Origin of the sequence: Rathayibacter sp. VKM Ac-2759 (assembly GCF_009834225.1) — a bacterium.
Classification (GTDB): domain Bacteria; phylum Actinomycetota; class Actinomycetes; order Actinomycetales; family Microbacteriaceae; genus Rathayibacter.
In genome coordinates, this window is record NZ_CP047176.1 from 2896622 (window position 1) to 2950034 (window position 53413).

Genomic DNA, 53413 nt, shown 5'->3' on the forward strand with positions numbered 1-53413 from the left:
CATCACCGGGCAGAAGGCCGACAAGCTGGTCTCGAAGGGCGTCGGCTTCGTGCCGCAGAACAACAACGTCTTCCCGTCGCTCACCATCGAGGAGAACCTCGAGATGGGCGTCTACCAGAAGCCGAAGACGTACCGCGAGCGCCTCGAGTTCGTCACCGAGCTGTTCCCGGAGCTGTCCAAGCGCCTCAAGCAGCGCTCGGGCTCGCTCTCGGGCGGCGAGCGCCAGATGGTGGCGATGTCCCGGGCCCTGATGATGGACCCGTCGATGCTGCTGCTGGACGAGCCGAGCGCCGGCCTCTCGCCGATGCGCCAGGACGAGACGTTCGTCAACGTCCAGCGGATCAACCGGGCCGGGGTGTCGATCATGATCGTCGAGCAGAACGCGCGCCGCGCGCTGCAGATCTGCGACCGCGGCTACGTGCTCGACCAGGGTCGCGACGCCTACGAGGGCAAGGGGCGCGAGCTCATGAACGACCCCAAGGTGATCGAGCTCTACCTCGGCACGCTCGCGACGACCAACGAGGTCACCACGAGCACGCCCACCGTCGGCGGCTGAGTCCGCCGCACCGCCAGGGGCCCGTCGTCCGCCGAGAGGCGACGGCGGGCCCTCTGCGTCCCCCGGGAGGAGCCGGATGCGCCGCCTCGCGTCAGCGCTCGTGATCGCCGCCCTGGCGGCGCTCCTCGCCGGCTGCGCTCCCGGGCCCGCGACGCGGCTCCCCGAGGGCGTGAGCGTCAGCATCCGGCAGAACCGCGACGACTACGGTCCGAGGCGCCTCGAGGTGCTCGTCGAGAACGGCACCGGCGCTCCGCTCGACGTCTGGGAGGCGCGGTTCGACTCCACCGCCTTCACCGAGGCGGTCGTCACCGAGGAGCCGACGACGGTCCGCGCCGGGACGACCACCGCGATGCGCCTCCTGCTCGCCTCCCCCGACTGCTCCACCGAGTCGCCGGAGTCGTCCGTGCGGCTCGCCTACACGCAGGGCGCCGTGTCGGGCACGGCGACGCTCTCCCCCGACGATCCGTTCGGCAGCATCGACCGCATCCACGACGAGGACTGCCTCGCCGAGCGCGTGGCCGGCATCGTCGCGATCCTCCCGGGCGAGGAGGTCGTCGTCGCCCAGGAGGACGGCCGGGCGGTCGCCCATCTCGCCCTCACCCTCACCCCGGCAGGAGGGCCCGGCACCGTGTCGATCGGAGGCGTCGCGCGCACGATCCTGCTGCGCCCCGCCTCCGGTGCCGACTCCTGGCCGGCCGGCGCGCGCCTCGACGCCGGCTCCGCACCGGTCGTGCTCGACCTCGCGATCGTCCCGAGCAACTGCAGCACGCACACGGTCTCGGAGGACAAGCGCGGCACCTTCCTGCCGGTCTCGGTCGCGATCGACGGCGGCGCCTCCGGGGTCGTCCCGATCGGCGTGAGCGACGCCGTGCGGGGCGCGCTGTACGACTACATCGCCACCGACTACTGCCGCTGGTGACGCACGTCGGACGAGAGGAACTCTCCGATCCAGCACCCCCCGTCCAAGGGACGGTTCGAGGGGGGCTGTGAAGTAATTTTGGTGACAGAGACGTCGCTCCCGACAGGACGCGCGGTCCCTCTCCTCCTGATCGGAGGCGGGTTCCGCCCCCGGCGGGGAGGCGGATCCGTCAGACGGCCGGCGCTGGAGCGCCCCGTGCCGACCGCCTTCGAAGGAGCCGCCATGAAGAGCTACACCCCTGCACCCGTCGACCTCGGCGCCACCTTCGGAACCGGTGCGATCGGCGACTACGACCGCTGGACGGTCGTCGGGGTGTACGCGCAGGTCGTCATCGCTGAGACCACCGGCGGCAAGCGCCGCAACTACAGCCGCTCGTTCGTCACCTACCGCCTCGCCCAGGAGGCGGAGCTGCTGCGCGCCTCCTAGGCGGCATCGATCGCGCGGCGCCGCGTCAGGCCGACCCGCGCTCGATCAGCTCGGTGGGCAGGATGATCGCCGCCGGCTTCTCCCCCGCGATGCTCTGCAGCAGGAGCCTCACCATCTCGGAGCTGATCCGCCCGAACGGCTGCCGCATCGTCGTGAGCGCGGGCTCCGTCGAGAGCGCGACGCTCGAGTCGTCGAAGCCGCCGACCGACACGTCCTCCGGCACCCGCCGACCCGCCCGCTGCAGGGCGTCGATCGCGCCGGCCGCCATCCGGTCGTTGGCCGCGAACACCGCGTCGAGATCGGGGCGCGCCTCGATCAGCTCGGTCATCGCCCGGTCGCCGCTCAGCCGGCTGTAGTCGCCGTAGCGGACGAGGGTCTCGTCGTAGTCCTCGCCCAGCTCGCGCCGGTAGCCGGCGAGGCGGGTGAGGCCTCCGGGGGTGTCCCGGGGACCCGCGATCGTCGCGACCCGACGGCGGCCCTTCGAGCGGAGGAACGCGACCATCTCGCGCGCACCCTCCTCGTCGTCGGCGGCCACGTAGCCCATCCGCTTCTCGTAGCCGAGCGGGATGCCGCAGGCGATGGCGGGCACGGCGAGGTCCTGGATCTCGCGCAGGAGTCCCTGCCCGCCGTGCGCCGAGACCAGGAGCACGCCGTCGACGTGCCCGGCGCCGAGGTAGGCGAGCGCGCGCTTCTGCTCGGCGGTGCTGCCCGCCATGATCAGCACGAGCGACACCGCGCGCTCGGCGAGGGCCGCGGCGGCTCCCGTCAGCAGCGTCGAGAAGTTCGGGTCCTCGAACAGCAGCTGGTGCTCCTCGGTGAGCAGGAACGCCACCGAGTCGGTCCGGTTGGTCGCGAGGCTGCGCGCGTGCGGATTGACGCGGTAGCCGGTCTTCTTGATCGCCGCCTCGACCGCGAGCTTCGCGTCGGGGCTGACCCACTTGCCTCCGTTGAGGACGCGGGACACCGTGCCGCGCGAGACGCCCGCCTCGAGGGCGACGTGCTCGATCGTCGGACGCTGGCGGCCGGAGGCGGTGGTCACCCGGTCAGCTTAGGGTGCGGCGACGCTGCAGCCGACGTCACGCCTTCACCGCGCCCGCGGCGAGGTCGACCTTCCAGAACCGCTGCAGGACCAGGAAGATCGCGATCAGCGGGATGACCGACAGCAGCGCCCCGGTGATCACCAGCGTGTAGAGCGACGGCGCGGAGGCGCCCTGGTTGAGCAGGCCGTTCAGCCCGACGGTGAGCGGGAACAGCTCGTCGTTGCCGAGCATGATGTACGGCAGCATGAAGTTGTTCCAGATCGCGACGAACTGGAAGAGGAAGATCGTGACCAGACCCGGCAGCAGCATCGGCGTCGCGATCCTGGAGAAGATGTACATCTCGCCGGCGCCCTCGGTGCGGGCCGCCTCGATCACGTCAGTGGGGACGGCCGCGGCGGCGTAGATCCGCGCCAGGTAGATGCCGTAGGGGCTGATGATCTGCGGCAGCAGCACACCCCAGAAGGTGTTCGTGAGCCCGACGTTCGCGAGCAGGAAGTACTGCGGGATGGCCAGGATGACGCCCGGCACGAGCACGCCCATCAGCAGGACGTTGAACACGGCCTTCTTGCCCGGGAACTCGAACTTCGCGAGCACGTAGCCCGACAGCGCCGAGATCCAGGTGGAGGCGATCGCGCCGATCCCCGCGTAGAGCGCGGTGTTCAGCATCCAGCGCCAGAAGAGGCCGTCGCGGTACGAGGTGAGCGCGACGATGTTGTCGATCAGGTGCGAGCTCGGCGCGAGGGTGAACGTCGAGAAGAGCTCGCCGCCGTCCTTCGTCGAGGCCATCAGCACCCAGAACACGGGGAACAGGCAGTAGATCGCGCCGACGAGGAGGATCCCGGTCGAGATCGCGCTCGGCCGCTCGCGGCGGGCGAGGGGTGAGCGGGGGGTGGTGGCTGCGGCGCCGGGGCGCGTGGCGAGAGCGGTCATGGGTCAGTCCTCCTGTCCGAAGGCTCGCTTCTGCACGACCCGGAGGAAGAGGAAGGAGATGATGAAGGTGGCCAGGGCGATCACGACGGAGGTCGCCGCGGCGGAGTAGATGTCGTCACGGGTGAAGGCGTCGCGGTAGACGAGCATGAGCGGCGACCAGCTGGTCGAGAGGCTGTTGGTGAGGGGCCGCAGCGTCGTCGGCTCGGCGAAGACCTGCAGGGTCGCGACCATCGAGAACAGCGCCGTCATCACGAGCGCGGGCGCGAGGATCGGGATCTTGATGCGCAGTGCGATCTGGACCTCGCTCGCCCCGTCGATCCGGGCCGCCTCGTAGATGTCGCTCGAGACCGCCTTCAGCGACGTGTAGATGACGATCATGTTGAAGCCGACGCCACCCCACAGCGCGATGTTGGCGATGCCGAAGATCACGGCTCCGGAGGAGAGCAGGCTCGGCGCATCCCAGCCGAGGCGCTCGAAGACGTAGTAGAAGGGGCTGACGGCCGGGAGGTAGAGGAAGCCCCAGAGCAGCGAGCTGATGACGGCGGGCACCGCGTAGGGCAGGAAGATCGAGATCCGCGAGAAGCCGACGGCGCGGGTGCGCTTCGAGTCGAGCAGCAGCGCGAACAGCAGGGCGAGGCCCAGCATGCACGGGATGAGGATGAGGCCGTACAGCAGCACGCGGCCCACGCTCGCCGCGAACTCGGGGTCGGACAGCGCCGAGACGTAGTTCTCGACACCGGCGAACACCTGCTTCTGCGCACCCGAGCCGAGCCCGAGTCCGGTGACCTGCTTCTTCTGGAAGCTGAGGAACAGCGTGTAGAAGATGGGCGCCGCCATGAAGGCGACGAAGAGCAGGATGCCGGGCGCGAGCATCGCGTACGGCACCCCGACGCGCGAGCGCCAGCCCGCGCGGCCCCGGGAGGCGGGTCGGCCCCGGCGCCTCGGCGGCGCGGCGCCGTCGGCGGGTCGGCTGATCGTGGGAGCGGTCATCGCTGGTCCTCGTCCTGCTTGCTGTGTGGTTCGGTGCCGGCGGGCGTCGCCGCGCGGGGTGGGGCGGGGCGGAGGCGGGAGTGGCGACTCCCGCCTCCGTCACCGCTACTTCACGGAGAAGCCGCTGGAGACCAGGTCGTCCTCGGTGATCGACTGCATCGACGCGACGGCGTCGACGAAGGCCTGCTTCGTCTTCGCGTCGGCGGCCTTGGCGAACTCGTCGTTGTACGCGCTGAAGGCGACGTTGACGTTGGGTCCGTAGGTGAACGACGACACGGAGTCGGCGGCCTCGGCCGCGACGTCGTAGAAGTCGGCCTGGGTGCTGAAGAACTCGGGCGACGTCGTCAGCGCGTCCGCGGCCGCGGTGGTCGCGGCGGGGTAGACGCCCGAGATGTCGGCGAGGGCGGCGACCGCCTCCGGGTCGCTGTTCAGCCAGGCGGCGAACTCGACCGCGGCGTCGACCTTGTCGGACTGCGTCGTGACGGCCGTGCTCGAGCCGCCCCAGTTGCCGTTCGAGGGCGCGGAGGCGTCCCACTGCGGCAGAGGAGCGGCGGTCCAGAGACCGGCGGTGTCGGGGGCGTTGCCGCCGAGGACACCGGGCGCCCAGACCGAGCTGATCCAGCCGACCTGCGAGCCGTCGTTCAGACCGGCGTTCCACTCGGGGGTGTACATCGGCTTGTTGTCGATGGCGCCCTCCTCGACGAGTCCGCCCCAGTAGTCGGCGACCTTCTCGGTGGGGCCGGCGTCGATGTCGACGCCCCAGCTCTGGTCGTCGATCGACCACCAGGAGGCACCGGCCTGCTGCGCGAGCCCGGCGAACCAGCCCGCGTCGTTGGCCGAGAACGTGCCGAGGTACTTCGACGGGTCGGCCTGGTGGACGGCGCGGGCGACCTCGGCGTACTCGTCCCAGGTCGTGGGGACCGAGAGGCCGAGGCTCTGCAGGATGTCGGTGCGGTAGTAGGCCATCATCGGGCCGGAGTCCTGCGGGATCGCGTAGACCGCGTCTCCACCCAGGGTGACCGACGACCAGACGCCGTCGGAGTACTCGCCGGCGAGGTCGTCCGAGATCTCGCCCGAGATGTCGGCGAGAGCGTCCGAGGCGACGAGGGTCGGGATCTTCTGGTACTCGGCCTGGATCAGGTCGGGGGCACCGCTGCCCGCCTTGATGGCGGTGAGCAGCTTCGTGATGGCGGGGTCGCCGCCGTCCTGCTTGTTGACCGTGACCTGGATCTCCGGGTGCTCCGAGTTCCAGATGTCGACGACCTGCTCGAGGTTCGGGGCCCAGGCCCAGTAGTTCAGTTCTACGGTTCCGGATCCGCTGTCATCGCCCGAGGCGGTGCAGCCGGTGAGTGCCAGGGCGGCGACGGCCGCGGTCGCGATGGCGGCCCTGCGGAGTGATGTGCGCATTCGTCCTCCTTGTCGAAAGTGCTGTGGATGTGGTGCACCGGGCGCTCCGACGGGAAGAGGACGACGGTGTGCCTGTGAGCGGTTACAGTTACACACGCTCGGACGGGAGCTGTCAACTCGGACATTTCGCGGGGTCGGCAGCGCCGCCGCCGCTCTAGCGGGTTCTGATCCGTGCTAGAACTGGGAGCGCACACAGTCAAAGGAGATCGACGCATGACCAGCGACCTCAGCACCCCCGTCGCGTCGGCGACGCAGGAGCACCCCCGCACCGCCGCCCTCGGCCGACCCGGACGGGCGCTGCTCGGCGGTCGCGCCGAGATCCGGTACGGGGGCGACTACAACCCCGAGCAGTGGCCGCGCGAGGTGTGGCGCGAGGACATCGCGCTCATGCGCAGCGCCGGGGTCAACCTCGTCAGCATCGGGATCTTCTCGTGGGCCCTCCTCGAGCCGCGCGAGGGCGAGTACGACTTCTCGTTCCTCGACGAGCTGATCGAGCTGCTGCACGACGCCGGCATCGACGTCGACCTCGCGACTCCGAGCGCCGCTCCCCCGGCCTGGTTCTGGACGAAGTACCCCGAGGCCCGCCCGGTCACCCGCGAGGGCGTCACCCTGGGCTGGGGCTCGCGCGGCATGGTGAGCCCGAGCTCGCCCGAGTACCGCGCCGCCTGCGTCGCCCTCACCGAGCGGCTCGCCGAGCGCTACGCCGCGCACCCCGCGGTCGTGCTCTGGCACGTGCACAACGAGTACGGCGCGCCGATCAGCGAGGACTACTCCGACGTCAGCGTCCGGGCCTTCCGCACCTGGCTCGCGCGCCGCTACGGCTCCCTCGAGGCGCTCAACGCGGCCTGGGGCACGCTGTTCTGGGGCCAGGTCTACGGCGAGTGGGACGAGATCGACGCCCCCCGCGTCTCGGCCAGCGTCGTCAACCAGACCCAGCGGCTCGACTTCGCGCGCTTCACCTCCGACGCGCTGCTCGAGTGCTTCCGCGCCGAGCGAGACGCCATCAAGCGCTTCGCCCCGGACACGCCCGTGACCACGAACTTCATGGCGACCAACTGCCCCTCCGTCGACCTGTGGAAGTGGCGTGACGAGGTCGACCTCGTCGCCAACGACCACTACCTCGTCGCCGAGCGCCGCGACAACCACGTCCTGCTGGCCATGGACGCCGACCTCACCCGCTCGCTCGCCGGCGGCGCCCCGTGGATCCTGATGGAGCACTCGACCTCGGCCGTGAACTGGCAGCCGCGCAACATCGCCAAGCGCCCCGGCGAGCTCGCGCGCAACAGCATGAGCCACCTCGCCCGCGGCGCGGACGCGATCCTGTACTTCCAGTTCCGCGCCTCGCGCTACGGAGCCGAGAAGTTCCACTCGGCGATGCTGCCGCACGCGGGTGTCGGCAGCCGGATCTGGAAGGAGGTCGTCGCCCTCGGCGACGAGCTCGCCGGGCTCTCGGAGGTGCTGGGCTCACGGGTCCGCGCCCGTGCCGCGATCCTCTGGGACTGGGAGTCGTTCTGGGCCCAGGACCTCGAGTGGCGGCCCTCGGTCGAGCTCGAGCACCGCGAGAGGGTCATCGCGTACTACACCGAGCTCTGGCGCCGCGGTGTGACCGTCGACTTCGCGCACCCGGGAGCCGACCTGTCGGGCTACGACATCGTGCTGGCCCCGGCGCTCTACCTGATCGACGACGCCTCGCGCGCGAACATCGAGGGCTACGTCCGCTCGGGCGGCACGTTCGTCGCCTCCTACTTCTCGGGCGTCGTCGACGAGAACGACGCCGTGCACGCGGGCGGCGCCCCGGGTGCGCTGCGCGAGGTGCTCGGAGTCGCGGTGCCGGAGTTCCTGCCGCTCTACGCCGATCAGGTGGTCACGCTGGGCTCCGGTGCGACGGCCACGGGCTGGGCCGAGGAGGTCGTGCTCGAGGGTGCCGACTCCGTCACCGACTACACCGACGGACCGGCCGCCGGCTCGCCCGCGGTCACGCGCCACCTCTACGGCACCGGCCGCTCGTGGTACGGGTCGACGCGGCTCTCCGGCGACGACCTCGGCGCCCTGGTCGAGGACGCCCTGCGGGACGCCGGCATCGAGGCGGTGCTCGGCGAAGCGGGACTCGAGACCGTCACGCGCTCGGGCGAGGAGGCCGACTTCGTGTTCCACCTCAACCACTCCGACGCCGACGTCACCGTCGCCGCGACGGGTGTCGAGCTGCTCACCGGCTCCGAGGCGACGGGCACCCTCGTCGTGCCGGCCGGCCTCGTGCGGGTGCTGCGCCGCCCGCGCTGACGCCCGCGCCTCCCGACGCCCCGCCCGACCACGCCGGTCCGGCGGGGCGTCGTCGTCGTGCCCGCGGGCGTTCTGCGGGCGGGAGCGCGCACGACGAAGGGGCCCGGTCCGAAGACCGAGCCCCTGGCGTCACGACCGGAGTCGTGTCACGTGATCGCTACTCGAGCGAACCGTCGACGGTCTCCTCGAAGGAGGTGACGTTGCCGGCCGAGTACTTGTAGATCGACACCGAGGCCTCGCTCGGGTCGCCGTTCTCGTCGAACGAGATCGGGCCGGAGAGACCGTTGTAGTCGATGTCCTCGTCGTCGGCGAGCAGAGCCGCGCAGTCGGCGAAGGTCGTGCACTCGGTGCCGTCCTTCGAGACCGACTCGAGGTTGTCGCGGATGGTCGCGCCGTCCGTCGCTCCACCCTGCAGCGCCGCGAGGGCGAGCAGGACGGTGGCGTCGTAGGACTCGGGAGCGTAGCTGAACACCGTCAGCGGGTCGTTGCCCTGCTCCTCGACGAGAGCCTGGAGGTTGGACTGGAAGTCCTCCGACGCCTGCACACCCGGGTTGGTGAACTGCGCGCCGGCGATGTCGACGTTGGTGTCCGACTCGCCGATGACGCCGTAGTTGCCGTCCGTGCCGTAGAGCTTCGAGAAGTCGAAGCCCTTCGCCGCGAGCTGCTCCGCGATGGTCTTGATCTCGTCGAACGAGATGACGACCAGCGCGTCGGGGTTCGGGGCGAGCACCGTGGTCAGGGCCGAGTTGAAGTCGGTCGAGGCCGGCTCGAAGATCTCCTCGGCGGCGACGGTCGCGCCGCCCGCCTCGAGGGTCTCCTTGATGTTCGACTCGAGGCCGGTGCCGTACGCGTCGTTCATGTACAGGATCGAGACGTTGGTCTTGCCGTCGCCCAGGATCTTGTTGCCGAGGATGCGGCCCTGCAGCACGTCCGAGGGAGCGGTGCGCCAGTAGTAGCCGTCGTCCTCGTAGGTGGTGAAGTCGGGCGAGGTGTTCGCCGGCGAGATCTGCACGACGCCCGCCTGGGTCACCTGGTCGATGAAGGTCTTCGAGACGCCCGAGGACGCCGCGCCGACGATGGCCGAGACGCCGTCGGCGATCAGGGAGGTCGCGGACTGCGTCGCGATGTCGGTCGAGGTGTCGCCCGAGTCCTTCTGCTCGACGTCGATCGAGATGCCGGCAGCGGCCTCGTTGATGTCGGCGACGGCCAGGTCGACGCCCGCGATCTCGGGCGGGCCGAGGACGGCCAGGGTGCCCGTCTGCGGCAGGATCGTGCCGATCTTCAGGGACAGGTCGCCGGAAGCGCCGCCGTCGGTGCCCGTGCCGCCGCTGTCGCCACCGCTGGCGCAGCCGGCCAGGACGAGTGCGCTGGCGCCGAGGATGGCGACTCCGCCGAGGGTTGCCCGGAGGGTCCGCGCGCGTGAGGCCGAACCGGCCTTCGCGTATACGCCCATGTTGCTCCTTGAGATGTGGTTGTCGTCAGAGCGGCGCCGGAGGCAACCGCTGGGCAAACGTAACCTTCGGAGCAGCCGTGAACAATACGGCGGTGTTACGAACGGGTTTCGCGACCCGATCGTTACTTTCGACAGCGGCAACCGCTCTCAGCAACGCGATCCGCACATCACGCCACCGATCGGCGCCTCCGACGCTCCGCCGCGACGAGGTCGACTGAGAAGATCACCAGGGCCGCCCAGACCAGCGCGAAGCCGATCCAGCGCTCCGGCGGCATCGCCTCGTGCAGGACGAACGCCCCGACGAGGAACTGCAGGACCGGCGTCAGGTACTGGATGAAACCGACGATCGAGAGCGGCAGGCGGCGCGCGGCCCCCGCGAACAGCAGCAGCGGCACGGCGGTGACGATGCCCGCCGAGGCCAGGATCAGCGCGTGGCCCGTCCCCTCCGTGCCGAAGGTCAGGCCGACGAGCGACCCGACGACGGCGAGCTGCACGAGCGCGAGCGGAGTCAGCCACAGCGTCTCGAGCGTGAGACCGCCGACCGCGTCGATCCGGCCGCCGACCCGGCTCTTGACGAGGCCGTAGAGGCCGAACGAGAACGCGAGCGCCAGCGACACCCAGGGGAAGGATCCGTAGCCGATGGCGATGACGAGCACCGCCACCGCGCTGATCGCCATCGCGACCCACTGCGCCGTGCGGAGGCGCTCGCGCAGCACGATCACGCCCAGCAGCACGGTGACCAGCGGGTTCATGAAGTAGCCGAGCGCCGCCTCGATGACGTGGCCGGTCGTCGTCGCGATGACGTAGACCTGCCAGTTGACGTAGATCAGGGCTCCAGCGAGCGCCATGACCGCGAGGAGTCGCGGTTCGCGGAACAGCCCGAGGAAGCCCGGCCAGCTGCGGGTGACCGTCAGCAGCACCCCGCAGAAGACGAGCGAGAAGAGCACCCGGAAGGCGACGATCTCGAACGGCGAGGCGGGCGCCATCGCGATGAAGTAGAGCGGCATCGCGCCCCACAGCAGGTAGGCGCCGAAGCCGAACCACAGGCCCGTCGACGACATCGCGCCGGACGGACGGTCGTCGCCGAGCGCCTCCACGCCCTCGCCGACCGGGATGCCGGCGGTGGAGGGCTCGAGGGAGTCGGGCGGGGTGCGGGAGGCGGACACCCCTCCGATGCTACGCAGGAGCCCGGCCGCCGGACCGCGCAGAACGGCCGCCGGACGCCGGGATCAGGCCACCTGTCGCGAGGAGGCCCGCCCCGGACACGGCGAAGGGCCCGGCGACAGCAGTCGCCGGGCCCTTCGGGGAACCGTCCTAGCGGACGACGACCGCGAGGACGTCGCGCGCGGAGAGGACCAGGAGGTCCTCGCCCGAGAACTTGACCTCGGTTCCGCCGTACTTGGAGTAGATGACCTTGTCACCCACGGCGACGTCGAGGGGGACGCGGTTGCCGTTGTCGTCGATGCGGCCGGGGCCCACGGCGACGACTTCGCCCTCCTGCGGCTTCTCCTTGGCGGTGTCGGGGATGACGAGACCGGAAGCGGTCACCTGCTCCGCCTCGACCTGCTTGATGACGATGCGATCTTCGAGCGGCTTGATGGACACCGACACGGTTGACCTCTTTCTTGACGACGTTGGGACGGAGCGCTGTCATTGGCAGACACGCTCCGAGAGTGCTAGATCCACTGTAGAGGCAAGGCTGGCACTCGTGCAATCAGAGTGCCAAGACGAGCGGATCGGGCCCGGGAGCGGGTGGCCTAGCATGGCCGGATGCATCGCGACGAGCTGGTCGAGCTCCTCTCCCCGGAGGGGCTGCGGCTCCTCGACGGTCTCGACGGATACCGCTCCGACGACCTCGTGCGCGCCGTCGCGACGCTCCGCGCGGCGGGCCACTCCCCCGGTCTCGTCGCCGCCGTGCTCACCCAGGCCCGCCTGCGAGCGCGCGCGGTGTCGAAGTTCGGCGAGTTCGCGCGCTCGATGCTCTTCACCGACGCGGGCCTCGAGCAGGCGACGCGCCTCCGGGTCGCCGCACTCCACGCCGGCCGGTTCGCGGCGGCGGGGGTCACGCGCATCGCCGACCTCGGCAGCGGTATCGGAGGCGACGCCCTCGCCCTCGCGGCGATCGACCTCGAGGTCACGGCCGTCGACGCCGACGAGATCACCGCCACCCTCGCGAGCTTCAACCTCGCCCCGTTCCCCTCCGCTCGCGCGGTGCACGCCGACGCCGAGACCTTCGACCTCGACGGCTTCGACGCCGTCTACCTCGACCCCGCGCGGCGCACGGCCGGGCACCGCGAGACGCGGCGGCTGGAGGATCCCGACGACTACTCCCCCTCCCTCGACTTCGCCTTCGGCCTGGCCGAGCACCGGCCGGCCGGCATCAAGCTCGGTCCCGGCTTCGACCGCGAGCGCATCCCGGCCGAGGCGGAGGCGCAGTGGGTGTCGGTCGACGGCGAGCTGGTCGAGACGGGTCTGTGGTTCGGCGCTCTCGCACGTCCCGGGGTCCGCCGGTCGGCGCTCCTGCTCGGCTCCAGCGGGGCCTCCGAGCTGACCGCGGCCGCCGACAGCGAGGACGAGGAGGTGGGCGAGCTCGGCGCCTTCGTCCACGAGCCCGACGGCTCCGCGATCCGCGCCCGTCTACTGGGTGAGCTCGCGCGCTCGAGCGGATCGCGGATGCTCTCGCCCGGCATCGCCTACCTGACGGGCAACGAACCCTCGACGACGCCCTTCCTCCGCAGCTTCCGCGTGCTCGCGGAGCTCCCCCTCGACGAGCGCACGCTCGCCCGCGAGCTCAAGGGCCGCGGGATCGGCGTGCTCGAGATCAAGAAGCGCGGCGTCGACGTCGATCCTGCGCTCTTCCGCAAGAAGCTCGGCCTCAAGGGCGCGGGCAGCGCCGTCCTGCTCCTCACGCGGGTGCAGGGCCGGCACCGCGCGCTCCTGGCCGAGCGGGCGGCCTGATCCGGGTCAGTATCCGGAGGAGCTCGCCGCGCCCAGCGCGACGGCGAAGAGCACGATCGTGATCGCGAGGAAGATCAGCGAGACGGCGATCCCGGCGAACCCGGTGATGATCGCCGCGAGGGCGAAGCCGCGCGCGGCCGGCTCGCGCCGGCGTCCGAGGAACCCGAGCACGACGGCGGGAGCCGAGAGGATGAAGCCGAAGCCCCAGGCGAAGACCGTGATGACGAGGCCGACGATGCCCAGGATCATGCCGACGAGGCTCAGCGTGCGGGGCGGCGCGGCGGGTGCGGGAGCGTAGGCGTACCCGGGAGCCGGCGTGCCGTAGGCCGGCGAGCCGTACGAGGGCCTCGCGTCGCCGGAGTAGGCGGGAGGCGCCGGAGGAGCGGGCGGGGCCTGCGGAGCCTGCGGGGGCGACGACCCGGCCGGAGTGGACGACCCGGCCGGAGGAGCGGGCGGCACGGGAGGAGCGGGCGGTGCCGGAGGCGCGGGCGGAACGGGGACGGAGCCGGGTCGGTCCTCGGACCCGGACTGGGTGCTGTCGCTCATGCGCACGAGCTTACCGACGGGTGGCCGGGGCGACCCGGGATCCCGGTCAGGCGGGCAGGTACCCGTCGCTCCGCAGACCGCCGACGAAGGCCGTGTAGGCGAACCAGCCCGCGACGGCGAGGACGACGACCAGGTAGCCGAGCACGAGGCCGGCGACGGCGATCCCGCGCCCGCGCTGTCCCGAGCGGCCCGCCTGCACGAGCCCGACGTGGCCGAGCACGATCGCCGCGGGCGCGAGACCGAGCAGGCCGCAGATGAGAGCGGCCACGGCGAGCGGGTTGAGGGGAGGCCGGGTGGCGCGGACGACCGGAGCCTCGCCGCCGGGCGGACCGGCCGGGGGCGGGTACTCCGCGGAGGGCGGCCCCGAGGGTGCGGCGTACGACGCTCTCGGCTCGCTGGTGTCGCTCACGGCGTCTCTCCTCGTCGGACGGAGCGCCCCCACCGGGATCGGAGGGGGCGCATCGGGATCAGTACCCGGTCGTGGGCATGGTGGCCGCGACGGCGAACAGGCCGATGACCAGGAAGATCGTGATGATGATGGCGGCGAAGCCGATGATGATCGCGGCGATCGCGAGGCCGCGGCCCTTCTCTCCGGTCCGCTTGATCTGCGACAGGGCGACGAAGCCCAGCACGATGCCCACGATCGAGACGAAGAACGACGCGATGAAGCCGATGATCGCCAGGATGTTGTAGCGGTCGGAGGCGGGCGTGTACGGAGTGGTCATGGGATCCCCCTTGATCAGGAACGACTGGATGCGCTCAGCGTGGCAGGGGCCTCGACCGACTGTCAAAAGCCTGGGTGCCGCTTGTGCGCCCCCGCGACGCCGGAGTAGGCGACCTCAGTGGACCTGGATCTCCGTCACCGGCAGCGTCGAGTCGGCCCCGAACGAGAGGCTCGAGGGCGCGTGCCCCGCCTCGATGAGCTGCGCGCCGAGCGCGGCGATCATCGCTCCGTTGTCCGTGCAGAGCGAGAGCGGAGGGATCCGCAGCGCGATGCCGGCGGCCGCGCAGCGCTCCGCGGCGAGCGAGCGCACCCGCGCGTTCGCCACGACCCCGCCGCCGAGCAGCAGTCGCGGCACCCCCCGGTCGACGCAGGCCGCGACGGCCTTCGTCAGGAGCACGTCGGCGACCGCCTCGCGGAAGCTCGCGGCGACATCGGCGACCGGCACCTCCTCCCCCGCGTCCTGGCGCTTCTCGACCCAGCGCGCGACGGCGGTCTTCAGCCCCGAGAACGAGAAGTCGTAGCGGTGCCTCTCCCTGTCCTTGGGCAGGGTCAGCCCGCGCGGGAACCGGATCGCCCGCGGATCGCCGTCGGCGGCCACGCGGTCGATCTGCGGACCGCCGGGATAGGGCAGGCCGAGCACGCGCGCGACCTTGTCGAACGCCTCCCCCGCCGCGTCGTCGATGGTCTCGCCGAGCAGCTCGACGTCCGAGACGAGGTCGCGCACGTGCAGGAGCGAGGTGTGGCCGCCCGAGACCAGCAGTGCGATCGTCGGCACCTCGACGGGGCTGCCGGGAGTGCCGTCGGCGCGGAGCACGTCGGCTCCGACGTGCCCGACCAGGTGGTTCACCGCGTAGAGCGGCTTCTGCAGCGAGACGGCGAGCGCCTTCGCCGCCCCCACGCCCACCATCAGCGCCCCCGAGAGACCGGGACCGCTGGTGACCGCGATCGCGTCGAGCTCGTCGAGCGACACCCCCGCCTCCGCCAGCGCGGTCCGCAGGGTCGGCTCGAGCGCCTCGAGGTGGGCCCTCGCCGCGACCTCGGGGACCACTCCGCCGTAGCGCGCGTGCTCGTCCATCGACGAGGCGATCGTGTTGGCGAGCAGGGTCGTGCCGCGCACGATGCCGATCCCCGTCTCGTCGCAGCTGGTCTCGATGCCGAGCACGAGCGGGCCGGTGGTCATGGCGTCTCCTGGGAAGCGAGGGGCAGGCGCATCACGAGCGCGTCGACCCCGTCGGGCTGGTAGTAGGCGGGGCGGACGGCGATCTCGACGAAGCCCTCCGAGAGGTAGAGCGACTGCGCGACCGGATTGTCGGCGCGCACCTCGAGGAACACCTCGCGGGCTCCGCGCCGGGCCGCGGTCTCGACGAGGTGGCGCAGCAGCCGGCGGCCGAGCCCGGCACCCCGGGCCGCGGGGACGACGGCGATCGTCTGCACGTCCCCCTCGTGCGCGCCCACGGGGCAGAGCAGTCCCGCGTAGCCGACGACGGCGCCGCCGAGCTCGGCGACGACGTAGCGCGTGTGCGGGCTCCGCAGCTCGCCGGCCATCATCGAGCGCGACCAGGCGTCGCTGGTGAACTCCGACTCCTCGATCGCCATGATCGCGTCGAGATCGGAGGCGGCGGCCTCGCGGATCGCGGCCGCGGTCATCCGGTCACGCGCTTCGGGCCGGCCGAGAGCGTGACGTCGGGCGAGCGGAGGTAGAGCGGCTCGTCGGCGGCGGGGAGGCGGCCGGCGGCGCGGGTGCGCACGGCGACGACTCCGAGCTCGGCGGCCGACACGGTCGCGGCCTCGAGGCGCGGGAGCTCGGGGAACGGCAGCGCGGGCGGCTTGTCGAGCCCGGGCCCGGCGAGGCGCTCCGGGATCCCCGCCGCATCGAGTCCCGCGTAGGCGCTCCAGTAGAGCTCGCGGCGCCGGGCGTCCGTGACGACGAGGAGACCGGCCGAGCGGCCGTGCCGGAGCGCCTCGAGGGCGATCGCGTCGTGCGAGACCACGGGGATCGTCGGGATCCCGCGGCCGACGGCGAACGCGCGGGCGGCGGCGATGCCGACCCGCAGGCCCGTGAAGGGGCCGGGACCCATGCCGACGGCGACCGCCTCGATGTCGGCGGGCGCGACTCCGGCGGACTCGAGCGCGGCGCTGATCAGGGAGCCGACGACCTCGGCGTGCCGCATCGTGTCGGTCTCGGCGCACTCCGCCCTGACCTCGCCGGTCTCGTCGACGACGGCGACGGAGGTACCGGAGGAGGTGTCGATCGCGAGAAGCACCCTGACAGGGTACTCGCCGGTCGTCAGACCCAGCCGGTGCCGCGGAAGCGGACGGAGCGCGGCTCGATCGGCTCCTCGCCCTCCTCGGCCTCGGACCCCGCGGTCGGGCGCTCGATGACGATGTCGAGCCACGACTCCGCGACGCCGTCGAGCATGCCGGCACCCCACTCGACGACCACGACGGAGCGCTCGAGGTCGAGGTCGAGGTCGTCCAGCTCGACGGGCGAGCCGACGCGGTACGCGTCGACGTGCACGAGCGGCGGGCCGTCGTGCAGGGGCGGATGCGTCCGCGCGATCACGAAGGTGGGGCTCGTCACCGGGCCCCGCACGTCCAGCCCCTCACCCAGACCCCGGGTGAACGTCGTCTTGCCCGCGCCGAGGGGCCCGGTGAGCACCAGCAGGTCGCCCGCCCGCAGCACGCGGCCGAGGGAGCGGCCGAGCTCCTCCATCGCCCCGGGATCCGCGACCTCGACGTCGCGGTCGGCGAACCACGCGCGCTCAGGCACGGACGCCGCCCGCTCCGCCGACGGCCCGTCGCTGCACCCGCGGGCCGAGGCGGGTGACGAGCTCGTAGTTGATCGTGCCGCACCAGCGAGCCCACTCGTCGACCGAGGGGACGCCGGTCGTCGGGTCTCCCCAGAGGATGACCGGGTCGCCGACCGCGACCGGGGCGTCGCCCGCATCGACCACGAACTGGTCCATCGCGACGCGACCGGCGATGCGGTGGCGGCGCCCGGCGATCGAGACCTCCGCGACTCCGGAGGCACTGCGCGGGATGCCGTCGGCGTAGCCGAACGGGACGAGGGCGAGGGTGGTCTCGCCGGCGGAGCGGTAGGTGTAGTCGTAGCTGACCCCGGTGCCGGGCTCGACCCGGCGCACTCCGGCCACCCGGCCCTGCAGCGTCATCGCCGGTGTCAGCCCGAGGTCGAGCGCGCTCTCGTCGTCGAAGGGCGAGAGCCCGTAGACGCCGATGCCGGTGCGGACGAGGTCGAGTCTCGCCTCGGGCAGCCGCAGCGCGCCGGCCGTCGCGGCGAGGTGCACGACGGGGGCGGCGAGGCCGTGCTCCTCGAGGAGCGCGGCGGCGCGCCGGAGCACGGCGAGCTGGTCGAGGTCGTCGGCGCGCGAGGTGTTCGAGAGGTGCGAGAACAGTCCGGTGAGGTGCAGGGCACCGCGAGCGGTGTGGCGGGCGAGCGCCTGGGCGAGCGACGCCCACTCCTGCTCGGGAGCGCCGTTGCGGCTGAGGCCGGTGTCGACCTTGAGCTGCACGGCGGCGCGGACGCCGCGGTCCTCCGCCGCCTGCGCGAGCGCGTCGAGCTGCGCGCGCGACGAGACGGCGACGTCGATCCCGTGCTCGAGGGCTCCGTCGAAGTCCTCCCCCGGGTCGTGCAGCCAGCAGAGGATCGGCGCGAGCACGCCCGCCTCGCGCAGGGCGACGGCCTCGGCGAGATCCGCGGTGCCCAGCGCGTCGGCTCCGCCGGCGAGCGCGGCCTGCGCGGCGACGAGCGCCCCGTGCCCGTACGCGTTCGCCTTCACGACCGCCATCAGGCGCCGCGCACCGGTCAGCTCGCGCAGGCGCGCGACGTTCGCCGAGATCGCGTCGGTGTCGATCAGGGCCTCGCGGAACGAGAGCGGGGCGATCACGACTCGGCCACCACGAACGCGCAGGCGACTCCCGCATCGTGCGTCATCGAGAGGTGCAGCCGTGCGATCCCCCGCGCCTCGGCCGCGGCCCGCGCCGGGCCCTGCAGGGCGAAGGACGGGTTTCCGTGCTCGTCGCGCTCCACGACCATGTCGTGCCAGCGGGCGCCGACGGAGTCGCCGAGCGCCTTGATGAGCGCCTCCTTCGCCGCGAACCGCCCCGCGAGCGAGGCGACCGGGAGCTCGCGTTCGCTCTCGGCGAACAGGCGCTCGCGCAGGCGCGGGGTGCGGGCGATCGCCCGCTCGAAGCGGGCGAGGTCGACCACGTCCACGCCGATCCCCACGATCACGACGCGATCACTCGACCGTGACGGACTTCGCGAGGTTGCGCGGCTGATCGACGTCCAGACCCTTGGCCGCGGCGAGCTCCATCGCGAACATCTGCAGCGGGGTGACCGCGAGCAGCGGCTCGAACAGCGGGTCGGCCAGCGGGATCGGCACGACCTCGTCGGCGATCTGGATCGCGGCCGTGTCGCCCTGCTCCGCGATCGCGATGACGCGGGCGCCGCGCGCCTTGATCTCCTGGATGTTCGAGATCACCTTGCGCTGCAGCTCGTACGACTCGCTCGGGCTCGGCACGATCACGAAGACGACCTGGCCCGGCTCGATCAGCGCGATCGGCCCGTGCTTGAGCTCGCCCGCGGCGAAGCCCTCGGCGTGGATGTAGGCCAGCTCCTTGAGCTTGAGCGCGCCCTCGAGCGCGACCGGGTAGCCGACGTGCCGCCCGAGGAAGAGCACGGCACGGGTGTCGGCCATCCAGCCGGCGAGCTGGGCGATGTCCTCGGAGGCGTCGAGCACCCGCGAGAGCTTCTCGGGGATCGCAGCGAGCTGGGCCGCCTGCGAGGCGACGAGCTCGGCGGAGGCGGCGCCGCGCACCGTCGCGAGGTGGAGGCCGAAGAGGTACAGCGCCGCGATCTGGGCGACGAACGCCTTCGTCGAGGCGACCGCCACCTCCGGGCCGGCGTGCGTGTAGAGGACGGCGTCGGACTCGCGCGGGATCGTCGCGCCCTGCGTGTTGCAGACGGAGAGCGTCCGGGCGCCCTTCTCGCGGGCGTACTTGACCGCCATCAGCGTGTCCATCGTCTCGCCCGACTGGCTGATCGAGACGACGAGCGTGCGCGGCGTGAGCACCGGGTCGCGGTAGCGGAACTCGTGGCTCAGCTCGACCTCGACGGGCACGCGCGCCCACTTCTCGATCGCGTACTTCGCGACCATGCCCGAGTACGCCGCGGTGCCGCAGGCGATGACGGTGATGCGGTCGATCTCGGTGAGGATGCCGTCGAGGCTCTCGAGCTCGGGCAGGGTGATCGCACCGTCGTGGATGCGGCCGCGCAGCGTGTTGGCGACCGCCTCCGGGCCCTCGGTGATCTCCTTCGCCATGAAGCTCGACCAGCCGCCCTTCTCGGAGGCGGAGGCGTCCCACGCGATCTCGAACGGCTCGGTCTCGACCGGCTCGCCGAAGAAGTCCGTGACGGTGACCAGCTCGGGCGTGATCGTGACGATCTGGTCCTGGCCGATCGCGACCGCGCGGCGGGTGAACTCGACGAACGCGGCCACGTCGGAGCCGAGGAAGTTCTCGCCGTCGCCGAGGCCGATGACGAGCGGGGAGTTGCGGCGGGCGCCGACGACGACGCCCGGCTGGTCCTGGTGCAGGGCGAGCAGGGTGAACGCGCCCTCGAGTCGGGCGACGATCGCCTGGAACGCCAGCACGAGGTCGCCGGTGCGGCGGTACTCGCGGGCGATCAGGTGCGCGGCGACCTCCGTGTCGGTCTCGCTCTCGAAGACGGCGCCCTCGGCCTCGAGCTCCTCCTTGAGCGGCTGGAAGTTCTCGATGATGCCGTTGTGGATGACGGCGAGCTTCCCGTCGTCGGCGAGGTGCGGGTGCGCGTTGCGGTCGGTCGGGCCGCCGTGCGTCGCCCAGCGGGTGTGCCCGATGCCGGTCGTGCCCTCGGCGAGCGGACGCGCCTCCAGGTCGTCGACGAGGACGCTGAGCTTGCCCGAGCGCTTACGGCTGTCGAGCTGTCCGTCGGCGTCGATGACGGCGACGCCCGCGGAGTCGTAGCCGCGGTACTCCAGACGCTTCAGGCCCCCGAGCAGCACGGCCAGGCTGTCCCGCTCACCGACGTATCCCACGATTCCACACATGTGCTCGATCCTAAACGGCGGCTGATCCGGAATCGGGCAGGGGCTCGATCCCGTCGGGGCGGGCCGCGGCGGACAGTAGGATCGGGGGTCATGCCGTCGTCAGCTCGTGATCCCGGGCGCGAGGCGCACCCCTCTCCGTTCGTCGAGATCTCGCGGTCCGACTGGGCCGAGCTGGCCCGCAGCACCGAGCTGCCGCTGACCGAGACCGAGGTCGTGCAGCTGCGCGGACTCGGCGATCGGCTCAGCCTCACCGAGGTCGCCGAGGTGTACGTCCCCCTGTCGCGCCTGCTGACGCTCTACGCGGGCGGCGCGAGGCAGCTGCACCGCGCGACGAGCACGTTCCTCGGCGAGCGGGCGCAGGCGACTCCGTTCGTGATCGGAGTCGCCGGCTCGGTCGCGGTGGGCAAGTCGACGATCGCGCGGCTGCTGCGCGAGCTGCTCGCGCGCTGGGACGACACTCCGCGCGTCGAGCTGGTCACCACCGACGGGTTCCTGCTGCCCAACCGCGAGCTCGAGCGCCGCGGGCTGATGGCCCGCAAGGGGTTCCCGGAGTCTTACGACCGCCGGGCGCTGCTGCGCTTCGTCTCGGAGGTCAAGGGCGGGGCCGCGGAGGTGCGGGCGCCGTTCTACTCGCACCTCTCGTACGACATCGTCCCCGACGCCGAGATCGTCGTGCGGCGGCCCGACGTGCTGATCGTCGAGGGCCTGAACGTGCTGCAGCCCCCGGTCCCCGGGAACGGGCTCGCGGTGAGCGACCTCTTCGACTTCACGGTCTACGTCGATGCGCGCACGAGCGACATCGCCCGCTGGTACGAGGAGCGCTTCCTCGCGCTGCAGCAGGGCGCGTTCGCGAATCCGAACTCGTACTTCCACCGCTACGCCGCGCTCACCCCCGACGAGGCGCGCAGCCGCGCCCGCGACATCTGGTCGACCATCAACGAGCCCAACCTCGTGCAGAACGTGCGCCCGACCCGCTCCCGCGCGAGCCTGGTCCTGCGCAAGCAGGCCGACCACTCCGTCTCGTCGGTGCTCCTCCGCAAGATCTGACCGGGCGGCTCTCCTCTGCCTGCTCGATCGAGCAGCCCGCTTGCGGCCGTATCGAGATCCAGCGGAGTCGGAGGGCCGATCCGACAGGCCGACCTGCCGGGTCCGCTGGGTCTCGAAACGGCCCGACGGCCCTGCTCGACCAGCAGGCAGGAAGGAGCATCCTCCGAGCTGCGCTCATCGGACCGGCGACCACCCTCGAGGTGTCGTCCGAATCGCGTCCCAAGCGATTCGGACGCTCCGAACGCGACACGCTCCACCCGCGCAACCACCTCGGCAGGCCGACTGCGGGACGCCGGGCAGGGACCGGCGTCCAGACAGCACAGCCGTCGACGCAATCGCGTGCCGAGCGATTCCGGCGCGGCGAACGCAACACGCTCCACCCGCGCAACCACCTCGGCAAGCGACTGCGGAACGCCGGGCAGGGACCGGCGTCCAGACAGCACAGCCGTCGACGCAATCGCGTGCCAAGCGATTCCGGCGCGGCGAACGCAACACGCTCCACCCGCGCAACCACCTCGGCAAGCGACTGCGGAACGCCGGGCAGGGACCGGCGTCCAGACAGCACAGCCGTCGACGCAATCGCGTGCCAAGCGATTCCGGCGCGGCGAACGCAACACGCTCCACCCGCGCAACCACCTCGGCAAGCGACTGCGGAACGCCGGGCAGGGACCGGCGTCCTCATGAACACAGCCCGACTGCGGGACGCCGGGCAGGGACCGGCGTTCTAGTGAGCGGAGCGCAGCTGCGCGAGCACCACGGCCGCGAGGGACTCCGCCAGCCGGTCGGCCGTCTCCTGCGTCTTGGCCTCGACCATCACGCGCACCATCGGCTCGGTCCCGGAGGGGCGCAGCAGCACCCGGCCGTCGGTCCCGAGCTCGGAGGAGGCCCGGGCGACCGCGGCGGCGATCACCTCGTCGTCGTGCACGCCGTCGCGGTCGACTCCGCGCACGTTGACCAGGGTCTGCGGGAACACGCTCATCACCGAGGCCAGCTCGGCGAGCGTCTTCCCGGTGCGTGCCATCTCGGCGGCCAGCTGAAGGCCGGTGAGCACGCCGTCGCCGGTGGTCGCGTAGCGGCTCATGATGACGTGGCCCGACTGCTCGCCGCCGAGGGAGTACTCGCCCTCGTTCATCGCCTCGAGCACGTAGCGGTCGCCGACGCCGGTCTGGATGACGCGGATGCCCGCCTCCGCCATCGCGAGCTTCAGCCCGAGGTTGCTCATGACCGTCGCGACGAGGACGTTGTCGCGGAGGACACCGCGGCGCGCCATCGAGGTCGCGAGGATCGCCATGATCTGGTCGCCGTCGACGACGCGTCCGTCGGCGTCGACCGCGAGGCAGCGGTCGGCGTCGCCGTCGTGCGCGATGCCGAGGTCGGCGCCGGCGGCGCGGACCGCCTCCGCGACGTTGTCGAGGTGGGTGGAGCCCACTCCGTCGTTGATGTTGAGGCCGTCGGGATCGTTGCCGATCACCGTGACGGTCGCGCCGGCGTCGGTGAAGACCTCGGGCGAGATGCCGGCGGCCGCGCCGTGGGCGCAGTCGATGACGACGTGCAGGCCGTCGAGCCGGGTGCTGCCGAGCGAGCCGAGCAGGTGGACCACGTAGCGGTCCTCGGCGTCGGCGAAGCGGCGGATGCGTCCGACGTCGGCCCCGGTCGGTGTGAGCGGCGGGACTCCGAGAGCCGCCTCGATGCGGTTCTCGAGCTCGTCGGGCAGCTTGCGGCCGCCCGCCGCGAAGAACTTGATGCCGTTGTCGGCGGCCGGGTTGTGCGAGGCCGAGATCATCACGCCGAAGTCGGCGCGCTCGTCGGCGATGAGGTACGCGGTGGCGGGCGTGGGGATCACGCCGGCGTCGAGGACGTCGACCCCCGCGCTGGCGAGACCCGCGGCGACGGCCGCTCCGATGAACTGACCGGAGATGCGGGGGTCGCGGGCGAGGACGGCGACGGGCCGTCGGCCTTCGGCCCGGGCGGCCGCACCGAGTACACGGGCGGCCGCCTGGGCGAGGCCGAGGGCCAGGTCGGCCGTGACCTCGCGATTCGCGAGGCCACGGACGCCGTCGGTTCCGAAAAGGCGCGGCATAGCGCAGACCACTTCTCGAGCTACTGGTCGAGCGGCACGGAGGCCGCGCCGACTAGCGCTTCGAGAACTGGGACGCCTTGCGGGCCTTCTTGAGACCGGCCTTCTTGCGCTCGATGACGCGAGCGTCGCGGGTGAGGAAGCCGGCCTTCTTGAGGATGGCGCGGTTGTTCTCGCGGTCGATCTCGTTCAGCGCACGCGCGATCGCGAGGCGGAGCGCACCGGCCTGGCCGGAGGGGCCGCCACCGGTGATCTTGGCGACCACGTCGTACGAGCCGATGAGGTCGAGGACCTTGAACGGGTCGGTGATCAGCTGCTGGTGCAGCTTGTTGGGGAAGTACTCCGCGAACTCGCGGGCGTTCACGGTCATTCCGCCGGAGCCGGGGACGAGGCGCACGCGGGCGATGGCCTGCTTGCGTCGGCCCACGGCTGCGCCGGAGACGTTGAGGACGGCGCGGGGCGTCGAGGACGCCTCGGGGGCCGTGCTTTCGGTGGAGTAGCTCTCGGGAGCCACGTCGAGCTGGTCTGCGATCTTCGCCACGGTGTAGGTGATCCTTTGTCTTCGAAGTCTGAGGTGTCGGGGAGGGCCGGAGCCTACTGGGCGACCTGGTTGAAGGCGTACGCCTGGGGCTGCTGCGCCGCGTGGGGGTGCTCGGAGCCCGTGTAGACCTTCAGCTTGCGCAGCTGCGCACGACCGAGGGAGTTCTTGGGGAGCATGCCGCGGATGGCCTTCTCGACGGCGCGGGCCGGGTTCTTCTCGAGGAGCTCGGCGTACGTGGTGGCCGAGAGGCCGCCCGGGTAGCCGGAGTGGCGGTAGGCCTTCTTCTGGAGGAGCTTCTGGCCGGTGAGGGCGACCTTCTCGGCGTTGACGATGATGACGAAGTCGCCCATGTCCATGTGCGGCGCGAAGGTGGCCTTGTGCTTGCCGCGCAGGAGCGCCGCGGCGTGGGTGGCGAGACGGCCGAGCACGACGTCGGACGCGTCGATGACGATCCAGTCGTGCTGGACGTCAGCCGGCTTCGGAGAAAAAGTGCGAGTCACGTGAGTGCTGCTTTCTGATCGGAGTGAGGTGTTCGTGAATCCCGCTCCGTGGCCGTTCTCCCCGCGAGGCGGGGGAACCGAACCGGTGGAGGGCTCAACTTCGGGCGCTCGGCACACGGCCGAAAACACCAAGGGTCGACATTACAGCACAGAGCTCATCAGCGGAAGCACGACGACGCGGTCCGCGGTCGACCGGGCGTCAGGAGGGGTCGAGATCGAGGGCGGTCAGCGCGTCGCTCGCGAGCTCCTCGAGCGCGGCCTGGTCGCCGACGTACGAGCGCAGCGTGACCATCTCGTCGCCGACCAGCACGATCAGGGTCGCGGCCGGATCGACGGCCGCGTCTCCGGCGCGGTAGAACGCCCGATCGCCGAGCGTGCTCGAGGTCGCGGCACCGGTCGCCTCCTGCTGCGCGAGCGTCTCCTCCGTCGCTCCGGTCACCGCCTGCACCGTGAGCGCCGACGGGTTCCCGGCCATCGCCCACGCGCAGCCGTCGCTCTGCTCGGAGGCGGTGACGAATCCGGTAGGGAGCGAGAGGGCGCTCTCGATGGTCTCGGCGGGGAGGACGGCCGCGCAGTCGAGCACCCGGCCGGCAGTGGCGGGGGTGGTCTCGACCGGCGCGGCCTCGACGGGCGCTTCGGGAGCGGGCTCGATCGCGGCGGTCTCGGTCGGTGCGGCGGTCGGCGCGGGAGCGACCTGCGCCCCCTCCGGGATGTCGATCGTCGACGACGAGCAGCCCGCGAGAGCGGCGGCGAGCACCGCGATCGGGACCGCGGTGCGGAGGATGCGGATCATTCGGGGTCCTTCCCATCGGAGTCGACCGTAGCCACCGTGCGCTTGGCGCGGGTGATCACGGCGCGCTCTGCGAGGGAGGCGTCGTCGGGGTAGTCGATCTCGCGCAGGATCAGGCCGCGGGCCGGCATCACGCCGAAGGCGTTCGTCCGGGCGACGCCGTCGCGCAGGCCCGTGACCTCCGATGCGTCCAGCTTGCCCATGCCGACCGCGACGCACGCGCCCACCAGGGCCCGCACCATGCTGTGGCAGAAGGCGTCCGCCCGCAGGTGGGCGTGCAGCACCCCGTCGGTGTCGCGCTCCCACTCGAAGTCGAGGAGGCTGCGGATCGTGGTCGCGCCCACGCGCGCCCGGCAGAACGACGCGAAGTCGTGCAGCCCGAGCAGCGCGTGCGCCGCGCGCGCCATCTCACCCTCGTCGAGCGACTCGGTGATCCAGGTCGTGGAGGCGCGCTCGAGCGGGTGCCGCATCGAGGAGGCGTCGGCGAGGCGGTACTCGTAGCGGCGCCACCGCGCCGAGAAGCGGGCGTCGAACCCCTCCGGCGCCGCCGAGATCCGGTGCACCGAGACGTCGGAGTACTGCCCGAGGTACCCGCGCAGGCGGCGCTCCAGAGCGGCCGGTGGGAGGAGCGTCTCGTCGGTCGCGCGGCGCGGACCGCTGAGGCGCTGCCACTGCTCATCGGTGAGATCCAGGTGCGCCACCTGCGCGCTCGCGTGGACTCCGGCATCCGTCCGGCCGGCCACCGTGACCACGGGGCGCTCCTCGGTCCGCAGGAGCACGGCGAGGGCGTCCTCGAGCACCCCCTGCACCGTCCGCAGACCCGGCTGCTTGGCCCATCCCGCGAAGTGCGTGCCGTCGTAGGCCAGATCGAGGCGGACTCGGTGAAGCATCCGTCGAGTCTAGGTCGTCGGCCCGGCCCGCTCAGGCGACGACGAGGTCCACCCCGACCGAGCCGAGGACCGCGACCGCCCAGTCGAGCAGGGCGCCCTGGTCGCCGACGAACGAGACGATGTGCAGCTCCTGCCCGCCCGCGAGGACGGCGAGCTCGGACGGCGTCGACGTCGCTGCGCTGCCCTGCACCCAGTACGCCGCGGAGCCGAGAGGGACCGAGGCGGCGCCCCGCGAGTCGCCCTCGCCGGTGAAGGTGTCGACGAGCCGGGCCGGCGTGAGCGACACGGCGACCGCGGAGGGGTTCCCGGCGATCGAGTAGGCGCAGTCACCGTCGACGACCGCGGGCGTGGCAGTGCCGCGCGGGAGTCCGAGCCGGTCCTCCACCGTGCCGGCGGGCAGTGCGGTGGTGCAGTCGAGAGCGGCCGCCGCCGTCGAGGTGGCTGCGGGCGGCTCCGGCGCGGCGGAGGCGGTCGGTACGGCGGTCGCGGCGGAACCCGCCGAGTCCGGCACGTCGATCACGGCTCCGGAGGCGCAGCCGCTCAGCAGCAGGACGGTGGCGGACACGAGAACCGGGAGACGCAGGCGCACGGAGCCCCTTCAGAGGATCGTCGGGGCGGCGGCCCCGGGAGCGCCGGTCGTGACGCAGGCACCGCCCCAGGAGGACGATCACGCCATCGTATGCGACGTCTCGCGCCACGGCGCGGACGACGAGAGCCCCCCGTCCCGGTGGGGACGGAGGGCTCTCGAGGAGGGCTCGGGACTACTTGGTCTCGGTGCCGGTCTCCTCGACGGGAGCGTCCTGAACGGGCGCGTCCTCGACGGGCGCGTCCTGGACGGCCGTCTCGTCGGTGCTGGTCTCCTCGACCGACGCGGGAGCGTCGTCCACCGGAGCGGCGACGGGCGCCGCCGAGGTGCGCGACTTCTTCGCCTTCGGCGTCACGGGCTCGAGGACGAGCTCGATGACGGCCATGGGCGCGTTGTCGCCCTTGCGCGGGCCGATCTTCGTGATGCGGGTGTAGCCGCCCTCACGCTCGGCGACCAGCGGCGCGATCTCGGTGAAGAGCTCGTGGACGACCGACTTGTCGCCGATCGTCGCGAGGACGCGACGACGGGCGTGCAGGTCGCCGCGCTTGGCGAACGTCACGAGACGCTCGGCGAGGGGACGCAGGCGCTTGGCCTTCGTCTCGGTCGTCTTGATGCTCTTGTGCGTGAACAGGGCCGCGGCCAGGTTCGCGAGCAGCAGACGCTCGTGTGCGGGACCGCCTCCGAGGCGGGGGCCCTTCGTGGGCTTGGGCATGGGTTTACTCCAGTACTAAAGGGGTGTCAGCAGGTCGATCGCGAAGAGCCGCAGGCTCCGGAAGCGGAACCTAGATGCTCTCGTCGTCGTAGCTGTAGAAGTGGGCTCCGTCGAACCCGGGGACCGAGTCCTTCAGCGACAGGCCCAGCTCGGTCAGCTTCTCCTTGACCTCATCCACCGACTTCTGTCCGAAGTTGCGGATGTTCATGAGCTGCGTCTCCGACAGGGCGACGAGCTCGTTGACGTTGTTGATGCCCTCGCGCTTCAGGCAGTTGTAGCTGCGCACGGAGAGGTCGAGGTCCTCGATGGGCATCGACAGCTCGGTCGAGAGGACGGCGTCGACCGGCGCGGGGCCGATCTCGATGCCCTCGGCCGCGGTGTTGAGCTCGCGGGCGAGACCGAACAGCTCGGTCAGCGTGCGACCGGCCGACGCGATGGCGTCGCGCGGCGTGATCGCCGGCTTCGACTCGACGTCGACGACCAGGCGGTCGAAGTCGGTGCGCTCACCGGCACGGGTCGCCTCGACGCGGTAGGTGACCTTGAGCACGGGCGAGTAGATCGAGTCGACCGGGATCTGGCCGGCCTCGGAGAACTCGCTGCGGTTCTGGGTCGCCGAGACGTAGCCGCGGCCGCGCTCGATCGTCAGCTCGAGCTCGAACTTGGCCTTGTCGTTCAGCGTGGCGATGACGAGGTCCGGGTTGTGGATCTCGACACCGGCCGGAGCCGAGATGTCCGCGGCGGTGACCTGACCCGCGCCCTGCTTGCGCAGGTAGGCGGTGATCGGCTCGTCGTGCTCGGACGAGACGACGAGTCCCTTGATGTTCAGGATGATCTCGGTGACGTCCTCGCGGACTCCCGGGACCGTCGTGAACTCGTGCAGCACTCCGTCGATCCGGATGCTGGTGACAGCGGCGCCGGGGATGGAGGACAGCAGGGTGCGACGCAGCGAGTTGCCGAGCGTGTAGCCGAAGCCGGGCTCGAGGGGCTCGATGACGAAGCGGGAACGGAACTCCGAGATGTTCTCCTCGGTGAGCGTCGGGCGCTGTGCGATAAGCACTGATGATTCCTTTCCGTCACGTGTCCGCTATATGACACGTGCGTGTGCGAGGTATGAAGTTGTGAAAGAAATGCGCGATCCGCCGGTCGGCCCCACTCCCCGCCCGAGAGCGGTTCGTGCGGCCGACCGACGGCTGCGAGTGCTGGTGCTAGACGCGACGACGCTTGGGCGGGCGGCAGCCGTTGTGCGCCTGCGGGGTGACGTCGTTGATCGAGCCGACCTCGAGGCCTGCGGCCTGGAGCGAGCGGATCGCGGTCTCGCGACCGGAGCCCGGGCCCTTCACGAAGACGTCGACCTTCTTCATGCCGTGCTCCTGCGCCTGACGCGCAGCCGACTCGGCGGCGAGCTGGGCGGCGAAGGGCGTCGACTTGCGCGAGCCCTTGAAGCCGACTCCACCGGACGAGGCCCAGCTGATGACGGCCCCGGAGGGGTCGGTGATCGAGACGATGGTGTTGTTGAACGTCGACTTGATGTGGGCCTGGCCCACTGCGATGTTCTTCTTCTCCTTGCGGCGCGGCTTACGAGCGGCCGACTTGGGGGTAGCCAATTCTTTATCTCCTCTAGGTCCGTGTCGCCCGCGTTACTTGCGGCCGGCCTTCTTCTTGCCGGCGACGGTGCGCTTGGGTCCCTTGCGGGTGCGCGCGTTCGTCTTGGTGCGCTGTCCACGGACCGGGAGGCCGCGACGGTGGCGGATGCCCTCGTACGAGCCGATCTCGACCTTGCGGCGGATGTCGGCGGCGACCTCGCGGCGGAGGTCTCCCTCCACCTTGTAGTTGCCCTCGATGTAGTCGCGGAGGGCGACGAGCTGCTCGTCGCTGAGGTCCTTGACGCGGATGTTGCCGTCGATCTCGGTGTCGCTCAGAACCTTGAGCGCGCGAGTGCGGCCGACCCCGTAGATGTAGGTCAGTGCGACCTCCACGCGCTTCTCGCGCGGGATGTCTACTCCTGCCAGACGTGCCATTGTGGCTTCTCCTGTGAGTGAGTGGAGGTGTGATGCAGCACCGGTGCCTCGGCCTCCGACCGAAGGTGTCCTCGCCGTCCGCCACCGGGGTGGCGCTGCGCGATTTCTGGTGCTGCTGTGTGTCGTGCTGTCGTGCATTCGTCGGGGCGGATCGCTCCGCCCCTGCGCTCCCGCCGGAGCAGCGGGACTAGCCCTGGCGCTGCTTGTGGCGGGGGTTGCTGCTGCAGATGACCATCACGTTGCCGTGGCGGCGGATGATCTTGCAGTGGTCGCAGATGCGCTTGACGCTGGGGTTGACCTTCATTGTTCTTGTCCTTGATTTCGCTGGCGTCGTGCTCCCGGCGGATGCCGGGGCCGTTCCTTACAGGACACGCACGTCGCGAACCTCAGCGGAGCGAACGTCTACTTGTAGCGGTAGACGATCCGGCCGCGGGTCAGGTCGTAAGGGCTCAGCTCCACGATCACCCGGTCCTCGGGGAGGATCCGGATGTAGTGCTGACGCATCTTGCCCGAGATGTGGGCGAGAACTTTGTGTCCGTTGGTCAGCTCCACGCGGAACATCGCGTTGGGGAGCGCCTCGACAACCGCACCTTCGATTTCGATGACACCGTCTTTTTTGGCCATAGCCTCACTGTCGTTCGGAAGTAGTGTGTGTACTGGTCGTGCGAATGTTTCCGCGACGATCCTCCCCCGGGCGAGCGCCCAGGATGCGGTGCGCGGGCGTGCCGGAGCACGCACAAAACACCAAGGGTCGATACTACGCGAATCCCGCGCGCTCCGCCAGCTCGGGCGTGTCGGAGCCGCCCGCCGCGCGAACCGCGCCGCCGCCGGCGCCCGGCTCGCCGCCGCCTAGGCTTTCCCCGTCACACGGAGGGAGTGCGCATGGCCCGCACGCAGAAGACGGCACCGAGCGAGCGCCGCTGGTACTCGCATCCGCTGGTCACGGTCGTCGTCGCGATCGTCGTGATCGCCCTCGTGCAGACCTTCTTCGTGAAGGTGTACACCGTGCCGACCGGCTCGATGGAGAACACCCTCCAGGGCGGCGGGTTCTTCGGCGACCGGATCCTCGTCGACCGCACCGCGTCGCCCGACGGCGACCCGGAGTCGGGGCAGATCGTGGTGTTCTCGCGCGATGCCCGGTGGGGCGCGAGCGACGCGGTCGGGAATCCGCTGTCGGAGGCGGTGAAGTACTTCGGCGACGTCACCAGCATCGGACCGTCGCATGAGGAGTTCCTCGTCAAGCGGGTGATCGCCGTGGGCGGCCAGACCGTCTCCTGCTGCGACGCCGAGGGGCGCGTGCTCGTCGACGGTCAGCCGCTCGACGAGTCGTACGTCTTCGAGGACTTCCCCTTCGTCCCCGGCTCGCTCGACTGCACCACCGAGCCGGCATCGACCCGGTGCTTCGAGGAGTACACCGTGCCGGAGGACACCCTCTTCGTGATGGGCGACCACCGCTCGAACTCGAACGACTCGATGGGCGCCTGCCGCGGAGCTCCGGGCCCGATCGACGCCTGCGTCAAGACCGTGCCGCTCGAGCGCGTCGTCGGGCGCGTGTTCGCGGTCGCCTGGCCGCTGACCCGCTGGCGCCTGTTCTGACGCCCGGGCGCCTCCGCTCCGCCGGGCGCACGGAACGCTCCCGAACGCACGGAACGGACGGGACCGACGCCGTGGCAGTCGGTCCCGTCCGTTCCGGGTGTCGTGAGGCGCTCAGCCGCGCACGACCGCCAGCACCTGCGGGTAGAGCGGGTGGTCGGAGGCGAGCCCCGTCACCTCGGTGACGAAGTCCTCGGGCGAGAGGGTCGCCAGCTTCTCCTTCAGCTCCACGCTCTGCGGGTCCTCGGGCACGTCGAAGCGCAGCGCGGCTCCGATCGCGGCGAGGAGCCCCGAGGGCGTGCGACCGCGCTCGGCGAGCTCGGCCGCAGGCCCGATGAAGCGCTCGTGGCGCGACAGCTTGCGCAGCGGCTGACGCCCCACCCGGTCGACCGTGTCGGTCAGGTACGGGTTGGCGAAGCGCGTGAGCGTCTTCTCGAGGTAGGCCTGCTGCTCAGCGTCGCTGAAGCCGTGCTTCTCGACGATCAGCGCCTTGGTGTCCTCGAGGGCGGCCTTCACCGCGTCGTGGACCTCGGGCAGAGCGAGCGCGTCCGAGAGCTTGTGCGCCCCGGCGGCGAAGCCGACGTACGCCGCGGTGGCGTGGCCCGTGTTCACCGTGAACAGCTTGCGCTCGATGAACGGCTCGAGGTCGTCGACCCAGGTCGCTCCGGGGAGGGAGGGCTCCCCGCCCTCGAAGGGCGTGCGGTCGATGACCCACTCGAAGAAGCTCTCGACCGTGACGTCGAGGCCCTGTCCCGCCTCCTGGTTGGGGACGATGCGGTCGACAGCGGTATCGGCGAAGACGGCACGGGTGCGCAGGCGCTCCCACTCGTCGGCGCCCAGGGCGGCCGCGACCTCGGTCTGCAGGAGCCGGGTGGCGTTGATCGCGTTCTCGCACGCCATCACCGCGAGCTTCGGCGCCGACTCGGCGCGGGCGGCGAGGCCCTTCGCGATGACCGGCGCGACGAAGCGGAGGATGTTCGGCCCGACCGCGGTCGTGACGATGTCCGCCTCCGCGATCTCGCGCACGAGCGCCTCCTCGTCGGCGGCCGAGTCGATGGCGCGGAAGCGGTCGACCACGTGGGTCGTCGCCTCCTCCCCCACCTCGTGCACCTCGTAGCTGTCGGCGGCCGCGAGCTGGCCGATGAGTCCGGCGTTGACGTCGGCGAAGACGAGCTCGTAGCCGGCGCCGTGCAGGATCAGGCCGACGAAGCCGCGGCCGATGTTGCCCGCTCCGAAGTGGACGGCGGTGGGCATCAGGAGTTGACCTCGCCCAGCAGGCCGTAGAGGGCCTGCGCGTCGGGGGCGTCGAGGAGCTTCTGCACCTCGTCCTCCTCCGAGAAGATGATCGCGATCTTCGAGAGGATCTCGAGGTGCTCGTTGTTGACGCCGGCGATGCCGACGACGAAGCGCACCTCGTTGCCGTCCCAGTCGATCGGCTGCGCGTAGCGCACGAAGGAGAGCGCCGACGAGCGGATCTCGTCCTTCGCGTCGTTCGTCCCGTGCGGGATGGCGAGGAGGTTGCCCATGTAGGTCGAGACGGTCGCCTCGCGCGCGAGCATCGCCTCGTGGTAGGCGGGGGTGACCGCTCCGACGCCGACGAGCATGTCGGCCGCCTCCTTGATGGCGGCCTCCTTGCTGGTCGCAGTGCCGGAGGCGTTGATCTGTCCGATGGTGAGCACGTCGCTCATGTCTTCTGTCCTTCCGAGGGGTGGAAAACGGCGAGGGAACCCGCAGGCCCGAGCTGAAAGCCCAGTCGCACCATACGGGTTCCCTCGCAAGGACTGCTGTCCTACTTGCCGTGCTGCTCCGCGACCAGCGAGACGACCTCGTCGTACTTCGGCGAGTTCATGAAGTTGTCGACGGAGACGTGGATCGCGCCGGGAGTGCGCTGGCGGGCGCGCTCGGTCAGCTCGGCCTGGGTGATCACCAGGTCGACGTCGTCCTCGAGGGCCGCGATCGCCTTGTTGGTGACCGAGACGTCCTCGAAGCCCGCCTTCTTCATCTTGTTGCGGAGCACCGAGGCGCCCATCGCGGAGGAGCCCATGCCGGCGTCGCAGGCGAACACGATGTTGCGCACCTGGGTCGCGGTGGCCGTCGCCGAGGCGCCGTCCTGAGCCGGAGCACCGCTCTGGTTGAGCAGCGAGCCGACCGAGCTGTCCTTGCCCTTGTTCGAGGCGTTCGCGGCGACCGCGGCGGCGAGCTTGTCGTCGCCCGCCTCCATCGCCTCGAGATCGCGCTTGCGGCTGCCGCGGATGATGAACGAGGCGACCGCGAACGACACGGCCATCGACAGGAGCACCGAGAGGATGACTCCGAGGTAGCTGTCGCGCGAGGTCTGCAGGAGGACCGCGATGATCGATCCGGGCGAGGCGGGAGCGACGAGGCCGGAGTCGAACGCGACGTTGGTCGCGACACCGGTCATGCCGCCGAGGATGACGGCCGCGACCAGCGCGGGCTTCATCAGCACGTAGGGGAAGTAGATCTCGTGGATGCCGCCGACGAAGTGGATCAGCGCGGCGCCGGGGGCGGAACCGCGGGCGATGCCGACTCCGAAGATCGCGAAGGCCAGCAGGACGCCCATGCCGGGGCCGGGGTTCGCCTCGAGCAGGAACAGGTACGACTTGCCCGTCTCCTGCGCCATGACGGTGCCGAGCGGGGTGAGGACGCCCTGGTTGATGGCGTTGTTGAGGAAGAGGATCTTGGCCGGCTCGATGAAGATCGAGGTCAGCGGGAGCAGCCCCGCGTTGACCAGGAGGTCGACGCCGTCGCCCAGGACCTTGGTGAGGAACGAGATGATCGGCGCGATGCCGAAGAACGCTCCGAGCGAGAGCAGCATGCCGAGGATGCCGGCCGAGAAGTTGTTGACCAGCATCTCGAAGCCGGGCTTGATCTTGCCGTCCCAGATCGAGTCGACCTTCTTCATCAGCCACGCGGCGAGCGGGCCGACGATCATGGCGCCGAGGAACATCGGGATGGTCGCGCCGACGATGACGCCCATGGTGGCGATCGAGGCGACCACGCCGCCGCGAGCGCCGTAGACCATGCGGCCACCGGTGTTCGCGATGAGCAGCGGCAGCAGGTAGGTGATCATCGGGCCGACGAGGCCGATGTACTGCTGGAAGGTGGCGCCGTCCTCACCGGCGGCGAGGGTGGTGCGGGCACCCTCCCAGCCGATCTGGGCCGCGTCGCCGAAGCCGCCGAGGATGCCGTTGGGCAGCCAGCCGGCCGCGATGAAGAGCGAGGTGATGAGGCCCCACGCGATGAAGGCCGCGATGTTCGGCATGACCATCCCCGAGAGGAAGGTGCCGAAGCGCTGGACGTGGACGCGCGCTCCACCGCGCGTCGCCGTCGCTGACGTCGTTGTCATGTGGTGTGTTCTCCGATTTCTTGGGGTGGGAGCCCGGCGGCTCCTGAGGCCGCCGGGTCCCGCGGGACGTGAAGGGTGGTGGTGCTTCGGGGTGGTGCTGTGCGGTGGTGCTGTGCGGTGGTGCTGTGCGGTGGTGCTGTGCGGTGGTGCTGTCTTCGGGGGACGGTCCAGGGGACCGGGGTCTAGGAGGCGGCGATCGCCTCGGTCACGGCGGACCGTGCGTCGGCGGCGCTGTCGGCCGCGAGCGCGAGCTCGGCGAACCGCTGGGCGTCCGCGAGCGTGTGCTCCGCCAGCTCGGCGCGGACGTCGGCGAGAGCCGACGGCGACATCGAGAGGGTGGTCGCGCCGAGGCCGACGAGGACGACGGCGAGCAGCGGGTCCGCGGCGGCCTCGCCGCAGATGCCGACGGGCTTGCCCAGTGCGGCGCCCGCGCGGCCGACCTCGCCGACGAGGCGGAGGACGGCGGGGTGCCACGGGTCCTGGTAGGCCGACACTGTGCCGAGCATGCGGTCGGCGGCGAGGGTGTACTGGGTCAGGTCGTTGGTGCCGATCGACGCGAAGTCGGCGACGCCGAGGATGCGGTCGGCGAGCAGCGCCGAGGAGGGGACCTCGACCATGACGCCGGCGGTGCGGATGCCGAGCTCCTTCGCCATCGCGGTGAAGTAGCGGGTCTCGTCGACCGTCGCGACCATCGGCGCCATGACCCAGAGGTCGGCGTCGGTCGCCGCGTCGGCCTGCGCGAGGGCGGTCAGCTGGTCGCGGAGGATCTGCTCGCTCGCCCGGAGCGCACGGAGGCCGCGCAGACCCAGGGCCGGGTTCTCCTCGTGGTTGTCGTTGAGGAAGGCGAGCGGCTTGTCGGCTCCGGCATCGAGGGCGCGGACGACGACCTTGCGGCCGGGGAACGCGGCGAGCAGGCGCGTGTACTGCTCCGCCTGCTCGGCGACCGAGGGCGCCTCCTTCGCGTCGAGGAAGAGGAACTCGGTGCGGAAGAGCCCGACGCCCTCCGCGCCCAGCTCGACGGCCTGCTCGGCGCCGTCGGCCGAGCCGAGGTTCGCGAGCAGCGGCACCGCGTGGCCGTCGGCGAGCGCGCCGGGGACGACGGGAGCGGCGAGCATCTCGGCCCGCTGGGCGATCGACGCCTTCGCCTCGCCGATCTCGGAGTCGGAGGGGTTCACCGTCACGACCCCGGAGGAGGCGTCGAGGATGACGAGCTGTCCGTCGCGCAGATCGAGCGCGCCGGTCGTGCCGACGATCGCGGTGATCGACTTCTCGCGGGCGAGGATCGCCGTGTGCGAGGTCGGGCCGCCGTCGCTCGTGATGAGCCCGAGCACCTTGTCGAGGTCGAGCAGGGCGGTGTCCGCCGGCGCGAGGTCGCGGGCGACGAGCACGAACGGCTCGTCCGACTCGGGGACGCCCGGAGCGGCGACGCCGCGGAGGTGCGCGACGACACGCTGCGAGACGTCGTCGAGATCGGTCGCGCGCTCGGCCATGTAGCCGCCCATCGCCACCAGCAGGTCGCGGAAGCCGGCGAACGCCTCGTGCACCGCGCGCTCGGCGGTCTTGCCGCCGGCGATCCGCGTCTTCACGTCGTCGGCGAGCGACGGGTCCTCGGCCATCAGCGCCTGGGCGTCGAGGACGTCCTTCGCGGAGCCGCCCGCCCGCTCACCGCGGTGGCGGATCGTCGCGGCGGTCGCGGAGAGCGACGAGACCGCGCGCTCCTCCTCCTGGACGGCGGAGCGCGCGCTCGCCACGTCCTCGGGCTCGGGCAGCGGATCGGGCATGCGCAGGATCGGCCCGAGGGCCAGTCCGCGACCGACACCGGTGCCCTGCAGCTTCGCGGAGGCGTAGGCGGTCGAAGGGGTGGACAGCGTCATGAGTGCTCGGTTCCTGTCGGTCGGTCTCGTCGGTGAGACGGGGAGCGGGTGTCGAGTGGTGGGTGTGAACAGCCCTAGTTCGCAGGGGCGGTAGGCGACCCATCGAGGTTCTGAGGGGCGGTATGCGACCCATTGAGGGTCGCCGTCGCGTCGCGAGGTCTTCCGCGGCTCTCGGCGCTTGTGAGCGCCGCGCTGCCGCGTTTCTTTCGACGCATCACGACGCCGTCAGGCGTCGTGATCCGTCGAGAGGAACTCGGCCAGCTCGTCGAGCACGGCCTGCTCGTTGTCGCCCTCGACGGTGAGGGTGAGGTCGTCGCCGTGCTCGATGCCGAGCGAGATGATGCCGAGGATCGAGGCGGCGTTCACCGCGGTGGACTCGCCCTTCTTGACGAGGACCTTCTGGCCCGACTTCGCCGCGGCCTGGCTGAACAGCGAGGCGGGGCGGGCGTGGAGGCCCTTCGAGGATGCGACCTGAACCGTGCGCTCGACCATGAACGTGTCTCCTTGGATCTGCAGCCGCGGCTGCGTCAGTGGTGCCCGGAGTCGGGCTCGGCGCCCGGCGGCGCCGTCTGGACGGAGGTGTCCCCCACCGGTTCCGCGACCGCGCGAGCGGCGAGGAGGACCGGGAGGGTGTCGAGCACGGCATCGGCACCGTGCGCTCCGAAGACGTCGTGCGGGAGGAGGGCGGCCACGACTCCGACACGCGCCGCCTGGAGGCGGAGCCCGTCGAACTGCGACTCGAGATGCGGCCCCACGAGGAGGGCGTCCGACCCCGGGAGGGACTCGGTGAGCCCCGGGAGGCTCTCCGACCGGAACGAGGCGGTGATGCCCCGCTCCTTCGCGCCCGCTCGCAGCCGGTGGGCCAGGAACGTGCTCGACGCGCCTGCACCGCAGACGATCAGGATCCTCTGCACCACGTCCGCCTCCTCGCGCCCCGGCCTGCCTCACTGCACAACGTCTTCATTGAAGCATCACGCAGGAGGCGGTCACCCGCCCCGCAGACAATCTTCCGCGGGGCAGGAAGCACGGATTCCCGGGCGTCGGCGCGGGGGTCCCCGGACGGACGCCGAGATGATTGACTGCTGGGACGACGACTCGCGGATCTCGCGAGGAGCGGGCCGGCGGCGGGACGGCGGTGCTCCTCGTGGCGAACCCGATCCGCACGCCTGGAGCCCTGGATGCCTGACAACCGCGAACGCCTGCTGGAGTACCTCTCCCGCGCGGACGGCTGGGTGACCGCGCACGAGCTCGCCGACCGGCTCGGAGTCACCACCCGGAGCGTCCGCAGCTACGTCACCGCCGTCAAGGCGCAGGCCGCGCCGCTGGAGCCCGTGGAGTCCTCCGCCAACGGCTACCGCCTCGCCCGCGAGGCCTACTCGGCGTTCGTCGACGCCCAGCGGCTGCGCGACGTCGAGCCCGACACTCCCCGCGACCGGCTGTACAGCATCGTCCGGCGCCTGGTCGACTCCGACGACGGACTCGACGCGGTCGCCCTCGCGGAGGCGCTGTCGGTCAGCGAGTCGACGGTCGAGTCGGATCTCCGACGGGTCAAGACCCTGGCCGACGAGGCCGGGCTGACCCTCGCCCGCCGCGCCGCGCTGGTCCGGCTCGAGGGCAGCGAGGAGGCTCGCCGGCGGCTCATCTCGCGCATGTTCCGCGACGAGAGCGCGCAGGGCGTGTTCACCCTCGACGACGTCCAGCGCGAGTTCGCCTCGCCCGGCCTGGGCGCCTTCAAGACCGAGCTGCTGACCGAGCTGGAGTCGCGCGGCTACTACATCAACGACTACGGCGTGAACAGCGTGCTCCTCCACATCGCCATCGCCGTCGACCGCGTCTCACGGGGCATCGGCGATCCGGCGGGGGCGCGCCCCTCCCCCGCGATCCACGGCGAGCTCGCCGCGGTGCTGGCAGAGCTCGTCGAGCGCCACTTCGCCACCCGGCTCACGGACGCCGAGCTGGCGCAGCTGGCGATCCTGATGACGACGCGCGTCGCCACTCCGGGCCAGAACGAGCCGGTGTCCGCCGTCGTCGAGAACTACGTGGACCCCGCCGACCTCGCCGTCGTGCGGCAGCTCGTCGCGGAGGTGAACCGCGAGTACCTGGTCGACCTCGACGACGAGGGCTTCATCGTGCGCCTGGCCCTGCACGTGCGCAACCTGATCGCCCGCGCCTCCGAGGGCGGCTACTCCCGCAACCCGCTGACCCGCTCGATCAAGACCAGCTTCCCGATGACCTACGAGATCGCGGTGTTCCTCGCGAGCGGGCTGCAGCGCCGACGGGGCATCGTGGTCAACGAGGACGAGATCGCCTACATCGCGCTGCACGTCGGCTCGTTCCTCGAGCGCGTCTCGCGGCGGGAGGAGCGCCTCTCGTGCGTGATCGTCTGCCCGAACTACTACGACCTCGCCCACATGCTCCGCCTGCGGGTCGAGCGCTCGCTGGGCACCGAGGTCGAGGTCCGCTCGCTCATCACGCGGAGCGACGTCGACTGGGACCGCCTCACCGCGGACATCGTCATCACCACCATCGACGAGCGGACCTACTCCGACGAGGTCGTCGTCGTGCAGCCGTTCCTCACCGACCACGACGTGGAGGCGGTGCGCCGCGCCATCGCGCGCGTCCGGCGCCATCGCAGGCGCGCGCAGATCAAGGACGAGCTGCTGCAGTTCTTCGACGGGGCGCTGTTCTTCCGCAACCTGCACGCCCGCGACGAGTCGGCGATGATCCGGCTCCTCGGCGAGCGGATGATCGCCGAGGGCATCATCGACGAGGACTACGTCGACGGCGCCATCGAGCGCGAGCGGATGAGCTCCACGGCGTTCACCGACAACCTCGCCGTCCCGCACGCGATGGCGATGAGCGCGAAGCGCACCTCCATCGCGATCGTCGTCAACGACGTGCCGATGGAGTGGGGCGAGCAGCGCGTGAACGTGATCGCGATGATCGCGTTCGCCTCGGCCGGCCGCAGCACCTTCCAGTCGGTCTTCGACCAGTTCGTCGAGGTCTTCGCCGAGCGCGCCGAGGTGCAGCGCCTGATCCGCCGCTCCACCGACTTCGGCAGCTTCATCGAGGAGCTCGTCCGCGTCTTCGACAGCTGACCGCCGAGCATCCGCACCGCCGAAGGCCGTGGTTCGCGACAGCGATACTCGAGGGTCCGCTCCGCCTGCGTCCTGTCGACCGGGTCTGGTCCGCCGGGTCGGCGGCCGGATCGGCGGCCGGATCGGCGGCCGGATCGGGTGGGGTACCTCGTCACGGCTCCCTCCCGAGCGCCTGCGGCGCTTCCGCCAGACCCGAGCCAGGAGCCGCGACGAGGCACCCCACCCGCTCCTCTGGTTCAGAACGCGTTCTCGTACTGGAGGGGAGCTGTCGCGCTCCCCCGCAGCAGCGGAGGGAGGGTGCTGTCGTCCTCTCGCGCCCGGCTCGGGTCTGGCGGGCGCCCGAAGGGCGCGGGATGGCGCGAGAGGACGACAGCACCCTCCCGATCCCCCTCCGACGGCTGATGACAACCGGCGCCCCGATCGCGGGTCAGGCGAAGGGGGTCGGCACGATGCCGTACTGCGCCAGGCCTGCCGCGCCGCCGTCAGCGAGGGTGGTCACCCAGATGCCGTCGCGGTGCACCGCGACCGAGTGCTCCCAGTGCGCAGCCATGCTGCCGTCGACCGTGGCGACGGTCCAGTCGTCGTCGCGCACGAGCGTCTCGGCGCTGCCCGCCGTGACCATCGGCTCGATGGCGACGACCAGGCCGGGCTTCACCTCGGGGCCGCGCTGACGCACGCGGTAGTTGAACACCGGCGGGGCCTCGTGCATCGTGCGGCCGATGCCGTGCCCGATGTAGTCGGTGAGGATCCCGAAGACGCGGCCGGACTTCTCGGCCTCGTCCTCGACGTACTCCTCGATCGCCGCGCCGACCTCGTTGAGGTGGCGGGCGGAGGCGAGAGCCGCGATCCCGCGCCAGAGCGCCCCCTCGGTCACCCGGGAGAGCTCGGCGCGCGCGGCGACCTCGTCCGGTCGCGCGGGATCCGGCAGGACGATCGTCATGGCGGAGTCGCCGTTCCAGCCGTCGATCTCGGCGCCGCTGTCGATCGACACGATGTCGCCGGCCCGCAGCACCCGCTCCCCCGGGATCCCGTGGACGACCTCGTCGTCGACCGACGCGCAGATCGTGTGGCGGTAGCCGGGCACCAGCTTGAAGTTCGAGTGCCCTCCGAGCCCGACGATCGCCGCCTCCGCGACGGCGTCGAGCTCGAGCGTCGTGACACCCGGACGGATCATCGCCCGCACGGCGTCGAGCGACGCGGCGGTCGCGAGACCCGGGGCGAGCATCGACCGCAGCTGAGCGGGGGTCTTGTAGAGGGAGGAGCGCAGCGCCACGGCTCAGGCGGCCGACGGGTCGTCGACCAGTCCGCCGACGCGGTGGCCCTCGAGGGCCGTCACGATGCGGTCTGTGACCTCGTCGACCGGTCCGAGACCGTCGACGACCACGACCAGCCCGCGGGCCGCGTAGACGTCGATGAGCGGCGCCGTCTGCTCCTCGTACAGCGCGAGGCGGCGTCGGATGACGTCCTCGGTGTCATCGCTGCGGCCCTGCTCCGAGGAGCGCTTGAGCAGGCGTCCGACGACCTCGTCGGGGTCGGCCGTCAGCTGGACCACGGCGTCGAGGCGATTGCCGTCCGAGGCGAGGATGCGGTCGAGCTCGTCGACCTGCTCCGTCGTCCGCGGGTAGCCGTCGAGCAGGAACCCGGTCGAGACGTCGGCCTCCTGGAGGCGGTCGTGCACGATCGCGTTGGTCAGCTCGTCGGGGACGTACTTCCCCGCGTCGAGGTAGGCCTTGGCCTGGAGCCCGAGCTCCGTCTCGTTCGAGACGTTCATCCGGAAGATGTCGCCCGTCGAGATGGCCGGGACCCCGAGGATCGCGCAGAGCCGAGCGGCCTGAGTGCCCTTGCCGGCGCCGGGAGGGCCGATCAGCAGGAGTCGGAAGCCCACCGGGGTCGAGGTCATCGGAGGAGCCCTTCGTAGTGGCGCTGCTGCAGCTGCGAGTCGATCTGCTTCACCGTCTCGAGTCCGACTCCGACGATGATCAGGATGGACGTGCCGCCGAAGGGGAAGTTCTGGTTCGCACCGACGAGCGCGAGGGCGACGAGCGGCACGAGCGCGATGAGGCCGAGGTAGATGGATCCGGGCAGCGTCACCCGGGTCAGCACGTAGTTCAGGTACTCGGCGGTGGGCCGACCGGCGCGGATGCCGGGGATGAAGCCGCCGTAGCGCTTCATGTTGTCGGCGACCTCGTCGGGGTTGAACGTGATGGCGACGTAGAAGTAGGTGAACCCGACGATCAGGAGGAAGTACAGCGCCATGTAGAGCGGGTGGTCGCCCTGGGTCAGGTAGTTGGTGATCCAGGTCACCCAGAACGGCGCCTCCTCGCCCGCGGCCGGCTGGTTGAACTGGGCGATCAGCGCGGGCAGGTACAGCAGCGACGAGGCGAAGATGACGGGCACGACGCCGGCCATGTTGACCTTGATCGGGATGTAGGTGTTGTTGCCGCCGTAGGTGCGGCGCCCGACCATCCGCTTGGCGTACTGCACCGGGATGCGCCGCTGCGACTGCTCGACGAAGACGACGGCCACGACGAGGACGAGGCCGACGCCGAGGACGAGCAGGAAGGTCTCGAAGCCGCGCGACTGCGCGATCGACCAGAGCGAGGTGGGGAACTGGGCCGCGATCGAGGTGAAGATCAGCAGCGACATGCCGTTGCCGATGCCGCGCTCGGTGATGAGCTCGCCCATCCACATGATGATGCCGGTGCCCGCGGTCATGGTGATGACCATGAGCAGGATCGAGTACCAGGCGTCCGTGGTGATCAGCGCGGAGCACTCGGGGACGCCCGAGTTGCCGAAGAGCGCGCCGGAGCGGGCGACCGTGATCAGGGTGGTGGACTGCAGGACACCGAGCGCGATCGTGAGATAGCGGGTGTACTGCGTCAGCTTCGCCTGACCGGACTGACCCTCCTTGTAGAGGGTCTCGAAGTGAGGGATCACCACGCGCAGCAGCTGCACGATGATCGACGCCGTGATGTACGGCATGATCCCGAGCGCGAAGATCGACAGCTGGAGCAGTGCTCCGCCGCTGAAGAGGTTCACGAGCTCGTAGAGACCCGAGGTGCCCTGGTTGCCGGCGAGACAGGCCTGCACGGCGCTGAAGCTGACGAACGGAGCAGGGATGAAGGATCCCAGCCGGAAGATCGCCACGATCGCGAGAGTGAAGCCGATCTTGCGGCGGAGGTCGGGGGTGCGGAAGATCCGCGCAACGGCGCCAAACACTACCTAAGGTCTCCTGCTCAGTTCTTGGTGCGGGATACAGGTCGAGCTTGTCACGCGCTCCCCCGTGGGACGTGTCCCGGGGGGAGTCGGCGTGACAAGCTCGACCGACAAGCTGCTGGTGCTACTTGATGGATCCGCCCGCAGCGACGATCTTCTGCTCAGCGGAGCTGGAGACCTTGTCGACCGCGACGTTCAGCTTAACCGCAATGTCGCCGTCACCGAGGACCTTCACCTTCTCGTTCTTGCGAACGGCACCCTTGGCGACGAGGTCACCGATGGTGACGTCACCGCCCTGGGGGTACAGCTCGGCGAGAGCGGAGAGGTTCACGACCTGGTACTCGACGCGGAACGGGTTCTTGAACCCGCGCAGCTTCGGGGTGCGCATGTGCAGAGGCATCTGCCCACCCTCGAAGCCGACGCGCACCTGGTAGCGGGCCTTGGTGCCCTTGGTGCCGCGACCGGCGGTCTTGCCCTTGGAGCCCTCACCGCGGCCGACTCGGGTCTTCGCCTTCTTCGCGCCTGCGGCGGGACGGAGGTGGTGGACCTTGAGCACGTGCTCGCGGGTCGCGGACGCCTCGGAGGCGCCCTTCTTCGTGGAGGCCGACGCGGGAGTCGTGGACTCCGCGACAGCCTGGTTCTTGTCAGCCATTAGTCAATCTCCTCGACCTTCACCAGGTGGGCGACGGTCTTCACGTATCCGCGGTTCTGAGAGTTGTCCTCGCGGACGACGCTCTGACCGATCTTCCTGAGGCCGAGCGAGCGCAGCGTGTCGCGCTGGTACTGCTTCTCGCTGACCTTCGACTTGATCTGGGTCACCTTGAGCTGGGCCATCAGGCACCTGCCTTCGCGTTGGACGCGGCGGCGAGGGCGTCGGCCTCGGCACGGACCAGGCGCGCCGGGGCGACCTGGTCGAAGTCGAGACCACGACGAGCGGCGACGGCGCGCGGCTCCTCGAGCTGCTGGAGCGCAGTCACGGTCGCGTGGACGATGTTGATGGTGTTCGACGAGCCGAGCGACTTGCTCAGGACGTCGTGGATGCCGGCGCACTCGAGCACGGCGCGGACGGGACCACCGGCGATGACACCGGTACCCGCAGCGGCGGGGCGCAGGAGCACCACACCGGCAGCGGCCTCACCCTGGACGGGGTGCGGGATGGTCGAGCCGACGCGCGGGACGCGGAAGAAGTTCTTCTTCGCCTCCTCGACGCCCTTGGAGATGGCGGTCGGGACCTCGCGGGCCTTGCCGTAGCCGACGCCCACCAGTCCGTTGCCGTCGCCGACGACGACGAGAGCGGTGAAGCTGAAGCGACGACCACCCTTGACGACCTTCGACACGCGGTTGATGGTCACGACGCGCTCGAGGAACTGGCTCTTCTCGGAGTCGCGCCCTCCACGGTCACGGCCGCCCTGGTTGCGGTCACGGCCGCCGCGACGGGGCTCGCGAGCCTCCTGCTGCGGCTGCGTGGACGCAGCGGTCTCGACGGGGGCCTCCGACACAGCGGCGACCTCGGGTTCCTTGTTCTCTGCCGCGCTCACAGGTTGAGCCCTGCCTCTCGTGCTCCATCGGCGATCGCGGCGACGCGACCGGCGTACTTGTTGCCTCCGCGGTCGAAGACGACCGCCTCGACACCGGCGTTCTTGGCGCGCTCGGCGACGAGCTCGCCGACCTTGCGGGCCTTGGCGGTCTTGTCACCGTCGAACACGCGGAGGTCGGCCTCGAGGGTCGACGCGGACGCGAGGGTACGACCCTGCGCGTCGTCGACGACCTGCACGAAGACGTGGCGGGCCGAGCGGTTGACGACGAGGCGGGGGCGCTCGGCGGATCCGACGACCTTCTTGCGCAGACGGTCGTGACGACGACCGCGCGCAGCGGACTTGCTCTTTCCTCTGGTTCCGAGTCCCATGATCACTTACCGCTCTTTCCGGCCTTGCGGCGAACGACCTCGCCGGCGTAGCGCACGCCCTTGCCCTTGTAGGGCTCGGGCTTGCGGATCTTACGAATGTTGGCGGCCACCTCACCGACGGCCTGCTTCGAGATGCCGTGCACGGTGAGCTTGTTGTTGCCCTCGACCGTGAACGAGATGCCCGCGGGCGGGGTGACGACGACCGGGTGCGAGAAGCCGAGCGCGAACTCGATGTCCGAGCCCTTGGCCAGCACGCGGTAACCGGTGCCGACGACCTCGAGGCCCTTCGAGTAGCCCTGCGTGACACCGATGATGTCGTTCGCGATGAGCGTGCGGGTGAGGCCGTGGAGCGAGCGCGACTCGCGCTCGTCGTCGGGACGCGAGACGAGCACCTGGGTGCCCTCGACGGACACCTGGATGGGGCTGGCGACCGGGACGGTCAGCTCACCCTTGGGGCCCTTGACGGTCACGACGGATCCGGCGACGGAGACGTCGACGCCCGCCGGGATCTCGATGGGGAGTCTTCCAATACGCGACATGAGGGATTACCACACGTAGGCGAGGACTTCCCCACCCACGCCCTTCTTCTCGGCCTGGCGGTCGGTCAGCAGACCGCTCGACGTGGACAGGATCGCGACGCCGAGGCCGCCGAGCACGGTGGGGATCTCGGTGGACTTCGCGTACACGCGGAGACCCGGCTTCGAGACCCGCTTGATGCCGGCGATCGAGCGCTCGCGGTTCGGGCCGTACTTGAGGGAGATGGAGAGCGTCGTGCCGACGCGCGCCTCCTCGACCTTCCAGTCGGCGATGTAGCCCTCGCGCTTGAGGATCTCGGCGATGTGCGCCTTGAGCTTCGAGCCGGGGAGGGCGATGGAGTCGTGGTGCGCGGAGTTCGCGTTACGGATTCTGGTCAGCAGATCTGCGACCGGATCAGTCATGGTCATGGCTGATGGTGCCTTTCTCGCCTGGTTTCGGCACCCTTTACAAGAGTGACGACCTGTGGTGTGGGACGGCGCCGACGACGTCGACGCCCATGTGGCCGCGCGAACGCAGGCCAACGAACCATGGTACATGGCTGAGGGCCGGCGGTCGAGGCCGAAGTTCCGGAAGAACGGGGCCGCCCTCCCCCGCCGGAGACGCGGGAGGGGGTACAGCAGAGCCGGGGAGCGGTTCGCACCACTCCCCGGCCCGGGTTCCTTGCTACGCGTTGTCCGCCGACTTGAACGGGAAGCCGAGCTGCTTGAGCAGCGCGCGACCCTCGTCGTCGGTCTTCGCGGTGGTCACGACGGTCACGTCGAAGCCGCGGACGCGGTCGATGCGGTCCTGGTCGATCTCGTGGAAGATCGACTGCTCCGTGATGCCGAAGGTGTAGTTGCCGTTGCCGTCGAACTGGCGGTCCGACAGTCCGCGGAAGTCGCGGATGCGGGGCAGCGCCACCGAGAGCAGGCGGTCCAGGAACTCCCACGCGCGGTCACCGCGGAGGGTGACGTGCGCGCCGATGGCCTGACCCTCGCGCAGCTTGAACTGCGCGATGGACTTGCGGGCCTTGGTGACCTGCGGCTTCTGGCCGGTGATGGCCGTGAGGTCCTTGATGGCGCCGTCGATGATCTTGCCGTCGCGGGCAGCCTCACCGACTCCGGTGTTCACGACGACCTTGACCAGTCCGGGGACCTGGTGGACGTTCGTGAAGCCGAACTGCTCCTTGAGCGTGCTGATGATCTCGGCCTGGTACTTGGCCTTGAGCCGCGGCTGAACCTTCGCAGCCACTGCGGTGGTGTCAGTCATTACAGTTCCTCACCCGACGCCTTCGCGTAGCGCACGCGAACGGTCTTGGTCACGCCGTCCTTGGTGACGGCCACGTTGCGGTGGCCGACACGGGTCGGCTTCTTGGTCTTCGGGTCGACGACCGCGACATTGGAGATGTGGATCGAAGCCTCGACGGTCTCGATGCCGCCCTCCTTCGAGCCGCGCTGCGACTGGCCGACGCGGGTGTGCTTCTTGACGAAGTTCACGCCCTCGACGACGACACGGTTGCGCTCGACCAGGACCTCGAGGACCTTGCCCTGCTTGCCGCGGTCTCCGCCGCGGGCCTGGGTAGCGCCCGAGATGACCTGGACGAGGTCACCCTTCTTGATCTTGGCCATGACTAGATAACCTCCGGTGCCAGCGAGACGATCTTCATGAACTTCTTGTCACGGAGTTCGCGACCGACCGGTCCGAAGATGCGGGTGCCGCGGGGGTCCCCGTCGTTCTTCAGGATCACGGCGGCGTTCTCGTCGAACTTGATGTACGAGCCGTCGGGACGACGGGTCTGCTTGACGGTGCGGACGATGACCGCCTTGACGACATCGCCCTTCTTGACGTTGCCACCGGGGATCGCGTCCTTGACGGTGGCGACGATGATGTCACCGAGACCGGCGTAACGGCGGCCGGAGCCTCCGAGGACGCGGATCGTGAGGAGTTCCTTGGCGCCGGTGTTGTCGGCGACCTTCACTCGGGATTCTTGCTGAAGCATGTGTCTCTCCTGCTAACTCAAGTAGGCCGCGGCCTACTTGGCCTTCTCGAGGATCTCGACCAGGCGCCAGCGCTTCGTGGCGCTGAGGGGACGGGTCTCGCTGATGACGACGAGGTCGCCGATGCCCGCGGTGTTCGACTCGTCGTGAGCCTTCACCTTGGACGTGCGGCGGATGACCTTGCCGTAGAGGGGGTGCTTCACGCGGTCCTCGACCTCGACGACGATGGTCTTGTCCATCTTGTCGCTGGTGACGTAGCCGCGACGGGTCTTGCGGTAGCCGCGAGCGCCCTCCTGCTTGACGTCGTGGGCGGCCGACTCGTGGCCGGCGGTGTCATTGACGGTTGCCATTACTTGGCCTCCTCGTTCGACTCGGTCGCCTCGACCTCGGCCTTGGCGGCCTTCTTGGTCTTGGGCTTCTTCTCCGCCTTGGCCGGGGCCTCGACGGGTGCGGGGGTGGCGCGGATGCCCAGCTCGCGCTCACGGATGACCGTGTAGATGCGGGCGATATCGCGCTTGACGGCACGCAGGCGGCCGTTGGTGTCCAGCTGGCCGGTGGCCGACTGGAAGCGGAGGTTGAACAGCTCCTCCTTGGCCTTCTTCAGCTCCGTGACGAGACGCTCGTCCTCGAAGGTGTCGAGCTCGGTGGGGACGAGCTCCTTGGATCCGATCGCCATTACGCGTCTCCCTCCTCGCGCTTGATGATGCGTGCCTTCAGCGGCAGCTTGTGGATGGCACGAGTCATAGCTTCGCGAGCGAGCTTCTCCTCGACGCCGGCGACCTCGAAGAGGACACGGCCCGGCTTGACGTTGGCGACCCACCACTCCGGCGAGCCCTTACCGGAACCCATGCGGGTCTCGGCGGGCTTCTTGGTCAGCGGGCGGTCGGGGTAGATGTTGATCCACACCTTTCCGCCGCGCTTGATGTGACGCGTCATCGCGATACGAGCGGACTCGATCTGACGGTTGGTCACGTAGGCGGGGGTGAGGGCCTGGATGCCGAACTCACCGAACGACACCTTGGTGCCACCGGTGGCCTGGCCCGAGCGGCCCGGGTGGTGCTGCTTGCGGTGCTTGACTCGACGGGGAATCAACATGGTTATGCCTCAACTCCTGCTGCGACGGGCGCCTCGCTCTGCTGGCGGGGGGCGCGACGCGGTCGGTCGCTGCGCTCGGGGCGCGACGACTTGCTGTTCGCCTGCTCGCGGGCGAGCTCCTTGTTGGTGATGTCGCCCTTGTAGATCCAGACCTTCACGCCGATGCGGCCGAAGGTGGTCTTGGCCTCGTAGAAGCCGTAGTCGATGTTCGCGCGGAGGGTGTGCAGCGGCACGCGTCCCTCGCGGTAGAACTCCGAGCGGCTCATCTCGGCGCCGCCGAGGCGGCCGGAGACCTGGATGCGGACGCCCTTGGCGCCGGCGCGCTGCGCGCCCTGCAGTCCCTTGCGCATCGCGCGGCGGAAGGCCACGCGGGCGGAGAGCTGCTCGGCGATGCCCTGGGCGACCAGCTGAGCCTCGGCCTCGGGGTTCTTGACCTCGAGGATGTTGAGCTGGATCTGCTTGGCCGTGAGCTTCTCGAGGTCGGCGCGGATGCGCTCGGCCTCGGCGCCGCGACGACCGATCACGATGCCCGGGCGGGCGGTGTGGATGTCGACGCGGACGCGGTCACGGGTGCGCTCGATCTCGATGCGGGCGACGCCCGCACGGTCGAGCTGCGTGGCGAGGAGACGGCGGATCTTGACGTCCTCGGCGAGGAAGTCGCTGTACCGCTGGCCCTTCTTGGTGCTGTCGGAGAACCAGCGCGACACGTGGTCGGTGGTGATTCCCAGACGGAAACCGTAGGGGTTTACTTTCTGACCCATTACTTGGTCCCCTCCTCAGGAGTGGCCAGCACGACGGTGATGTGGCTGGTGCGCTTGTTGATGCGGAAGGCACGACCCTGGGCACGGGGCTGGAATCGCTTGAGGGTGGTTCCCTCATCGACGAAGGCGCGGGACACGAACAGGTCCTGGTCGTCGAGGTACTCGTTCGAGGCATCGGCCTTGACGCGAGCGTTGGCCATCGCCGAGGCGACGAGCTTGTAGACGGGCTCGGAAGCTCCCTGCTCGGCGAACTTCAGGATGGCCAGGGCCTCCTGAGCCTGCTTGCCGCGGATCAGGTTCACGACACGGCGAGCCTTCTGGGGGGTGACGCGGATGTGTCGCACGCGTGCGATCGACTCCACCATTTCTCTCCTCCTTCTCGTCGCCGCTTAGCGGCGACGGCCCTTCTTGTCGTCCTTCTCGTGACCGCGGAAGGTCCGAGTGGGGGCGAACTCGCCGAGCTTGTGGCCGACCATGGTCTCGGTCACGAACACGGGGATGTGCTTGCGGCCGTCGTGCACGGCGATGGTGTGACCCAGCATCGCCGGGATGATCATCGAGCGGCGCGACCAGGTCTTGATGACGTTCTTGTTGCCGGCTTCGTTAGCGGTGAACACCTTGCGGAGCAGGTGGTCATCGACGAAGGGGCCCTTCTTGAGACTGCGAGGCATCTTCTACAACTCCTACTTGCGCTTCTTACCGGCGGTGCGGCGGCGAACGATGAGCTTGTCGCTCTCCTTGTTGGGGCGACGGGTGCGTCCCTCGGACTGGCCCCAGGGGCTGACCGGGTGGCGACCACCGGAGGTCTTGCCCTCTCCACCACCGTGGGGGTGGTCGACCGGGTTCATCGCGACACCGCGGACGGTCGGGCGGACGCCCTTCCAGCGCATGCGGCCGGCCTTGCCCCAGTTGATGTTCGACTGCTCGGCGTTGCCGACCTCGCCGATCGTGGCACGGCAGCGCGCGTCGACGTTGCGGATCTCGCCCGACGGCAGGCGGAGCTGCGCGTAGGGGCCGTCCTTGGCGACGAGGCGGACCGAGGTGCCGGCCGAGCGGGCGAGCTTGGCGCCGCCACCGGGCTTGATCTCGATCGCGTGGATGACCGTACCGGTCGGGATGTTGCGCAGCGGCAGGTTGTTGCCGGGCTTGATGTCGGCGCCGGCGCCGGACTCCACGATGTCGCCCTGCGAGAGCTTGTTCGGAGCCAGGATGTAGCGCTTGGTGCCGTCCACGAAGTGGAGCAGCGCGATGCGCGCCGTGCGGTTGGGGTCGTACTCGATGTGAGCGACCTTGGCGTTGACGCCGTCCTTGTCGTTGCGACGGAAGTCGATCAGGCGGTACTGGCGCTTGTGGCCACCACCGATGTGACGCGTCGTGATGCGGCCGGAGTTGTTGCGGCCACCGGTCTTGGACAGCGGGCGAAGGAGCGACTTCTCGGGCGTCGATCGGGTGATCTCGGCGAAGTCGGCGACGCTGGAGCCGCGGCGACCAGGGGTCGTGGGCTTGTACTTGCGAATAGCCATTGTCTGTTTTCCTCTACGCTTCTTCGGCTCAGCCGACGTTCGTGAAGATGTCGATGGAGCCGGACTTCAGCGTGACGATCGCGCGCTTGGTGTCCTTGCGCTTGCCGGTGCCGAACTTCGTGCGGCGGGTCTTGCCCTGACGGTTCAGCGTGTTGATCGACGCGACCTCGACTCCGAAGATCTTCTCGATGGCGAGCTTGATCTCGGTCTTGTTCGAGCGCGGGTCGACGACGAAGGTGTACTTGCCCTCGTCGATCAGGCCGTAGGACTTCTCCGAGACCACCGGCGAGATGATGACGTCGCGGGGGTCCTTGTTGAACGCGGCGGACTGGCTCATGCGTTCACCTCTTCCTTCTTGGTCTTGAGGGCGACGAACGCCTCGAGCGCAGCCTTCGAGAAGACGATGTCGTCCGAGACGAGCACGTCGTACGCGTTGAGCTGGTCGACCGGCAGGATGTGCACGAACGGCACGTTGCGGAGGGAGAGCTCGGCGATGAAGTCGTCGCGCTCGAGGACCACGAGGACGTTGCGCGACACCGAGAGGGCGTCGAGCAGGACGAGGACGTCCTTGGTCTTCGGGGTGTCGCCGAGGGCGAGGGACTCGACCACGTGGACGCGGGCGCCGCGAGCGCGGTCCGAGAGAGCGCCGAGCAGAGCCGCGGCGATCATCTTCTTGGGGGTGCGCTGCGCGTAGTTGCGCGGGTTCGGTCCGTGGACGACGCCACCACCGGTCATGTGCGGGGCGCGGATCGAGCCCTGACGAGCGCGACCGGTTCCCTTCTGCTTGAACGGCTTGCGGCCGGCGCCGGAGACCTCGCCACGGTTCTTCGTGGAGTGGGTGCCCTGACGCGCCGCGGCGAGCTGCGCGACGACGACCTGGTGGATCAGCGGGACGTTGGTCTCGACGTCGAAGAGCTCAGCGGGGAGCTCGAAGGCGCCCGACTTCTGGCCCTGGACGTCGAAGATGTCGATAGAGGTAGCCATGGAACTACGCTCCCTTCACGGCGTTGCGAACGAACACGAGGCGACCGCGGGCACCGGGGACGGCGCCCTTGACGAGCAGCAGACCCTTCTCGGCGTCGACGGAGTGCACCTTGAGGTTGAGCACGGTGACGCGCTCGCCACCCATGCGGCCCGCCATGCGCATGCCCTTGAAGACACGGCTGGGGGTCGAGGAGGCGCCGATGGAGCCGGGCTTGCGGTGGTTGCGGTGCGAACCGTGCGAGGACGAGACGCCCTTGAAGTTGTGACGCTTCATCACACCGGCGAAGCCCTTGCCCTTGCTGGTGCCGACGACGTCGACCTTGGTGCCGGCCTCGAAGACGGCGTCCACGGTCAGCTCCTGGCCGGCCGAGTAGTCGGCGGCGTCGGAGGTGCGGACCTCGGTGAGGTGGCGGCGGGGGGTGACACCCGCGGCGTCGAAGTGACCGGCGGAGGGCTTGTTCACCTTGCGCGGGTCGATGGCGCCGGCGGCGATCTGGACGGCGGTGTAGCCGTCCTTCTCCTCCGTGCGGACCTGGGTCACGACGTTGGGGCTGATCTCGATGACCGTGACGGGGACGAGCTTGTTGTTCTCGTCCCAGACCTGGGTCATGCCGAGCTTGGTGCCCAGGAGGCCCTTGCTGGTCTTCAGCGTGGGGGAAACAGTGACAGACATGGTGGCACTCCTCCTTAGAGCTTGATCTCGATGTTGACGTCGGCGGGGAGGTCGAGACGCATGAGCGAGTCGACGGCCTTCGGCGTCGGGTCGATGATGTCGATGAGGCGCTTGTGCGTGCGCATCTCGAAGTGCTCGCGGCTGTCCTTGTACTTGTGAGGCGAACGGATCACGCAGACCACGTTCTTCTCGGTCGGAAGCGGCACGGGGCCGACGACCGTTGCTCCGGCACGGGTGACCGTGTCGACGATCTTGCGCGCCGACGTGTCGATGACCTCGTGGTCGTACGACTTCAGTCGGATGCGGATCTTCTGTCCCGCCATGTGTGATCTCTCACTCTCTTGTTATTGCGTCGTACGCGACGGGCCTGTGGGCCTCGCCTCGCATTGGACGCGCTCGCGAAGGAACTCCGGCGAACCGGGGAAGTGCACCAGTGTTCTTCTGTCAAAAGCACCGCGCTCGAGGCGCTCCATCGACGTGCAGAACGCACGACGCACGGAGAGCCCGTTGAGTTGTCGGTTGTTTCGTTCTGCTACCCGCCGCCTCGACCTCGCGACCGCGGGGCCGCCCTCTCGGGTCGAGCCGCTGCGGCGCCGTCTCGGCACTGCCTGGCAGTGTTCCGGCCCCTCGCAGCACGCTGCGTGGACGGAAATTTTGAACTAGAAGAGTCTCCCACAGAAGAGGCCCCCGTGCAACCCGGGCGTGTCGCGCCGAGGGCTCCTCCCCCGCCGCGGAATCCCGCGGATCCGTGAGAGCCGCGGAGCACCGGGGCCTACTCGAAGAGGAGCGCCCGGAGGGTGGTCTCAGCGGAGGCCGGTCGCGCCGGATCGATCGTCTCGCCGGCCCGGTAGTGGTCGAGCACCCGCGGGTCGACGTAGCTGGCCCGCGCGACGGTCGGGGTGTTGCCGAGGACCTCGGAGGCGTCGCGCATGGCCTGCGCGACCGCCGCGTTGCGCGCGCGCTGCGTGGCCTGCGGTCCCGTCTTCGCGAGGCTCAGGGCGGCGGCGACGGTGCCGTGCAGAGTGCGGAAGTCCTTGGCCGTGAAGTCGTCGCCCGCGCGCTCACGGACGTAGTCGTTGATCTCCGGCGCCGACAGCGGTCGCCACTCGCGGCCGTCCTTCCAGGCGAGCAGGCGGGCGTTCGGGCCGCGCCGCTTCAGCAGGCGGATGACGCGGGCCAGGTCCTTGTCGAGGATCTCGCTCGTCCAGGCCTGGTGGCTCTTGCCGGGGAACGCGAGTGCCACCCGGTCGCCGTGCGTGGTGGCGTGGGCGCAGAGCAGGGTCGAGAGCCCGATGCTGCCGTGCTCCTTGGCG

67 protein-coding genes (2 of these 67 cut by a window edge) are annotated in these 53413 nt (G+C 70.3%); 8 read left to right on the forward strand and 59 right to left on the reverse strand.

All coding sequences use genetic code 11. The annotated features are described in order from the left end of the window. From GSU68_RS13430 to GSU68_RS13440, 3 genes are all read left to right on the forward strand, one after another. Positions 1-556, forward strand: the 3' portion of a protein-coding gene (locus tag GSU68_RS13430) for an ABC transporter ATP-binding protein (RefSeq protein WP_159909130.1). 215 nt of this gene lie to the left of the window's left edge; the window shows 556 of its 771 coding nt (coding positions 216-771); its start codon lies beyond the left edge, outside the window; it ends in the stop codon at positions 554-556. A 76-nt stretch (positions 557-632) separates the two neighbouring features. After that, the gene (locus tag GSU68_RS13435; RefSeq protein WP_159909132.1) at positions 633-1475 is read left to right on the forward strand and encodes a hypothetical protein; all 843 of its coding nucleotides are present in this window, start codon (positions 633-635) and stop codon (positions 1473-1475) included. A gap of 222 nt (positions 1476-1697) precedes the next feature. Next, on the forward strand, positions 1698-1901 hold the full coding sequence (locus tag GSU68_RS13440) for a hypothetical protein (RefSeq protein ID WP_056037195.1): 204 nt from the start codon (positions 1698-1700) through the stop codon (positions 1899-1901). A gap of 25 nt (positions 1902-1926) precedes the next feature. Here GSU68_RS13440 and GSU68_RS13445 read toward each other — a convergent pair whose 3' ends face one another. The 4 genes from GSU68_RS13445 to GSU68_RS13460 all read right to left on the reverse strand — a co-directional run bounded on the left by GSU68_RS13445 (position 1927) and on the right by GSU68_RS13460 (position 6268). After that, positions 1927-2940: a LacI family DNA-binding transcriptional regulator gene (locus tag GSU68_RS13445; protein WP_159909134.1), complete on the reverse strand. Its 1014-nt coding sequence runs from the start codon at positions 2938-2940 to the stop codon at positions 1927-1929. 37 nt (positions 2941-2977) lie between these two features. Then, positions 2978-3871 carry a carbohydrate ABC transporter permease gene (locus tag GSU68_RS13450; RefSeq protein ID WP_159909136.1) on the reverse strand — a complete coding sequence of 298 codons (894 nt, stop codon included), beginning with the start codon at positions 3869-3871 and terminating at the stop codon, positions 2978-2980. Between the two features lie 3 nt (positions 3872-3874). Continuing rightward, positions 3875-4744 carry a sugar ABC transporter permease gene (locus GSU68_RS13455; protein ID WP_244259505.1) on the reverse strand — a complete coding sequence of 290 codons (870 nt, stop codon included), beginning with the start codon at positions 4742-4744 and terminating at the stop codon, positions 3875-3877. 222 nt (positions 4745-4966) lie between these two features. Continuing rightward, entirely contained in the window at positions 4967-6268 is a 1302-nt protein-coding gene (locus GSU68_RS13460) for an extracellular solute-binding protein (RefSeq protein ID WP_159909140.1), read from the reverse strand. A 213-nt stretch (positions 6269-6481) separates the two neighbouring features. On the opposite strand from GSU68_RS13460, the gene GSU68_RS13465 reads away from it, so the two are divergent. Beyond that, positions 6482-8548 (forward strand): beta-galactosidase, encoded by a 2067-nt coding sequence (locus tag GSU68_RS13465; protein ID WP_159909142.1) that lies wholly within the window; start codon positions 6482-6484, stop codon positions 8546-8548. Positions 8549-8705: 157 nt separating this feature from the next. Here the strand turns inward: GSU68_RS13465 and GSU68_RS13470 are convergent, their stop codons facing one another. The 3 genes from GSU68_RS13470 to groES form a co-directional block, all read right to left on the reverse strand. Beyond that, positions 8706-10001 carry an ABC transporter substrate-binding protein gene (locus GSU68_RS13470; RefSeq protein ID WP_159909144.1) on the reverse strand — a complete coding sequence of 432 codons (1296 nt, stop codon included), beginning with the start codon at positions 9999-10001 and terminating at the stop codon, positions 8706-8708. Between the two features lie 167 nt (positions 10002-10168). Further along, complete coding sequence (rarD, locus tag GSU68_RS13475) at positions 10169-11167, reverse strand: EamA family transporter RarD (protein ID WP_348272491.1); 999 nt, start codon at positions 11165-11167, stop codon at positions 10169-10171. Between the two features lie 148 nt (positions 11168-11315). Further along, entirely contained in the window at positions 11316-11612 is a 297-nt protein-coding gene (gene groES, locus GSU68_RS13480) for a co-chaperone GroES (RefSeq protein WP_055787236.1), read from the reverse strand. Between the two features lie 159 nt (positions 11613-11771). Between groES and GSU68_RS13485 the strand changes: the two genes are divergently transcribed. Continuing rightward, complete coding sequence (locus GSU68_RS13485; RefSeq protein WP_159909146.1) at positions 11772-12959, forward strand: class I SAM-dependent methyltransferase; 1188 nt, start codon at positions 11772-11774, stop codon at positions 12957-12959. A gap of 6 nt (positions 12960-12965) precedes the next feature. Here GSU68_RS13485 and GSU68_RS13490 read toward each other — a convergent pair whose 3' ends face one another. The 10 genes from GSU68_RS13490 to glmS all read right to left on the reverse strand — a co-directional run bounded on the left by GSU68_RS13490 (position 12966) and on the right by glmS (position 20336). After that, positions 12966-13505 carry a DUF4190 domain-containing protein gene (locus tag GSU68_RS13490; RefSeq protein WP_159909148.1) on the reverse strand — a complete coding sequence of 180 codons (540 nt, stop codon included), beginning with the start codon at positions 13503-13505 and terminating at the stop codon, positions 12966-12968. Between the two features lie 46 nt (positions 13506-13551). After that, entirely contained in the window at positions 13552-13914 is a 363-nt protein-coding gene (locus GSU68_RS13495; RefSeq protein WP_159909150.1) for a DUF4190 domain-containing protein, read from the reverse strand. A 58-nt stretch (positions 13915-13972) separates the two neighbouring features. Continuing rightward, on the reverse strand, positions 13973-14230 hold the full coding sequence (locus GSU68_RS13500; RefSeq protein WP_159909152.1) for a DUF4190 domain-containing protein: 258 nt from the start codon (positions 14228-14230) through the stop codon (positions 13973-13975). A 114-nt stretch (positions 14231-14344) separates the two neighbouring features. Continuing rightward, entirely contained in the window at positions 14345-15409 is a 1065-nt protein-coding gene (gene tsaD, locus GSU68_RS13505) for a tRNA (adenosine(37)-N6)-threonylcarbamoyltransferase complex transferase subunit TsaD (RefSeq protein ID WP_159909154.1), read from the reverse strand. After that, positions 15406-15876, reverse strand: coding sequence for a ribosomal protein S18-alanine N-acetyltransferase (rimI, locus tag GSU68_RS13510; protein ID WP_159909156.1), 471 nt, complete (start codon positions 15874-15876; stop codon positions 15406-15408). Before rimI ends, tsaD begins: the two co-directional genes overlap by 4 nt. Continuing rightward, positions 15873-16493 (reverse strand): tRNA (adenosine(37)-N6)-threonylcarbamoyltransferase complex dimerization subunit type 1 TsaB, encoded by a 621-nt coding sequence (gene tsaB, locus GSU68_RS13515; RefSeq protein WP_159909158.1) that lies wholly within the window; start codon positions 16491-16493, stop codon positions 15873-15875. The genes rimI and tsaB overlap by 4 nt, the downstream gene beginning before the upstream one ends. A 23-nt stretch (positions 16494-16516) precedes the next feature. Continuing rightward, on the reverse strand, positions 16517-16942 hold the full coding sequence (gene tsaE, locus GSU68_RS13520; protein WP_159910298.1) for a tRNA (adenosine(37)-N6)-threonylcarbamoyltransferase complex ATPase subunit type 1 TsaE: 426 nt from the start codon (positions 16940-16942) through the stop codon (positions 16517-16519). A 49-nt stretch (positions 16943-16991) separates the two neighbouring features. Next, positions 16992-18134, reverse strand: a complete 1143-nt coding sequence (alr, locus tag GSU68_RS13525; RefSeq protein ID WP_159909160.1) for an alanine racemase — start codon at positions 18132-18134, stop codon at positions 16992-16994. Next, positions 18131-18481 carry a holo-ACP synthase gene (locus GSU68_RS13530; RefSeq protein WP_159909162.1) on the reverse strand — a complete coding sequence of 117 codons (351 nt, stop codon included), beginning with the start codon at positions 18479-18481 and terminating at the stop codon, positions 18131-18133. The genes alr and GSU68_RS13530 overlap by 4 nt, the downstream gene beginning before the upstream one ends. Before the next feature lie 7 nt (positions 18482-18488). Next, on the reverse strand, positions 18489-20336 hold the full coding sequence (gene glmS, locus GSU68_RS13535; RefSeq protein WP_159909164.1) for a glutamine--fructose-6-phosphate transaminase (isomerizing): 1848 nt from the start codon (positions 20334-20336) through the stop codon (positions 18489-18491). Positions 20337-20426: 90 nt separating this feature from the next. On the opposite strand from glmS, the gene coaA reads away from it, so the two are divergent. Beyond that, complete coding sequence (gene coaA / locus GSU68_RS13540; RefSeq protein ID WP_159909166.1) at positions 20427-21383, forward strand: type I pantothenate kinase; 957 nt, start codon at positions 20427-20429, stop codon at positions 21381-21383. Positions 21384-22107: 724 nt separating this feature from the next. Here the strand turns inward: coaA and glmM are convergent. The 12 genes from glmM to infA form a co-directional block, all read right to left on the reverse strand. Beyond that, positions 22108-23463: a phosphoglucosamine mutase gene (gene glmM / locus GSU68_RS13545; protein WP_159909168.1), complete on the reverse strand. Its 1356-nt coding sequence runs from the start codon at positions 23461-23463 to the stop codon at positions 22108-22110. A 52-nt stretch (positions 23464-23515) separates the two neighbouring features. Further along, on the reverse strand, positions 23516-24001 hold the full coding sequence (rpsI, locus tag GSU68_RS13550; protein WP_159909170.1) for a 30S ribosomal protein S9: 486 nt from the start codon (positions 23999-24001) through the stop codon (positions 23516-23518). Positions 24002-24054: 53 nt separating this feature from the next. After that, entirely contained in the window at positions 24055-24501 is a 447-nt protein-coding gene (rplM, locus tag GSU68_RS13555) for a 50S ribosomal protein L13 (RefSeq protein ID WP_159909172.1), read from the reverse strand. Between the two features lie 199 nt (positions 24502-24700). Continuing rightward, positions 24701-25294 carry a hypothetical protein gene (locus GSU68_RS13560; protein WP_159909174.1) on the reverse strand — a complete coding sequence of 198 codons (594 nt, stop codon included), beginning with the start codon at positions 25292-25294 and terminating at the stop codon, positions 24701-24703. Continuing rightward, complete coding sequence (gene truA / locus GSU68_RS13565) at positions 25291-26181, reverse strand: tRNA pseudouridine(38-40) synthase TruA (protein WP_159909176.1); 891 nt, start codon at positions 26179-26181, stop codon at positions 25291-25293. Before truA ends, GSU68_RS13560 begins: the two co-directional genes overlap by 4 nt. A 31-nt stretch (positions 26182-26212) precedes the next feature. Then, on the reverse strand, positions 26213-26746 hold the full coding sequence (locus tag GSU68_RS13570) for a hypothetical protein (RefSeq protein WP_159909178.1): 534 nt from the start codon (positions 26744-26746) through the stop codon (positions 26213-26215). Between the two features lie 196 nt (positions 26747-26942). Beyond that, positions 26943-27479: a 50S ribosomal protein L17 gene (gene rplQ / locus GSU68_RS13575; protein WP_159909180.1), complete on the reverse strand. Its 537-nt coding sequence runs from the start codon at positions 27477-27479 to the stop codon at positions 26943-26945. 70 nt (positions 27480-27549) lie between these two features. Then, positions 27550-28536, reverse strand: coding sequence for a DNA-directed RNA polymerase subunit alpha (locus GSU68_RS13580; RefSeq protein ID WP_159909182.1), 987 nt, complete (start codon positions 28534-28536; stop codon positions 27550-27552). Between the two features lie 148 nt (positions 28537-28684). Beyond that, on the reverse strand, positions 28685-29083 hold the full coding sequence (rpsK, locus tag GSU68_RS13585; RefSeq protein ID WP_055787170.1) for a 30S ribosomal protein S11: 399 nt from the start codon (positions 29081-29083) through the stop codon (positions 28685-28687). A 33-nt stretch (positions 29084-29116) separates the two neighbouring features. Continuing rightward, on the reverse strand, positions 29117-29497 hold the full coding sequence (rpsM, locus tag GSU68_RS13590; RefSeq protein ID WP_159909184.1) for a 30S ribosomal protein S13: 381 nt from the start codon (positions 29495-29497) through the stop codon (positions 29117-29119). 187 nt (positions 29498-29684) lie between these two features. Further along, positions 29685-29801, reverse strand: coding sequence for a 50S ribosomal protein L36 (gene rpmJ / locus GSU68_RS13595; protein WP_055787164.1), 117 nt, complete (start codon positions 29799-29801; stop codon positions 29685-29687). 98 nt (positions 29802-29899) lie between these two features. Continuing rightward, positions 29900-30121, reverse strand: coding sequence for a translation initiation factor IF-1 (infA, locus tag GSU68_RS13600; RefSeq protein ID WP_022883252.1), 222 nt, complete (start codon positions 30119-30121; stop codon positions 29900-29902). A gap of 258 nt (positions 30122-30379) precedes the next feature. On the opposite strand from infA, the gene lepB reads away from it, so the two are divergent. Next, positions 30380-31093 (forward strand): signal peptidase I, encoded by a 714-nt coding sequence (lepB, locus tag GSU68_RS13605; RefSeq protein ID WP_159909186.1) that lies wholly within the window; start codon positions 30380-30382, stop codon positions 31091-31093. Between the two features lie 111 nt (positions 31094-31204). Here the strand turns inward: lepB and GSU68_RS13610 are convergent, their stop codons facing one another. From GSU68_RS13610 to GSU68_RS13635, 6 genes are all read right to left on the reverse strand, one after another. Further along, positions 31205-32344 carry a mannitol-1-phosphate 5-dehydrogenase gene (locus tag GSU68_RS13610; protein WP_159909188.1) on the reverse strand — a complete coding sequence of 380 codons (1140 nt, stop codon included), beginning with the start codon at positions 32342-32344 and terminating at the stop codon, positions 31205-31207. Next, positions 32344-32778 (reverse strand): PTS sugar transporter subunit IIA, encoded by a 435-nt coding sequence (locus tag GSU68_RS13615; protein WP_159909190.1) that lies wholly within the window; start codon positions 32776-32778, stop codon positions 32344-32346. The genes GSU68_RS13610 and GSU68_RS13615 overlap by 1 nt, the downstream gene beginning before the upstream one ends. Positions 32779-32879: 101 nt before the next feature. Next, positions 32880-34457, reverse strand: coding sequence for a PTS mannitol transporter subunit IICB (locus tag GSU68_RS13620; protein ID WP_159909192.1), 1578 nt, complete (start codon positions 34455-34457; stop codon positions 32880-32882). A gap of 182 nt (positions 34458-34639) precedes the next feature. Continuing rightward, the gene (gene ptsP / locus GSU68_RS13625) at positions 34640-36331 is read right to left on the reverse strand and encodes a phosphoenolpyruvate--protein phosphotransferase (protein WP_159909194.1); all 1692 of its coding nucleotides are present in this window, start codon (positions 36329-36331) and stop codon (positions 34640-34642) included. A gap of 225 nt (positions 36332-36556) precedes the next feature. Continuing rightward, entirely contained in the window at positions 36557-36823 is a 267-nt protein-coding gene (locus GSU68_RS13630) for an HPr family phosphocarrier protein (RefSeq protein WP_159909196.1), read from the reverse strand. Positions 36824-36858: 35 nt separating this feature from the next. Continuing rightward, entirely contained in the window at positions 36859-37248 is a 390-nt protein-coding gene (locus GSU68_RS13635; RefSeq protein WP_159909198.1) for a hypothetical protein, read from the reverse strand. Positions 37249-37509: 261 nt separating this feature from the next. On the opposite strand from GSU68_RS13635, the gene GSU68_RS13640 reads away from it, so the two are divergent. Continuing rightward, entirely contained in the window at positions 37510-39429 is a 1920-nt protein-coding gene (locus GSU68_RS13640) for a BglG family transcription antiterminator (protein ID WP_159909200.1), read from the forward strand. Positions 39430-39856: 427 nt separating this feature from the next. Here GSU68_RS13640 and map read toward each other — a convergent pair whose 3' ends face one another. The 24 genes from map to GSU68_RS13760 form a co-directional block, all read right to left on the reverse strand. Then, a complete protein-coding gene (gene map, locus GSU68_RS13645; RefSeq protein WP_159909202.1) occupies positions 39857-40702 on the reverse strand; it encodes a type I methionyl aminopeptidase in 846 nt (281 codons plus the stop codon). A gap of 3 nt (positions 40703-40705) precedes the next feature. Further along, entirely contained in the window at positions 40706-41329 is a 624-nt protein-coding gene (locus GSU68_RS13650; RefSeq protein ID WP_208544572.1) for an adenylate kinase, read from the reverse strand. Then, entirely contained in the window at positions 41326-42648 is a 1323-nt protein-coding gene (gene secY, locus GSU68_RS13655) for a preprotein translocase subunit SecY (RefSeq protein ID WP_159909204.1), read from the reverse strand. The genes GSU68_RS13650 and secY overlap by 4 nt, the downstream gene beginning before the upstream one ends. Positions 42649-42769: 121 nt before the next feature. Beyond that, positions 42770-43297 carry a 50S ribosomal protein L15 gene (gene rplO / locus GSU68_RS13660; RefSeq protein ID WP_159909206.1) on the reverse strand — a complete coding sequence of 176 codons (528 nt, stop codon included), beginning with the start codon at positions 43295-43297 and terminating at the stop codon, positions 42770-42772. Continuing rightward, positions 43297-43479, reverse strand: coding sequence for a 50S ribosomal protein L30 (rpmD, locus tag GSU68_RS13665; protein ID WP_173232138.1), 183 nt, complete (start codon positions 43477-43479; stop codon positions 43297-43299). Before rpmD ends, rplO begins: the two co-directional genes overlap by 1 nt. Beyond that, a complete protein-coding gene (rpsE, locus tag GSU68_RS13670) occupies positions 43479-44144 on the reverse strand; it encodes a 30S ribosomal protein S5 (protein WP_208544716.1) in 666 nt (221 codons plus the stop codon). The genes rpmD and rpsE overlap by 1 nt, the downstream gene beginning before the upstream one ends. A gap of 35 nt (positions 44145-44179) precedes the next feature. Further along, positions 44180-44551, reverse strand: coding sequence for a 50S ribosomal protein L18 (gene rplR, locus GSU68_RS13675; RefSeq protein WP_056037296.1), 372 nt, complete (start codon positions 44549-44551; stop codon positions 44180-44182). A 2-nt stretch (positions 44552-44553) separates the two neighbouring features. After that, a complete protein-coding gene (gene rplF / locus GSU68_RS13680; protein ID WP_159852418.1) occupies positions 44554-45090 on the reverse strand; it encodes a 50S ribosomal protein L6 in 537 nt (178 codons plus the stop codon). A gap of 6 nt (positions 45091-45096) precedes the next feature. Beyond that, positions 45097-45495, reverse strand: a complete 399-nt coding sequence (gene rpsH / locus GSU68_RS13685) for a 30S ribosomal protein S8 (RefSeq protein WP_159852420.1) — start codon at positions 45493-45495, stop codon at positions 45097-45099. A 256-nt stretch (positions 45496-45751) separates the two neighbouring features. Further along, positions 45752-46336: a 50S ribosomal protein L5 gene (gene rplE / locus GSU68_RS13690; protein WP_056037308.1), complete on the reverse strand. Its 585-nt coding sequence runs from the start codon at positions 46334-46336 to the stop codon at positions 45752-45754. After that, positions 46336-46695, reverse strand: a complete 360-nt coding sequence (gene rplX / locus GSU68_RS13695) for a 50S ribosomal protein L24 (RefSeq protein WP_085475026.1) — start codon at positions 46693-46695, stop codon at positions 46336-46338. Before rplX ends, rplE begins: the two co-directional genes overlap by 1 nt. A 2-nt stretch (positions 46696-46697) precedes the next feature. After that, a complete protein-coding gene (rplN, locus tag GSU68_RS13700; RefSeq protein ID WP_055787095.1) occupies positions 46698-47066 on the reverse strand; it encodes a 50S ribosomal protein L14 in 369 nt (122 codons plus the stop codon). Between the two features lie 33 nt (positions 47067-47099). After that, positions 47100-47414, reverse strand: coding sequence for a 30S ribosomal protein S17 (gene rpsQ / locus GSU68_RS13705; protein WP_159852426.1), 315 nt, complete (start codon positions 47412-47414; stop codon positions 47100-47102). Continuing rightward, complete coding sequence (rpmC, locus tag GSU68_RS13710) at positions 47414-47740, reverse strand: 50S ribosomal protein L29 (protein WP_056037322.1); 327 nt, start codon at positions 47738-47740, stop codon at positions 47414-47416. The genes rpsQ and rpmC overlap by 1 nt, the downstream gene beginning before the upstream one ends. Next, on the reverse strand, positions 47740-48159 hold the full coding sequence (gene rplP / locus GSU68_RS13715; RefSeq protein ID WP_056037324.1) for a 50S ribosomal protein L16: 420 nt from the start codon (positions 48157-48159) through the stop codon (positions 47740-47742). The genes rpmC and rplP overlap by 1 nt, the downstream gene beginning before the upstream one ends. 2 nt (positions 48160-48161) lie before the next feature. Beyond that, on the reverse strand, positions 48162-48920 hold the full coding sequence (rpsC, locus tag GSU68_RS13720; RefSeq protein WP_056037327.1) for a 30S ribosomal protein S3: 759 nt from the start codon (positions 48918-48920) through the stop codon (positions 48162-48164). After that, complete coding sequence (gene rplV / locus GSU68_RS13725) at positions 48920-49285, reverse strand: 50S ribosomal protein L22 (protein WP_082498847.1); 366 nt, start codon at positions 49283-49285, stop codon at positions 48920-48922. Before rplV ends, rpsC begins: the two co-directional genes overlap by 1 nt. A gap of 24 nt (positions 49286-49309) precedes the next feature. After that, positions 49310-49591: a 30S ribosomal protein S19 gene (rpsS, locus tag GSU68_RS13730; RefSeq protein ID WP_055787078.1), complete on the reverse strand. Its 282-nt coding sequence runs from the start codon at positions 49589-49591 to the stop codon at positions 49310-49312. Between the two features lie 12 nt (positions 49592-49603). Beyond that, the gene (gene rplB, locus GSU68_RS13735; RefSeq protein WP_055787074.1) at positions 49604-50443 is read right to left on the reverse strand and encodes a 50S ribosomal protein L2; all 840 of its coding nucleotides are present in this window, start codon (positions 50441-50443) and stop codon (positions 49604-49606) included. Between the two features lie 28 nt (positions 50444-50471). After that, positions 50472-50780, reverse strand: coding sequence for a 50S ribosomal protein L23 (gene rplW, locus GSU68_RS13740; RefSeq protein WP_085475020.1), 309 nt, complete (start codon positions 50778-50780; stop codon positions 50472-50474). Beyond that, positions 50777-51427 (reverse strand): 50S ribosomal protein L4, encoded by a 651-nt coding sequence (gene rplD / locus GSU68_RS13745; RefSeq protein WP_159909210.1) that lies wholly within the window; start codon positions 51425-51427, stop codon positions 50777-50779. The genes rplW and rplD overlap by 4 nt, the downstream gene beginning before the upstream one ends. A gap of 4 nt (positions 51428-51431) precedes the next feature. Next, positions 51432-52100 carry a 50S ribosomal protein L3 gene (gene rplC, locus GSU68_RS13750; RefSeq protein ID WP_056037339.1) on the reverse strand — a complete coding sequence of 223 codons (669 nt, stop codon included), beginning with the start codon at positions 52098-52100 and terminating at the stop codon, positions 51432-51434. Positions 52101-52114: 14 nt separating this feature from the next. Then, positions 52115-52423 carry a 30S ribosomal protein S10 gene (rpsJ, locus tag GSU68_RS13755; protein ID WP_005050520.1) on the reverse strand — a complete coding sequence of 103 codons (309 nt, stop codon included), beginning with the start codon at positions 52421-52423 and terminating at the stop codon, positions 52115-52117. A gap of 449 nt (positions 52424-52872) precedes the next feature. Further along, positions 52873-53413: the 3' portion of a DNA topoisomerase IB gene (locus GSU68_RS13760; RefSeq protein ID WP_159909212.1), read on the reverse strand. The gene runs 443 nt beyond the window's last position; the window shows 541 of its 984 coding nt (coding positions 444-984); the start codon falls outside the window, past its right edge — the gene reads right to left on this strand; the stop codon is at positions 52873-52875.

What these genes read in the sequence shown, in the direction of transcription:
- GSU68_RS13450 (WP_159909136.1), bottom strand. Translation starts at nt 3,871, where the DNA reads ATGACCGCTCTCGCCACGCGCCCCGGCGCCGCAGCCACCACCCCCCGC.
- rpsQ (WP_159852426.1), bottom strand. Translation starts at nt 47,414, where the DNA reads ATGGCAACCGTCAATGACACCGCCGGCCACGAGTCGGCCGCCCACGAC.
- GSU68_RS13460 (WP_159909140.1), bottom strand. Translation starts at nt 6,268, where the DNA reads ATGCGCACATCACTCCGCAGGGCCGCCATCGCGACCGCGGCCGTCGCC.
- rpsS (WP_055787078.1), bottom strand. Translation starts at nt 49,591, where the DNA reads ATGCCTCGCAGTCTCAAGAAGGGCCCCTTCGTCGATGACCACCTGCTC.
- rpmD (WP_173232138.1), bottom strand. Translation starts at nt 43,479, where the DNA reads ATGGCCCAGCTCAAGGTGACCCAGATCAAGTCGAAGGTCAGCGAGAAG.
- rimI (WP_159909156.1), bottom strand. Translation starts at nt 15,876, where the DNA reads ATGACCGCGGCCGCGATCCGCGAGGCCGCCGCCTCCGATCTCGACGCG.
- tsaE (WP_159910298.1), bottom strand. Translation starts at nt 16,942, where the DNA reads ATGGAGGAGCTCGGCCGCTCCCTCGGCCGCGTGCTGCGGGCGGGCGAC.
- rpsJ (WP_005050520.1), bottom strand. Translation starts at nt 52,423, where the DNA reads ATGGCGGGACAGAAGATCCGCATCCGACTGAAGTCGTACGACCACGAG.
- GSU68_RS13465 (WP_159909142.1), top strand. Translation starts at nt 6,482, where the DNA reads ATGACCAGCGACCTCAGCACCCCCGTCGCGTCGGCGACGCAGGAGCAC.
- rplW (WP_085475020.1), bottom strand. Translation starts at nt 50,780, where the DNA reads ATGAGCCAGTCCGCCGCGTTCAACAAGGACCCCCGCGACGTCATCATC.
- GSU68_RS13560 (WP_159909174.1), bottom strand. Translation starts at nt 25,294, where the DNA reads ATGATCCGCATCCTCCGCACCGCGGTCCCGATCGCGGTGCTCGCCGCC.
- tsaD (WP_159909154.1), bottom strand. Translation starts at nt 15,409, where the DNA reads ATGACCACCGGCCCGCTCGTGCTCGGCATCGAGACCAGCTGCGACGAG.
- rplC (WP_056037339.1), bottom strand. Translation starts at nt 52,100, where the DNA reads ATGTCTGTCACTGTTTCCCCCACGCTGAAGACCAGCAAGGGCCTCCTG.
- GSU68_RS13615 (WP_159909190.1), bottom strand. Translation starts at nt 32,778, where the DNA reads ATGAGCGACGTGCTCACCATCGGACAGATCAACGCCTCCGGCACTGCG.
- GSU68_RS13435 (WP_159909132.1), top strand. Translation starts at nt 633, where the DNA reads ATGCGCCGCCTCGCGTCAGCGCTCGTGATCGCCGCCCTGGCGGCGCTC.
- GSU68_RS13470 (WP_159909144.1), bottom strand. Translation starts at nt 10,001, where the DNA reads ATGGGCGTATACGCGAAGGCCGGTTCGGCCTCACGCGCGCGGACCCTC.
- GSU68_RS13620 (WP_159909192.1), bottom strand. Translation starts at nt 34,457, where the DNA reads ATGACAACGACGTCAGCGACGGCGACGCGCGGTGGAGCGCGCGTCCAC.
- rplO (WP_159909206.1), bottom strand. Translation starts at nt 43,297, where the DNA reads ATGGCTGACAAGAACCAGGCTGTCGCGGAGTCCACGACTCCCGCGTCG.
- GSU68_RS13440 (WP_056037195.1), top strand. Translation starts at nt 1,698, where the DNA reads ATGAAGAGCTACACCCCTGCACCCGTCGACCTCGGCGCCACCTTCGGA.
- rplN (WP_055787095.1), bottom strand. Translation starts at nt 47,066, where the DNA reads ATGCTTCAGCAAGAATCCCGAGTGAAGGTCGCCGACAACACCGGCGCC.
- rpsC (WP_056037327.1), bottom strand. Translation starts at nt 48,920, where the DNA reads ATGGGTCAGAAAGTAAACCCCTACGGTTTCCGTCTGGGAATCACCACC.
- GSU68_RS13500 (WP_159909152.1), bottom strand. Translation starts at nt 14,230, where the DNA reads ATGACCACTCCGTACACGCCCGCCTCCGACCGCTACAACATCCTGGCG.
- glmS (WP_159909164.1), bottom strand. Translation starts at nt 20,336, where the DNA reads ATGTGTGGAATCGTGGGATACGTCGGTGAGCGGGACAGCCTGGCCGTG.
- GSU68_RS13640 (WP_159909200.1), top strand. Translation starts at nt 37,510, where the DNA reads ATGCCTGACAACCGCGAACGCCTGCTGGAGTACCTCTCCCGCGCGGAC.
- GSU68_RS13490 (WP_159909148.1), bottom strand. Translation starts at nt 13,505, where the DNA reads ATGAGCGACAGCACCCAGTCCGGGTCCGAGGACCGACCCGGCTCCGTC.
- rpmJ (WP_055787164.1), bottom strand. Translation starts at nt 29,801, where the DNA reads ATGAAGGTCAACCCCAGCGTCAAGCGCATCTGCGACCACTGCAAGATC.
- rplR (WP_056037296.1), bottom strand. Translation starts at nt 44,551, where the DNA reads ATGGGACTCGGAACCAGAGGAAAGAGCAAGTCCGCTGCGCGCGGTCGT.
- rplD (WP_159909210.1), bottom strand. Translation starts at nt 51,427, where the DNA reads ATGGCTACCTCTATCGACATCTTCGACGTCCAGGGCCAGAAGTCGGGC.
- rplQ (WP_159909180.1), bottom strand. Translation starts at nt 27,479, where the DNA reads ATGCCCAAGCCCACGAAGGGCCCCCGCCTCGGAGGCGGTCCCGCACAC.
- rpsH (WP_159852420.1), bottom strand. Translation starts at nt 45,495, where the DNA reads ATGACCATGACTGATCCGGTCGCAGATCTGCTGACCAGAATCCGTAAC.
- GSU68_RS13485 (WP_159909146.1), top strand. Translation starts at nt 11,772, where the DNA reads ATGCATCGCGACGAGCTGGTCGAGCTCCTCTCCCCGGAGGGGCTGCGG.
- glmM (WP_159909168.1), bottom strand. Translation starts at nt 23,463, where the DNA reads ATGCCGCGCCTTTTCGGAACCGACGGCGTCCGTGGCCTCGCGAATCGC.
- rpsM (WP_159909184.1), bottom strand. Translation starts at nt 29,497, where the DNA reads ATGGCACGTCTGGCAGGAGTAGACATCCCGCGCGAGAAGCGCGTGGAG.
- GSU68_RS13455 (WP_244259505.1), bottom strand. Translation starts at nt 4,744, where the DNA reads ATGCTCGCGCCCGGCATCCTGCTCTTCGTCGCCTTCATGGCGGCGCCC.
- rplF (WP_159852418.1), bottom strand. Translation starts at nt 45,090, where the DNA reads ATGTCGCGTATTGGAAGACTCCCCATCGAGATCCCGGCGGGCGTCGAC.
- lepB (WP_159909186.1), top strand. Translation starts at nt 30,380, where the DNA reads ATGGCCCGCACGCAGAAGACGGCACCGAGCGAGCGCCGCTGGTACTCG.
- rplX (WP_085475026.1), bottom strand. Translation starts at nt 46,695, where the DNA reads ATGGCCAAGATCAAGAAGGGTGACCTCGTCCAGGTCATCTCGGGCGCT.
- GSU68_RS13610 (WP_159909188.1), bottom strand. Translation starts at nt 32,344, where the DNA reads ATGCCCACCGCCGTCCACTTCGGAGCGGGCAACATCGGCCGCGGCTTC.
- infA (WP_022883252.1), bottom strand. Translation starts at nt 30,121, where the DNA reads ATGGCCAAAAAAGACGGTGTCATCGAAATCGAAGGTGCGGTTGTCGAG.
- rplP (WP_056037324.1), bottom strand. Translation starts at nt 48,159, where the DNA reads ATGTTGATTCCCCGTCGAGTCAAGCACCGCAAGCAGCACCACCCGGGC.
- rplE (WP_056037308.1), bottom strand. Translation starts at nt 46,336, where the DNA reads ATGACTGACACCACCGCAGTGGCTGCGAAGGTTCAGCCGCGGCTCAAG.
- coaA (WP_159909166.1), top strand. Translation starts at nt 20,427, where the DNA reads ATGCCGTCGTCAGCTCGTGATCCCGGGCGCGAGGCGCACCCCTCTCCG.
- GSU68_RS13630 (WP_159909196.1), bottom strand. Translation starts at nt 36,823, where the DNA reads ATGGTCGAGCGCACGGTTCAGGTCGCATCCTCGAAGGGCCTCCACGCC.
- rpmC (WP_056037322.1), bottom strand. Translation starts at nt 47,740, where the DNA reads ATGGCGATCGGATCCAAGGAGCTCGTCCCCACCGAGCTCGACACCTTC.
- GSU68_RS13650 (WP_208544572.1), bottom strand. Translation starts at nt 41,329, where the DNA reads ATGACCTCGACCCCGGTGGGCTTCCGACTCCTGCTGATCGGCCCTCCC.
- rplB (WP_055787074.1), bottom strand. Translation starts at nt 50,443, where the DNA reads ATGGCTATTCGCAAGTACAAGCCCACGACCCCTGGTCGCCGCGGCTCC.
- rplV (WP_082498847.1), bottom strand. Translation starts at nt 49,285, where the DNA reads ATGGTGGAGTCGATCGCACGCGTGCGACACATCCGCGTCACCCCCCAG.
- truA (WP_159909176.1), bottom strand. Translation starts at nt 26,181, where the DNA reads ATGCTTCACCGAGTCCGCCTCGATCTGGCCTACGACGGCACGCACTTC.
- ptsP (WP_159909194.1), bottom strand. Translation starts at nt 36,331, where the DNA reads ATGACGCTGTCCACCCCTTCGACCGCCTACGCCTCCGCGAAGCTGCAG.